Below are 57,671 nucleotides of genomic sequence, written 5' to 3'. Positions count from 1 at the left end.
CGGCCGCGCCCCCTGCGCCGCCAGCCAGCGCGAGCACTGGGCGGCCCCGGCGCCGATCTCCAGCACGTCGAGGCCGCGCAGCGCCTCGGCGGGGCCCAGCAGTCGCGCCTCGGCCTCGTCCAGCCCCTCCGGCCCCCAGACGAACCGGGCGTCGCCCAGGAAGTCGCCGTGGTCGCGCTGGTAGTCGTCGGCGTTGCGGTCCCACCAGCCCCGGCTGGCGCGGCTGCTCTCGTAGCCGCCCGCGGGGCGCCGCACCGCCTCGGCATCGTCCGCGCCGCCGGCCGTGCCGCCGGACACGCCGCCGTTCTCCGCGCCGCCGGCCCCCTCGCGTCCTCCGGCACCGTCGCCCGTGGACGGGGCCGGTACGGGCTCCGGCCCGGTGTACCTGTCACCGTCCGTCATGTGCTGCCCACTGAGGGGGTGGACGGTCCGGTCCACCTCGTGCTTTTGTTCCATCGCACCTGTAGCCGTACTCTTCGTGCTGGCTCACGGGGGAGCTTCGCGGGGCCTCTCGGGTCGCCGCGGGAGCCGGTCGCGCGGGGTTTTCCGCCCCTGCTGCGAGGCGAGTTCTGCCGGGTATGGAGTCTTCCGCCCCAGGTGTGCTCTTTCGCGCATTGACCATGCCCAGCGGCCCCCGTATGCTACAAGTTGCGCTGCGGGCCTGCGTGCCTCGGACGGAGCAGGCCGCGCTCGCATCTGTTGTATGTCCCCTCGGGTTTCCGGCTTTCAAGCTGTCCGGCTGACTTGCATGCGGTGCGATCAAAGGGCCCTCGGCGTAGCAGTACCTACGACTTCATGTCCGTACCGGAGACCCTTTCCCACATGACGAGCAGCACCGAGACCTCCGCCACCAGCCCGCAGGTTGCGGTCAACGACATCGGTTCCGAGGAAGCCTTCCTCGCCGCGATCGACGAGACGATCAAGTACTTCAACGACGGCGACATCGTCGACGGCGTCATCGTGAAGGTCGACCGGGACGAGGTCCTGCTCGACATCGGTTACAAGACCGAAGGTGTCATCCCTTCCCGAGAGCTGTCGATCAAGCACGACGTCGACCCGAACGAGGTCGTCGCCGTCGGTGACGAGATCGAGGCCCTTGTCCTCCAGAAGGAGGACAAGGAAGGCCGCCTGATCCTCTCGAAGAAGCGCGCCCAGTACGAGCGTGCCTGGGGCACCATCGAGAAGATCAAGGAAGAGGACGGCATCGTCACCGGTACCGTCATCGAGGTCGTCAAGGGCGGCCTCATCCTCGACATCGGTCTGCGTGGCTTCCTCCCGGCCTCCCTGGTCGAGATGCGCCGCGTCCGCGACCTCCAGCCGTACGTCGGCAAGGAGCTCGAGGCCAAGATCATCGAGCTGGACAAGAACCGCAACAACGTGGTCCTCTCCCGCCGCGCCTGGCTGGAGCAGACCCAGAGCGAGGTCCGCCAGACCTTCCTCACCACCCTCCAGAAGGGCCAGGTGCGCTCCGGCGTCGTCTCCTCCATCGTCAACTTCGGCGCCTTCGTCGACCTGGGCGGCGTGGACGGTCTGGTCCACGTCTCCGAGCTGTCCTGGAAGCACATCGACCACCCCTCCGAGGTCGTCGAGGTCGGCCAGGAGGTCACGGTCGAGGTCCTGGACGTCGACATGGACCGCGAGCGCGTGTCCCTGTCGCTCAAGGCGACCCAGGAAGACCCGTGGCAGCAGTTCGCCCGCACCCACCAGATCGGCCAGGTCGTGCCCGGCAAGGTCACGAAGCTGGTGCCGTTCGGTGCGTTCGTCCGCGTGGACGAGGGCATCGAGGGCCTGGTCCACATCTCCGAGCTGGCCGAGCGCCACGTGGAGATCCCGGAGCAGGTCGTCCAGGTCAACGACGAGATCTTCGTCAAGGTCATCGACATCGACCTGGAGCGCCGCCGCATCAGCCTCTCGCTGAAGCAGGCCAACGAGGCGTTCGGCGCCGACCCGACCCAGGTCGAGTTCGACCCGACCCTCTACGGCATGGCCGCGTCCTACGACGACCAGGGCAACTACATCTACCCCGAGGGCTTCGACCCGGAGGCCAACGACTGGCTGCCGGGCTACGAGAAGCAGCGGGAGGAGTGGGAGCGCCAGTACGCCGAGGCGCAGGCGCGCTTCGAGGCGCACCAGGCCCAGGTCATCAAGTCCCGCGAGGCCGACGAGCAGGCCGCGGCCGAGGGCGCCACGGGTGGCACCGGCGGTGGCCAGGGCGGCGGCCAGGGCGGCGGCTCCTACTCGTCCGAGGGCTCGGACGAGGACTCCGGTGCGCTGGCCTCCGACGAGGCCCTCGCCGCGCTCCGCGAGAAGCTGGCCGGCGGCCAGAGCTGACCGCTCACCACCGAGCCTGAGCCGAACGGCGAGGCCCGCACCCTCCGGGGTGCGGGCCTCGCCGCGTTCCGCGGGCCCTCGCATCACCCGTCCGGGGCGCGGGACGGGGAATGCGCATGCCGCGCACCAGTGTTGTCAGGGGTATGCGACTGGAGCGGGAATCGTTGTACTCGTGGGATCAGGCCGGGCTGGACGCGGTGGACGCCGTGATCGGCGAGCCGGACAGCGCGGGCCTGGTGATGCTGTACCACTTCGAGGGCTTCATGGACGCCGGGGACACCGGCGAGCAGATCGTCGAACGGCTGATGGCCTCGCAGCCGTACGTCACCGTCGCCCGGTTCGACGTGGACCGCCTCATCGACTACCGGGCACGCCGCCCGATGATGACCTTCCGGCGCGACCGGTGGGTGTCGTACGAGACGCCGCGGCTGGAGCTGCGGCTGATGCGGGACGCGACGGACGCGCCGTTCCTGCTGCTGTCCGGCCCGGAGCCGGACAACGAGTGGGAGCGCTTCACCGAGGCGGTCCGCGAGATCGCCGAGCGGGTCCGGGCACGGCTGGCCGTCACCTTCCACGGCATCCCGATGGGTGTGCCGCACACCCGCCCGGTCGGGCTCACCCCGCACGGCAACCGGGCCGAACTGGTGCCGGCGCAGCGGTCGGTCTTCGAAGAGGCACAGGTCCCCGGCAGCGCGGCGGCCCTGACCGAGCTGCGGCTGGAGGAGAGCGGCCACGACGTGCTCGGCGTGGTGGCGCACGTGCCGCACTACGTCGCCCGCTCCCGGTACCCGGACGCCGCCCTGGTCGTCGTGGAGGCGATCACCTCGGCGACGGGACTGGTGCTGCCGGAGGTCGCCCACGCGCTGCGCAGCGACGCGCTGCGCACCCAGGACGAGATCGAGCGGCAGCTCGCGGAGGGCGACGACGAACTGGTGTCCGTCGTCAAGGGCCTTGAGCAGCAGTACGACGCCGTGGCCGGTGCCGAGACCCGGGGCAATCTGGTGGCGGAGCCGGTGGAGCTGCCGTCGGCGGACGAGCTGGGCGCGGTCTTCGAACGGTTCCTGGCCGAGCGGGAGGCCGAGCAGGGCCCCGAGGACTGACGGGGGCGGTGTTGCGGTGTTGCGGCGCCGGTGGCCGGGGCGCCGTCCGGGCAACAGCCGGGCCGGTGCCCGCGGCCGGGGCGCTGTGCGGGAGCGGCTGGGGCGGTGTGGGTGACCTGGGGCACCGTATAGCGTGGGCCGCATGGTGAAGGTGGGGCTGACGGGCGGGATCGGCGCGGGCAAGAGCGAGGTGTCGCGACTGCTCGCCGAGCACGGCGCGGTGATCGTGGACGCCGACCGCATCGCACGGGAAGTGGTCGAGCCGGGTACGCCGGGCCTGGCGGCGGTGGTCGCCGAGTTCGGCGAGGAGGTACTGGCGCCCGACGGCAGCCTGGACCGGCCGCGGCTGGGCTCCCTCGTCTTCGCCGACCCCGACCGGCTCGCCGCGCTCAACGCGATCGTGCACCCGCTGGTGGGGGAGCGCTCCGCCGAACTGGAGCGGGAAGCGGCGGCGGCCGACGAGAACGCGGTGATCGTGCACGACGTGCCCCTGCTGACCGAGAACGGACTGGCACCGCTGTACGACACGGTCGTCGTCGTGGACGCCTCCGACGAGACCCGTCTCGACCGTCTGGTGCGGCTGCGCGGCATGGCCGAGCAGGAGGCCCGCGCCCGGATGGCGGCGCAGGCCACCCGCGAGGAGCGGCTCGCGGTCGCGGACATCGTGATCGACAACGACGGCCCGATCGAGGCACTGCCGCCACGGGTCCGCACAGTGTGGGAACAGCTCTCCGGGCAGCGCCCGCCGGCCGGCTGACCACCGCCGCCCGGGAATGACCGGGGGCCGCGCGCTGTTGTGCGGGGCGGAACCGAAGGAGAGGGCACTGCTGTGACCAGCCCGGAGACGAGCCTCATCCAGTTCCGCGCCGCCGAGCGGCTGCTGGAAGCACGCGACCCGCGCGGCGCGGTCCACCTTCTCGACAGTGTGATCGAAGAGCACCCCGACCACCGGGGCGCGCGGCTGCTGCGAGCCCGCGCGTACTTCCTGGTGGCACGCCTCCAGTCGGCGGAACAGGAGTTCCAGTGGGTGCTGGAGCGGGAGCCGGACAACGCGTTCGCGCACTTCGCGCTGGCCCGCACCCTTCAGCGGGCGTCGCGCGACGACGAGGCACGGGCCCACTTCAAGCTGGCCGCCGCGCTGAACCCGCGCCCCGACTTCGTCGAGGCGGCGGGCTTCGACGACTTCGCGCCGCCCGCGCCCGGCACACCGGACGAAGACCTGGGCAACTGAGGCGGCAGCAAGCAGCTGCCGGACGAGCGAGTAAGGCGGCAGGGGCTGCTGTGACCGCGCACCGGTGCGGTCACAGCAGCCCTTCGCGTTCGGCGGCAGCCGCGACGGCAAGCAGCCGGTCCTCGCGGCCGTGCGGCGCCACCAGTTGCAGACCGACCGGTTCACCGGCGGCCGTCCGCCCCGCCGGGAGGCTGGCCGCAGGATGCCCGGTGATGTTGAACGCCCACGTCAGGGCGACACTCATGCTCTCGCCCGGCCCGTCGTGACCGTGCGGCGGCCCCGGTGTGGTCGGGGTGGCGAGCAGATCGACCTCGGTGAAGAGGCGGTCGAGGGCGGCGTTGAGCGCGGCGGCGGTGCCGGCAGCCGGGCCCGTCGGGCCCGGCTGCCCATTGGGGCGGCCGGTTCCTGCTTCCGGGGGTGTTGTCCTTTTCGGGCTGGGCTCTGGCTCTGGGGCTGTCGCGCTTTCCGGGCTGAGCTCTGCCTTTGGGGCCGTTGCCCTTTCCGGGCTGGGCTTTCCCTTTGGGGCCGTTGCCTTTTCCGGGGCCGTTGTTGTCTCTGGGGCTGTCGCTCTTTTCGGGCCGGGCTCTGCCTCTGGGGCTGTTGCTCTTTCCGGGCGGGTTGCTGCCTCCGGGGCCTTCGCCCCTTCCGGACTGTCGCCTGCTGCTGGGCCCGTCGTTTCCTTCCGGCTCTCCCGCAGGTGCTGCCAGCATGCGGCCGGGTCAGGGAGCCGGACGGTGGCAGCCGGATGCGGGGCTGTGATGCCCGCCTCCGTCAGGGCCTCCAGCAATGTGTGGGCCGTCGCGGCGATGTCCTGCCGGGTGGCGGCGTACCCGAGCGTCGCGGACCAGGCGACCCGCATCCGGCGAGGCTCGGCGCCCGGTGACGAGCAGGAGCCCGCTCGCCCAAGTGCCGCCAGACAGGCCGCCGCGTCCGCCGCCGTACGGGCCAGGGGACCGTGGGCGCTGCGGACCGTACGGCCCCGTACGGGGGCGAGCCCGCCGGTCGTCTTCACCCCCAGGACACCGCACCACGCGGCCGGTATCCGCACGGAGCCCGCGCCGTCACTGCCGGTGGCGAGCGGCACCATGCGGGCCGCCATGGCCGCCGCCGACCCCGCGGACGAGCCGCCCGGGCTCCACCGGGGGCCCAGCGGGTTGAGCGTGGGGCCGCGGTCGGTCGTCCCCCACGTCTGCCACGGGGTGCCCGGTCCCGGGACGGCGGTGGCCCCGACCGGTACGCATCCGGCCGCCAGCGGCCGCGCCACCAGTGGCGAGGCGATCCGCTGTGTGGCCTTGATCCCCAGCGGCACCCCCGCGAGCGGCAGCGGCGTACCTTCGCGCACGGCCCGGTCCACGGCGGCGGCGTACGCCAGTGCCCGCTCCGGCCACGTCTCGGTGAACGCCCGTACCGCGCCGTCCCGCCCGGCGATCCGCGCCAGCGCCGCCTCGGCGACCTCCCGCGCGCTCACCCGGCCCCCGGTCACGGCCCCGGCGATCTCGCACGCCGTCAACCGGCCGTACTCGTCCCCCTCCATTCCGGAAACGGTACAAGCGGCGACGATCTGGCGGGCCGCCCGTGGACCGGCCTACCGTGTGCGCCATGGACGTCGATGCCGCGCTCACCCTCGCCACGACCGCCGCCTCAGCCGCCGCGGGCGGTGCCGCCACCGCGGCCGGTCAGTCCGCCTGGGAATCCCTGCTCGCGCTGGCCCGCCGGGCGGGGATCGGCCGCCGGGACGGCACACCCGACGACGGTGCGCCGGCCGCCGTCGACCCCGCCGACGACGAACAGGTCCGCGTCCTGACCGGGCGGCTCGCCGAACGCGCCGGTGCCGACGCGGAGTTCGCCGCCCTGCTGTGCGGCTGGGCCGAACGCCACGCACCCACGCTGCGGGCCGAGCGCTCCGAGGTCCACAACACCGTCTCCGAGGGCGCCCACATCACGGGCCCGGTCGTCCAGGCCCGCGACATCCACGGAGACCTCAACTTCGGTTGAGGACTTCAACTTCGGTTGAGACGCGGCTCTCCCGCCAGTCGCTTGAGGAGGGACGCCGGCTCCTCGACGTTCGGAGCCGGTCTCCCCGTCTCCATCCCGGCCCACGTGACAGCGCTGCCCTTCAGCCGTACCGGCACGACGCCGCGTGACGGTCCCGTCACCGTGTGGACACGGGAGCCCTCGATGACCGGAACGGTATGGCCGGGTCTGTGAGCTGGGGTTTCTCGGGTGTCGGGGGCGGTGTCAGTGGTCGCTCCTAGACTCGGCCGGGAGTGGAGACCGGGTGTGTGGTGAGTGTGGAAGCGGTGGCGCGTATGGGGTCGGGGGCCGAGCGGCAGCTCCTGCGGTGCGCTGCGGTGTTCCTGCCCGGGGAGGTGCCCCGGCAGGGGCAGGTGGTGTTCTGGCAGGACAGTGTCGGCGGGCTGCCCGAGGTGGGGGAGCCCGGCGAGCTGACCGTCGTCCGGCCGAACGGGGCCGGGCTGCGGCACGAGGTGGTGGCGGCGCGCCTGCTGCCGGTGCGGGAGGCGCTGCCCGTACTGATGAGGGCGCGCACCGACCGGACAGCGCACCCGGCCGCCGCCTGCTGGGGCGCGGCAGCGCTGCACGGGCTGCGGCTGGTCGCCCGGGGGCGGCTGGTGCCGGGGCTGGCCGACGGCGACGTCGACGTGTGGCGCGCGGGCCCTCTGAACGAGGAGGACGTGGCACACCTGCGGGCCGTCGCCGCCGCGATGCCGCCGGAGGCCCACGCGGTGCCTGTCGCGTCCGTCGCGGGGGACGGTGTCGCAGCAGACGGTGCGGTGCTGGACGGAGGCGGGCGCCTCGGGGCGGGCGGGCCGGTCCGCGTACCGGAGCCGGAGGGTCTCGTCCGGGCCTTCCTGGACGCGGTTGCCGACGTCCTGCCCCGCACGCCCGCCGGTCCCGCCGCCGTGGGCCCGGCGTTCGCGGCGCCGGAGCCCAACCGCCTGGCCGGGCGGTACCCGCGGCTGCGGGAGTGGAGCGCCGAGGTCGCGGCCGACACCTCGGCGGGCATCCGGATCTCGCTGCGGCTCGACCTGTCCGCCGACCGGATCTTCGACTCGCAGGAACCACCGCCGGAGGCGGCGCCGGCCCCGGCCGGGGAACCGCAGCCCTCGCCGGAAGCGGGTCCGCCCGTGCCCGGTGCCGCGGCCCCTGCGGACGACGCGGACGGTTCCGCCTCCCCGGACCCGTATGTCGCCGCAGCCGTCGTGCAGGCGACGAGCATCGCCGATCCGATGATGGTGGCCGACGTGGCACAGCTGTGGGACGGCGAGGCTCCCCACCTGGGGGAGCGGGCCCGTGCGGACACCGTGCTGGCCATCCGCCGTGCCGCGCGCGTCTGGCCGCCGCTCGGCCGGCTGCTGGAGCGCTCCACGCCCGATGTGCTGCCGCTCACCGAGCAGGAGCTCAACGATCTGCTGGGCCGCACCGCCCGCGAGCTGGCGGCGGCGGATGTGGCCGTGCACTGGCCGCGGGCCCTCGCGCGTGACCTGCTGTCCGCCGCGGCGGTCGTCCGCACCGGCACGCAGGCGCCCGGCTCGGCGGTCGACGGCACAGGCTTCTTCAAAGAGGGGAAGCTGCTGGAATTCCGCTGGCAGCTCGCCCTCGACGGGGACCCGCTCACCGACGACGAGATGGACGAGCTGGCCGACGCGCACCGGCCGCTGGTGCGGTTGCGCGACCAGTGGGTGCTGGTCGACCCCGCACTCGTCCGCAAGGCGCGCAAACGCCATCTGGGGCTGCTCTCGCCGGGTGACGCCCTGGCCGCAGCCCTCACCGGTGAGGCCGAGGTGGAGGGCGAACAGGTGCCGGCGGTCCCGGTGGGGGCGCTGGCCGCACTCCGCGACAGACTCGCCCGGGCCGCGCGCGGCGAGACGGAGGAAGCGCCGCCGCCCGCGGCGCTCGCCGCACAGCTGAGGTCCTACCAGCGGCAAGGGCTCGCCTGGCTCGACCTGATGACCTCCCTCGGGCTCGGCGGCTGCCTGGCCGACGACATGGGCCTGGGCAAGACGGTCACCCTCATCGCGCTGCACCTGCGCCGCGTCGAACGCGGTGAGACGGCGCCGACACTGGTCGTCTGCCCCGCCTCCCTGCTGGGCAACTGGCAGCGCGAGCTGGCCCGTTTCGCGCCCGGCACGCCGGTGCGGCGCTACCACGGCCCGGGCCGCACCCTGGACGGGCTGCCAGCACACGAGTTCGCGGTCGGGGACGGGGAGGCGGAGCACGAGGACGCGGAGCATGACGGGCCGGGCGCCCGGCAGGGCAGCGAGGGCACCGGGCGTGCCGTCGGCGGGGGCGGCAGCGATGCCGGGTTCGTCCTGACGACGTACGGCACCCTGCGCGGCAGCGCGGACCGCCTCGCCGGGGTGGACTGGGGCCTGGTCGTCGCCGACGAGGCCCAGCACGTCAAGAACCCCCACTCCACCACCGCGCGGGCCCTGCGCACCCTCCCCGCCGCCGCGCGGATCGCCCTCACCGGCACCCCCGTCGAGAACAACCTCTCCGAACTGTGGGCCATCCTCGACTGGACGACACCCGGACTGCTCGGCCCTCTCAAGTCCTTCCGCGCCCGGCACGCCCGCGCCGTGGAAAGCGGCGAGGACCCCGAGGCCACCCGGCGGCTGGCACGGCTCGTGGGCCCCTTCCTGCTCCGCCGCAAGAAGTCGGACCCGGGCATCGTCCCCGAACTGCCGCCCAAGACGGAGACCGACCACACCGTCGAACTCACCCGGGAGCAGGCCGCGTTGTACGAGGCGGTCGTCCGGGAGACGCTGGCCCGCATCCAGGCGGCCGAAGGCATCGAACGGCGCGGCCTGGTGATGAAACTGCTGACCGCGCTCAAACAGATCTGCAACCACCCGGCGCAGTACTTGCGGGAGGGCACCGGCCGGCTGCCGGGACGCAGCGGAAAACTGCGGCTCCTGGAGGAACTCCTCGCCACCATCCTTTCCGAGGGCGGCTCCGCGCTGGTCTTCACCCAGTACGTGGAGATGGCGCGGCTGCTGGAGGCCCAGCTGACCGCACGCGGTATCGGGCACCAACTGCTGCACGGCGGCACCCCGGTCGCCCAGCGGGAAGCCATGGTGGACGCCTTCCAGTCCGGGCAGGTCCCCGTCTTCCTGCTCTCCCTCAAAGCCGCCGGCACAGGGCTGAACCTGACCCGGGCGGGGCACGTCATCCACTACGACCGCTGGTGGAACCCGGCCGTCGAGGAACAGGCCACCGACCGTGCCTACCGCATCGGCCAGACACAGCCGGTCCAGGTCCACCGTCTGCTGACCGCGGGCACGGTGGAGGACCGCATCGCCCAACTGGTCGACGGCAAACGGCAACTCGCCGAGGCAGTGCTGAGCGGCGGCGAAGCCGCCCTCACCGAACTGACCGACGCCCAGATCGCCGATCTGGTGTCCCTGCGGAGGCAACCGTGAAAGCGCCACCGGGCGGCAGCGTGAGCGCCGACGCGTGGGTGCAGGCCTTCGAGGCCGCCGCCGGCGACGGCCGGGCCGCCGCCGACCGGCTGGAACGGGGCCGGGCCTACGCCCACGACGGGGGAGTGTTCACGGTGCGGGCCGGGCCCGGCCGCATCACGGCGTACGTACGGGGCAGCCGCCCGCGTCCCTACCGTGCCCACTGGCGGTTGCCCGTGCTGTCCGACGACGCCTGGGCCGTCCTCGTGCGGACCCTCGCCGCCCGCCCCGCGTACGAAGCCGCCCTCGCGGAGGGGGACATACCGGCGCAGGCACTGGCCGAGGCGGAGGGAGCCGGGGCGCGTCTCCTGCCCGCCCCCGGCGACCTCGCGCCCGCCTGCACCTGCCCCGACCAGGCCGCCTGCTGCAAGCACGCTGCCGCGCTCGGCTACGAGACCGCCGCACGGCTGGCCGGTGACCCCGGTCTGCTCGTGCTGCTGCGCGGCCTCGCCCCCGAAGCGCTGCGCGCCGCCGTGCGCCGCCACGGTCCAGCTGCCGGGCCGCCGCGCGGTGCCTCGGCGCTCCCTTCGGCGGGCGGGGGAGGATCGGCCTCTGCCGCCGGGCCGCCGCTGGGCGGTGCGGTGCCTCCCCTGGACGGTGTGGCGCCGCTGGGCGGTGCGGTGCCTCCCCCGGACGGAACCGCCGGGGATGCCGGGAGCGCTGATGACGGTGCTGGTCCGCCGGCCGACGGGGCGCTGGTGCGGCCTGTACGGGCGGAGGCGGATGCGGCTGCTGCGGGGCCCACCTCCACCGGTGGGGTGGTGCCGGGTGAGGGAGGCGCTGGACCGGTGGGGGAGGCGGCGCCGGGTGCGTCCGGACACCTGGCTCCGGATGCTGCCGCCTCGGGCCCGGCCCACGTCGGGGAGGACACCCGTCCGGCTGCGGCCGTGGCGGCCACGGGGGCGCCGTCCCGTCCTGCGCGGTCCGGCTCGCCCGCCGTTGACCCGGTTCACCCGGCAGCGTCCCCGGCTCCGGCCTCGGTCGCCGGTCACGCTGACGGGCGAGTGGCCGAGGGCGGCGCTGTGCGTGGCTCCGGGAGCCGTACGTGGCCTGGGCGTGCGGGGGCGGCGGGCGATGACGCCGACGCGGAAGCTAGTGCCGACGTCAAGACCCGTGCGGATGTGGCAGCGCGTGCCGATATCGAGTCTCGTGCGGGTACTGAGGCTCGTGTTGCTACCGACGCTCCTGCTGGTGTCGAGGTGCATGCCGGCGCGGAGGCTCGCGCCGACGCGGAGGCACACATCGGAGCCGGGACACTCGCCGGAGCGGACGCCAGTGCGGACGCCCCCGTCTGGGCGAGCGGTGACGTGCCGGGGAGGGGCGGTGGCGTGGCCGGGCAGCGGCGCGGTCCGCTGGTGGGCGGCATGGCCGCCGACGCGGTGTTCGGCTCCGTCGTGCGGCCTCCGCTGCCCGCGCCGCTTCCGCTGCCGGACGCGCCGGGGGAGGCCGCCGCGTATCCCGAACTGCCGGGCGCGCCCAGCGCCGACGCGCTCGCCTTCCTGGCGACGGACGCCGCCCACCGCGCCTGGCACGCGCTGGCGGCGGTCAGTGCGGTCGGTGCAGCCGGTGCGGAAGGGCCGGACGGTCCGGGCGCGGACACAGATCCGCTGCCGGACCTGTCGCTGTGGCACGACACGATCCGGCTCGCCGCCACCCATCCGCGGCTGACGGGACGGAGAACCCTTTCGCCGCTGTTCGCCAGCCTGGCGCGGACGGCGGGCGGGGACGCGCTGGAGCTGGCGCGCGCGGCGGCGGCCTGGCGGCAGGGCGGACCCTCGGGGCTGACCGTGCTGGAAACCGTCTGGGACCCGCCGGCCGGCGACTTCGACCGGGGCCGCAGCGCCCTCGCGACCCTGGGCATCACGATGACGATTCATCACAACCGTCTCACCCACCCGACGCGCCCCGTCCAGTTGCGTTACGGCAAGGACGGGCGCTGGTATCCGTACCGGGGCGAACCCGTCGCCCCCGCAGCCACCGCGGCCACTGCCGGCCCGGCCCAGCCCGGGAGCCGGGCCGGGAGCGGGGGCCGGGGTGACGGCGTCGACCGGGACGGCGACGGGGCCGGGCCCGGAGTCGAGTGGTGGCCCGAGGGCCCTGCCGCCGCCGATCCGATCCGCGCGCTCGCCGGCTTGCGCGACCACAGCTGACCCGCGGCACGCCGGCCCTCGGAGCGCGGTATGCCCGGGGGCACGGCTGCCCCGCGAGCACGCCTGGGCCGGAACCATGGCCGCTCGGGACCACGGCTGCCCCGCGAACACGCTGACCCCCGGAACAAGTTCGGCGGGGGTCCGGCCTGCTCGGGGCCATGACCGCCCCGAGCACGCACGGCCGGGCCCGTGGTTGCCCCGCGAACACACCGGCCCCGAAACATGCTCGGCTCGGAAGCCCAGCTGACCCGCGACCCCAGCTGACCCGTGACCAGAGCTGACCCGCGAGCACGCTCGCCCCGGGAACCACAGCCGGCCCCCGGATCACGCTCGGCCCGGGAACCACAGCTGACCCGGAACTGGAGCTGCCCCCGAGCGTGGGCGGGGTCAGCCCTCCCGCCTCCTTGCGCGCAGTACGGCGTCGCACAGCTCCGCCCCACTTCCGTCCGGGCCGGTGACGGTGCGGGTACGGGTTTCCGCGACGAGTACGTCCCACGTGCCGGGGTCGAGGACGGCGGCGATGTCCTCGGCCGTGACGTACGCGTCCGCCCCCGGGCCCTGTGCGGCCGTGTGCCGGTCCGCCGGGTCGTGCCCGACGATCAGCAGCGTGCCGCCCGGTGCGACCGCTGCCGCCAGCCGGCGGAAGAACGTCTCGCGGGGTCCGGGCAGATGCACGTACTGGCTGGTGACGAGGTCGAAGCGGTGTTCGGGTGTCCAGTGGAGGAGGTCGGCCTGCTGCCAGTCGATCCGCTCGGCCGCGGCGGGGCCGCCCGACGCCAGGGCGTGCTGCTGCGCCCGGTGCAGCGCTGTGGCCGCGACGTCCACCGCCGTGACCCGCCAGCCGAGGGCGGCGAGCCAGCGGGCGTCGGCGCCCTCACCGCAGCCCGCGTCCAGTGCGGTGCCCGGCTCCAGCGCGGCGACTTCCGCGACCAGTTGCGGGCTGGGTGCGTGGGGGCGGGACGTGCCGTGGTGGTGGCGGTAGCGCTGCTCCCAGTACCCCGCGCCGAACTCCTCGGGCGCGGGTTCCGCCGCCGTCATGCGGCCCGCTCTTCCGTACCGGCGGCTGCCTGCCCGTCCGCTCCGGCCGCCACCTGGCCGTCCGCCACGGCTGCCGTCTGCCCGTCCGTGCCGTCTGCCGTCTGCCCGTCCGAGACCCCGTCCGCGTCGGCCGGCGCGGGGCCGTCGCGGTGGCTGGCGGGGTGACCGCCGCGTCGGCTTTCGCGGTGGGCGGCGACGGCCCGGTCGGTGTCCTCGGCCGCCAGATCGGCGTTGATCTGGGCGCCGGCGGTGGTGCCCGCCGCGCCGGCGGCGCCGACCTGGGCCATCGGGTCGGTGACGTTCCCGGCGACCCAGACGCCGGGGACGTCGGTGCGGCCCGTCGTATCGGCGGGGACGTACGTGCCCATCGGGTGCTCGGCGGTGTGCAGGCCGAGCGAGTCCAGGAAGGCGGCCCGCGCCTCCAGCCGGGTGGCGACGGCCAGGGCCTGGCGGGGCACGACCGTGCCGTCGTCGAGGCGGATCCCCGAGAGCCGGTCGTCGGTGGTCTCGACGCCGGTCACGGTGCCGGGCACCACACGGACACCGCGTGCGGCCAGCCGTTCCGCGTCCGTCTCGTCGAGCGGCGGCTGGGTGTGGGTGAAGAGCGTCACATCGTCGGTGAGCTGGCGGAACAGAAGCACCTGGTGCATGGCCGTCGGCCCGGTCGCCAGCACCCCGATGGCCTGGCCGCGGACCTCGTAGCCGTGGCAGTAGGGGCAGTGGAGTACGTCGCGGCCCCACCGTTCGCGCAGCCCGGGGATGTCGGGCAGCCGGTCCACCAGCCCGGTGGTCACCAGCAGGCGGCGGGCGTGGGCGGAGCGGCCGTCGGTGAGGGTCACCTCGAATCCGTCCCCGGCGCGGACCGCCGTGGCGACCTCGCCGGGCACGACGTGGCCGCCGTACCTGCGCACCTCGGCCCGGCCCCGGCCGAGCAGTTCGTCGGGGCGCATCCCGTCCCGGGCCAGCAGGCCGTGCACGCCTTCGGCGGGGGCGTTGCGCGGGGCACCCGCGTCGATCACCGCCACCGAGCGCAGCGACCTGGCCAGGGTCAGGGCCCCGCTCAGCCCGGCAGCGCCGCCGCCGATCACCAGCACCTCGTAGTTGTCGTCCAGTTGTCCGGTCACCTCGACCACCTCCTTGGCCGTCAGAGTGGGGCATCACTCGCGGAGGTGGCAAATAAAGTTGCTGATATGGCAAGCTGGGGGCCATGGACAGTGAAGACGAGCTCGGTCAGGCTCTCGACGCGGTGGGGCCCCGGCTGCGCGCCCTGCGCAAGCAGCGCGAGACCACACTCGCGGAACTGTCCGGTGCCACCGGCATCTCCGTGAGCACCCTCTCGCGTCTGGAGTCCGGCGCCCGCCGCCCGACCCTGGAACTGCTGCTCCCCCTCGCCCGCGCCCACGGCGTGACCCTCGACGAACTCGTCGGCGCCCCGCCCACCGGCGACCCGCGCATCCATCTGCGTCCGGTCACCTTCAACGGCATGACGATGCTGCCGCTCACCCGGCGGGCCGGCGGTATCCAGGCGTACAAAATGATCCTGCCCGGGGTCAGCACCCCGAACGAGCCCGACCCGCAGGTCCACGAGGGCTACGAATGGATCTACATCCTCAACGGGCGGCTGCGGCTCGTCCTGGGCGAGCACGATCTGGAACTCGCGCCCGGCGAGGCGGCGGAGTTCGACACCCGGGTGCCGCACTGGTTCGACGCGGCCGGGCCCGAGACGGTGGAGTTCCTGAGCCTCTTCGGCAGGCAGGGTCAGCGCGCCCATCTGCGGGCCCGCTCCACGGGGTCGGACCGGCGGGAGGAGCCGGGGGACTGACCCGGCGGGCGGCCGGCCCGGTCGGCCGACGGAGGTGTGGGCGGCGCCTCAGTCGGCGGGTACATGGGCGGCGCTCAGCAGCCGTCCGGTCATCCCGAGCCGCCGGTAGGTCCGCAGGGCCGGCTCGTTGTCGGCGTCCACCATCAGTCCCGCCCGGCCGTACCGTTCGACCAGGGAGTTCACGACGAAGCCGCAGACCGCCGCGGCCAGTCCCCGCCCTCGTGCGGCCGGGGCGGTGAGCACCCCGGCCAGCAGTCCGCAGCCCGTCGCCGGCCATGCTTCGGCGGCCACCGCGAGCGGCGTGGCACCGGCCCCGTCGTCCGCCTCCTCGTCCGTCTCCTTCCCGTCGAGCACGCCCGCCCAGCGGCGGACGCCCGAGCGTCCCGGCTGGGCGTGTGAACGGGGGAAGTGGGCGTCGAAGAGCGCCGCCGACCGTTGGGCGGCCGAGGCGTCCAGCCATGTCACCGCGGGACGTTCGCCGTCCTCGTCCGCCGGCGGCGGTGCGGGGGAGTCGGTTTCCATCCACTGGAAGACGTGCAGCCCCACCATGCCCGGTACGCGCTGGGTCACGGCCCGAACGAGCCGGTCCTCACCGAACAGCCGGTAGGAGGTGCCCACTTCGGCCAGTGCGCGCCGGACCGCGTACGCCGCGTCGTCGATGTGGCCGCCCTCGCGCAGCTTGACGGCCATCCTGTCGCGGCCCGAGAGGCCGGGTGCGGCCACGACCACCGCCGACCCGTACCGCCACGCGCGCACCCCCGGGCCGAGCAGACCGTCCCCCTGTCCCTGTGCCGCCCATATGAGTTGCGTGTCACCGTCCGAGACGCGTTCGACCTCGCCTGCCTTGACCAATTCCTTCACTCTTCGTGCATATCAGGCGGTGGGTGATCACCACTGTGACCACCGTCACCGGTGCCGGGCGGCGGCCGGCCGGCTGCCCGGTCACCTGCCGGGCCGGTCGTGGGGGCGCGTGCCGTGGTGGTTCGCCGCTCTTCGCCTCAACAGCCCCACCGGGTAAGGGAGATGACGGCGGCCACGCGGAACGGCGGTGCCGTCGCGGGTGCGGGCTGTTCCGTGCCCGCGCCGTCCCCGCCCGCTCCGGAACGTTCCGCTCCCGGTCCGCGGGGCGCCCCTCCCGCCCCCGGAACGTTCCCTTCCGGCTCCCCGGGACGGGCCGTTGTCGGATACGGCGAGTACTCTGCGCCGAACGTAAGGACACGCCGTCCACCCACGGCGCACGGATCGAGGAGCGGTCGATGGCCCTTCGCAAGTCGACGATGAAGAAACAGGTGGCCGAGGCCATAGCCCAACAGGCGCCCGGCGACCGGCCGTTGGTGTCGGTCGGTGCGGTCGCCGGCCCGACGCCGTGGCTGAGTGTCGGCTTCCTCGGCCTGATCGGGCAGTTCCTGATCAAGTACTACTTCATCACGGTCACCGAGCAGGCTCTGCTGCTGCACCGGATGTCCCGTTTCTCGCAGCGCCCCAAGGAGATCGTCCACGCGATCCCCCGCGACCAGGCCCGCACCGTCTTCGGCGAGATCCAGCTCAACCCGCTGTGGAGCTTCTACCACATGGCCCTTCCGGGTGAGGCCAAGCCGGTGCGGATCAACGTGCACCGCATGTGGCGCAACGAACTGGAGGAGCTGCTGGCCGTCGTCAACAACGGCCCGGCGCCCCAGGGGCAGGCCCCCGGCGGTCTCCCCCCGCAGGGCTACCCCTCCCAGCCCGCGCCGGGGCAGCCGCAGCCGCAGCAGCCCGGCCCGCAGCACCAGCCGTACGCCCAGCCCCAGCAGGGCCAGCCGTACCCGCAGCCCCAGCAGCAGGGCCAGCCGTACGCCCAGCCGCAACAAGGCCAGCCCCAGCAGGGCCAGCCCTACGCTCAGCCACAGGCTCCGCAGCCGCACCAGCCGTACGCTCAGCCCCAGGCACCCCAGGCACCCCAGGCACCCAACCCCTACCAGCAGCCCCAGGCGCCCCAGGCGCCCCAGGGGCCCCCGCAGCCCAACCCCTACCAGCAGCAGCCGCAGGCACCCCAGCAGCCCGGCCCCTACGGTGGCCAGGGCGGGCAGCAGGGCGGCGCACCGGTCGACCCGCGCACCAACCCGTACGGCTGACGGCCGTCCCTCTCCGGCACCTCCGTCACCGCCCCGGGGCGCACCGCCCCCCGGGGCCTTCGTACTCGGCCGTCGGACGGACCCGGCCCCGACGATGGACCCACATGCCCCGTCAGGGGGAACAGGGGTACACGACGGGCGCGTTGCTGCCCATGACCGGCGCCACGGGCGCGCGCGAAGGAGAGGAAGCAACCGATGACGGCCACTGCACAGACCGCGGACGAAGGCGGCACGGCTCCCCGGCTCGCCCCGATGCCCCAGGAGTGGACCCGGGCCCTGGCGGTCGTCGCCCACCCGGACGACCTGGAGTACGGTGCCTCGTCCGCCGTCGCCGAGTGGACGGCGGACGGCAAGGAGGTCGTCTACGTCCTGGCCACCCGGGGCGAGGCGGGCATCGACACCATGGAGCCGGGCGAAGCGGCCCGCGTGCGCGAGGCCGAGCAGCGGGCGAGCGCCGCCGCCGTCGGCGTCTCCGAGGTGGAGTTCCTGGGCCACCGCGACGGCGTGCTGGAAGAGGGCCCGGCCCTGCGCCGCGACATCGCGGCGGCCATCCGCCGGCACCGCCCGGAGCTGGTCGTCACCATCAACCACCGGGAGACCTGGGGCGATGCGCCGGGCAGCCCCTGGAACACCCCCGACCACCGCGTACTGGGCCGCTCCGTCCTCGACGCGGTCGGCGACGCGGGCAACCGGTGGATCTTCACCGACCAGCTCGAACAGGACGGTGTCCTGCCCTGGGACGGGGCCCGCTGGGTGGCTGTCGCCGCCTCCCCGGCCGTCACCCACGCCGTCGAGGTGGGGGAGGAGGCCGTCCGCAAGGGTCTCGCCTCGCTGCTGGAGCACCGCGCCTACATCGAGGCCCTCACGGACGAGGACCCCGAGACGTACGCCCGCGGGATCGTCCTGGGCGGGCTGGACCGGTACGCGCGGCTGAACGGCGGGCGGCGGTCCGTGGCCTTCGAACTGTTCCCCTGCTGACCGCCCGTTCCCCCGCGGTGTTCAGGTCCGTCGCCGGGTGACGACCGGCAGCGCCAGCGCGGCGGGGGGGACGAGCAGTGCCGCGGCGAGCAGATTGAGCCAGCCGTACCCGGCCTGGGCCACGACCAGGCCGGAGAGCGCACCGCCCACGCCCGCGGCAGCGTTCATGTCGGAGAGGCCCTGGACGGCGGCGCGGGACTGCTGCGGAACGGCGTCGGTCAGCAGCGCGGAGCCGGCCACCAGCCCCGCCGACCAGCCCAGGCCGAGAACGAACAGACCGGCGGCGGACTGCGCGTGGTGACCGTTCGCCGTTCCGGCCAGTGCCGTGGCGCACGCCAGCAGGGCGACCCCGACCAGGATGACGCTGACCCGGCCGATCCGGTCCGCCAGCCACCCCATCACCGGGGAAAACGCGTACATGCCGGTGATGTGACCGCTGATCACCAGCCCGATCAGTTCCACCCCCGCCCCGTGACTGCCCAGGTCGACCGGGGTCATCACCATCACCGAGACCATGACGGTGTGGGAGCCGGCGACGGCCGCGAGTGCGGCCCGCGCCCGGGGCGAGGCGGCCACGGCGGACAGCCCGGCCCGCAGCGACCGCTCGTCGGCCCCGTCGGCCCTGTCCACGTCGGCCCCGCCCCCGCCGGTCCCGGCCCGCTCGGCGCGGGACAGCGCGCGGGCCGTCAGCAGCGGGTCCGGCCGCAGCAGCAGCTGCAGCAGCAGCCCGGCCACCACGAAGACGGCCGTGCCCCACAAGAAGGGCCCCGCCGTCCGGGGGACGCCGAGCGGGGCGACGCTGCTCCCGGCCGGCGCGGCGATGTTCGGGCCCAGTACGGCGCCGATCGTCGTCGCCCACACCACGACCGAGATCGCCCGGGCCCGCTTCAGCGGCTCGGCCAGATCGGCCGCCGCGAACCGCGCCTGGAGACCGGCCACGTTCCCGGCGCCGAAGGCGGCCATGCCCACCAGCAGCAGCGGGAAGTTCCGTACGGTCGCGGCCACCACCACGACGAGCCCGCCCACGGCGGCCACCGCGTACGCCGAGGTCAGCCCGACCCGCCGGCCGCGCCTGGCCATCAGCGCGGCGAACGGCAGCGACAGAAGCGCCGTCCCGATCACCGAGGACGTGGAGGCCAGGCCCGCCACGGCCTCCGAGCCCCCGATGTCCTGCGCCAGCACGGCGGCCAGCGCCACGGCCGTGGAGACCCCCAGCCCGCCGAGGATCTGGCTGACGACCAGAGCCCACTGCACCCGCCGCCGGACGGCCGGCAACGAGGCCCCGCCGAGCACGTCCGTCCCCGGCGCGGGGACCGCCGCTATGTCACCCGCCGTGTCATCACCGTTCGCCGTGTCACGAATGTCAGTCACGCCGCGCAGTCTGACAGCACCATGACACCCCTCACCATGGAGTTACCGGCCCGTTCCGCCCGCCGGCCGGTGCGGCGCTCAGAACAGCGGCTGGGGGAGTACGCCCTCCATGGCGAGCAGGGCGCGTTTGGTCTCCAGGCCGCCGCTGAAGCCGCCGATCGCCCCGGAGCTCTCCAGCACCCGGTGGCAGGGCACCACGACGGGGAGCGGGTTGGCCCCCATGGCGGCCCCGACCGCGCGGGCGGCGCCCGGATCGCCGGCCCGGACGGCCAGGTCCTGGTAGCCGACGGTCGTTCCGTACGGCACGTGGCGGGCCAGCTCGCGCAGGACCCGTTCGGCGAAGCCGCCGGTCAGCGACCAGTCCAGCGCGACGGTGAAGGGCGAGCGGACCCCCGCGAAGTAGCGGTCCAGCTCGTCGGCGGCCCGGGCGAGGTGGCCGTCGGCCGCGGCTGCCCGTCCGTCCGGGGCCGGCCCGCCGCCGAGCCGTTCCGCGACCCGGGCCAGCGCGCGGTCCGCCGTGCGGCCCCGGGCGTGGAAGGCGACGGTGACCAGCCCGGCGTCGGTGGCCGCCAGCAGCAGCGGCCCCACGGGCGTGTCCCGTACGGTCCACTTCCAGGTGCGGGGTGCGGCGGCGGCCCGCGCTCCGGGCTCCCCCTGTGTGTCGGTCATGGCGGCACTCTAAGGTCCGGCACCGACATCGCGAGGTCCCGCACCGGAGGCCCGGTACGACGGGGCCCGGCACGACGGAGGCCCGGGCCGGGGCCCGGGCCGGTGAGAGAGACCCCGGGGCCCGAGGCGGGCCCGGGGGCGGGGACGCGGACCCGGCCCCACGTGGGGCCGGCAGGCCGGTACGTCCTGCGCCGGTACGCCGCTGCTCCGCAACCGGTATGCGGCGCGGCCGACGACGGGTACGCGGCACTGCCGGCACCGTGGGGCCGGCCCGGCTCAGTTGGTGGTGGGCGAGGACTTGCTGACGGCGTCGCTGACGATGTCGGGCTTGTTGGAGATGATGCCGTCCACCCCGGCGTCGGCGACCTTACGGGCGTTCGCCGCGTCGTTCACGGTCCAGGTGAAGACCTCCAGACGCTTGTGGTGGGGGCCCTTGAGGGCGTGGACGGCGTCCACGTACTCCTTGGTGGCGTCGGTGTGGGTGGGGTTGATCTGGTCGGTGAAGCGGGCGTACTCCTGCAGGTCGCCGATCTTGGGCGTGCCCAGGAAGCCGGTCTTGACGCCGGGCTTGCGCCGGTGCACCTCGGCGACCGCGTTCTTGTTGAAGCTCTGGATGATCAGCCTGCTCTTCAGGTGGCGGCGGTCCAGCCACCCCTTGTGCCGCAGTTCGCCGAGGGTCTCGCCCTCGATGCCCGGGTAGAGCTCGGGGGACTTGAGCTCCAGCAGCAGGTCCTGGCCGTTGCGCGTGATGCGGTCCAGGTACTCGCCCAGGGTCGGAATCCGCTCATCCGCGAACTCCTTGCCGAACCAGCTTCCGGCGTCGAGTGACTTGATCTCGTCCAGAGTGAAGTCGGAGACCTTCCAGGGACTGCGGTCGGGGAAGCGTTCCTCCACGTCCGTCGTGCGGGAGAGCGTCGTGTCGTGGATGACGATCAGCTCCCCGTCCTTCGTGCGCTGCACGTCGTTCTCGACCCAGTCGATGCCGAGCTCGTGCGCCTTGTCGACGGCGGCGAGAGTGTTCTCCGGCGCGTAACCGGACGCACCCCTGTGCGCCACCGTCAGCGGCGGACGGTGGGGTTTTCTGGCCTGCGACTGCGACGAGGGAGCGGCGGAGTCTACGACAGGCTCCGGCGTCTGTCTCGCCGGCCGCTCCGTGGCCGTCGCGGGCGGAGCGGCGGTGAGGAAGAGCGCGCTCATACCCAGCAGCGCGCCTGCGGTGGCAGCGGTCAGCGGGCGTATAGACATGCGGGACTCCTCGCTTGTGCCTGCACGGACTGCGAAGACAGTTCCCGATGCGCAATACAAACAAGCGGGGACAAAGTGGCGGAGAGCTGAACGGGCGGTATCCAAGCCTGTGACCTGCGACGGAACAAATTGGCAGCTATCTGCCAGTGGGGGGTAGTTTGCGCGCCCGGTCCGGTTGTCAGTGCCGAGTCGTACGGTTGTGAGCATGCGGCCCAACACCCAGATCGAACGCAAGGTGGCGCCCTTCGAGGTCGTCAGTCCCTATCAGCCCAGCGGCGACCAGCCGACCGCCATCGCGGAGCTCGCACAGCGGGTGACCGCGGGTGAGAAGGACGTCGTGCTGCTGGGTGCGACGGGTACCGGCAAGTCGGCCACCACCGCGTGGATGATCGAGAAGCTCCAGCGGCCGACGCTGGTGATGGCGCCGAACAAGACGCTGGCCGCACAGCTCGCCAACGAGTTCCGCGAGCTGCTGCCGAACAACGCGGTCGAGTACTTCGTCTCGTACTACGACTACTACCAGCCGGAGGCGTACGTCCCGCAGACGGACACCTACATCGAGAAGGACTCCTCGATCAACGAGGAGGTCGAACGGCTCCGGCACAGCGCGACGAACTCACTGCTCACCCGCCGTGACGTGGTCGTCGTCGCCTCCGTCTCCTGCATCTACGGTCTGGGCACCCCGCAGGAGTACGTGGACCGCATGGTGCCGCTCAAGGTCGGCGAGGAGATCGACCGGGACGAGCTGCTGCGCCGCTTCGTGGACGTGCAGTACACGCGCAACGACATGGCGTTCACCCGGGGCACCTTCCGGGTGCGCGGCGACACCATCGAGATCTTCCCGGTCTACGAGGAGCTGGCCGTCCGCATCGAGATGTTCGGTGACGAGATCGAGGCCCTCTCCACGCTCCACCCGATCACCGGCGAGGTGATCTCGGACGACCAGGAGCTGTACGTCTTCCCGGCCTCGCACTACGTGGCCGGTCCCGAGCGCATGGAGCGCGCCATCTCGGCCATCGAGGCGGAGCTGGCCGAGACGCTGGAGTCGCTGGAGAAGCAGGGCAAGCTGCTGGAGGCCCAGCGGCTGCGGATGCGCACCACGTACGACATCGAGATGATGCGCCAGATCGGCACCTGCTCCGGCATCGAGAACTACTCGCGGCACATCGACGGCCGTGACCCCGGCACGGCGCCGCACACCCTGCTGGACTACTTCCCCGACGACTTCCTGCTGGTCATCGATGAGTCGCACCAGACGGTCCCGCAGATCGGCGCCATGTACGAGGGCGACGCCGCCCGTAAGCGCACGCTGATCGACCACGGCTTCCGGCTGCCCTCCGCGCTGGACAACCGCCCGCTCAAGTGGGAGGAGTTCCTGGAGCGCATCGGCCAGACGGTGTATCTGTCCGCCACCCCGGGTCCCTACGAGCTGGCCCGTGCCGACGGCTACGTCGAGCAGGTCATCCGCCCCACCGGCCTGGTGGACCCGCAGGTCATCGTCAAGCCGACCGAGGGCCAGATCGACGACCTCGTGCACGAGATCCGGCTGCGCGAGGAGCGGGACGAGCGGGTGCTCGTCACCACGCTCACCAAGAAGATGGCCGAGGACCTGACGGACTACTTCGTGGAGCTGGGCATCCAGGTCCGCTATCTGCACAGCGACGTGGACACCCTGCGCCGCATCGAACTGCTGCGCGAGTTGCGGTCCGGTGAGTTCGACGTCCTGGTCGGCATCAACCTGCTGCGTGAGGGGCTCGACCTCCCCGAGGTCTCCCTGGTGGCCATCCTCGACGCCGACAAGGAGGGCTTCCTGCGCTCCGGCACCTCGCTCATCCAGACGATCGGCCGCGCCGCCCGCAACGTCTCGGGCGAGGTGCACATGTACGCCGACAAGATCACCCCGGGCATGCAGCGGGCCATCGACGAGACCAACCGGCGCCGCGAGAAGCAGATCGCCTACAACGAGGAGCACGGCATCGACCCCGAGCCGCTCCGCAAGAAGATCGGCGACATCGTCGCGGACATCGCCCGCGAGGAGATCGACACCGAGGCCCTGCTGGAGACCGGCTACCGCAAGCGGGACGAGACGGGCAAGGGCGGCAAGGCCGCCAAGGGCAAGGCGCCCAAGCCGGCCAAGAGCAAGCGCGCCAAGGAGGCCGAGCTGACCGACCGTCCGGCCGCGGAGCTCGCCGAGACCATCGAGGAGCTGACCGAACGGATGCGGGCCGCCGCGGCCGAGCTCCAGTTCGAGGTGGCCGCGCGGCTGCGGGACGAGGTGAGCGAGCTCAAGAAGGAGCTGCGCCAGATGAAGGAAGTGGGGCTCAAGTAACCCCTGGGCCGGCCCCGCGCGGGCCGGCCCCGCCGGAGTGTTGCAAGAACGCCACAAGTCACGGGCGGCCTCTCCGCCTGTCAGTGACCTTGCGTAGGGTTCTGTGCCGGGTGGCCGCCGCCGGTTCGGGCGGGCGGCCCCTGATCACAGTAGGGCAGAGAGGGGACGCACGTGTCGGTCAACTTGTCCAAGGGACAGGCCATCAGCCTGGAGAAGAGCGACGGGGGCACGCTCACGGCCGTGCGCATGGGGCTGGGCTGGAAGGCCGCGCAGCGCCGTGGTTTCTTCGGCAAGCGCACCAAGGAGATCGACCTGGACGCCTCCGCGGTCCTCTTCGCCGACAAGCAGCCCGTCGACGTGGTCTTCTTCCGGCATCTGGTCAGTGACGACGGCTCCGTCAAGCACACCGGCGACAACCTGGTGGGCGGTGCCGGGCAGGGCGGCGACGACGAGGCCATCATGGTGGACCTCCAGCGCGTGCCCGTCCACATCGACCAGATCGTCTTCACCGTCAACTCGTTCACCGGCCAGACCTTCGCCGAGGTGGAGAACGCCTTCTGCCGGATCGTCGACGAGAGCACCGGCGAGGAGATGGCCCGCTACACCCTCACCGGCGGCGGCCAGTACACCGCGCAGATCATGGCCAAGGTGCACCGCCACGGCAGCGGCTGGCAGATGACCGCCATCGGCGAACCGACCAACGGCCGCACCTTCCAGGACCTGATGCCGGCGATCCTGCCGAAGCTGTGACCAGAGGCCGGCCCGTCCGCTCGGACGACGGGCCGGCCGGACGACGGGCCCACGGGGGAGAGGCACGTGATGACGGCCGAGCTGGTGCGGGGACAGAACCATCCGCTGCCCGGCACACGAGTGGAGATACGCGTCTCGGCGGGCAGCCCCGTCATCGCCGGAGTGACCCTGGGTGATGCGCGGGGACGGCTGCGGGACGCCGGACGGGTCGCCCACCCGGCCGCACCCCGCCTCCCGGGAGTCGAGGTGTCCCGCCAGGCTGCCGCCGTGCACCGCCTGGCGGTCGATCCGGCGGCACTGCCACCGGATGTGCACCGGGTCAACGTCCTGCTCGCCCTCCCCGCCGGTGCGGACGGCCCGGTGAGCTTCGCGGGGCTGCCCGCCCCGTTCGTCGCCGTCACCGGACCGGACGGCGACACCCTCGCCGACTACACGGTGACCGGACTGGACGCGGAGTCCGCCGTGGTCGCCCTGGAGCTGTATCTGCGCCAGGGGGTCTGGAAGGTGCGGGCGGTCGGCCAGGGCTACGCCCAGGGGCTCGCCGCCCTGTTCGCCGACCAGGGTCTGACCGAGGCCGCCGCCCTGGCCGCCACCGTCGAGGAAGCCGTCGCCGCCGGCCGGGCCCGCGCGGTGTCGCCCCCACCGCACGCGCCCACCCGCTGCCCCGCCACCATCGCGCCCCCGGCGGACACCGGGGCCGCACCTGCCGCCACCACCACGGGCAGCGCCACGACAGCGGGCGCGGGCACCACACCGTCCGGCACCGGCGGAGCCCAGACCTCCGCGCGGGGGGACACCTCCGTACCGGGGGACACCTCCGTACCGGGAGAGAGCCCCGCACCAGGAGACACCTCCGTACCGGGGGAGAGCCCCGCACCACGAGACACCTCCGTGCCGGGAGGCGCACCCGTACCAGGAGGCGCACCCGTACCGGGGGACGGTGACGGCGCGGCGGCTGCCACCGGGGATGCGCGTACCACCGGCACGGGTCAGGGCCACGGCGGACCGGGTGCCGCTGGAGCCGCCGTCGGCGCGGCATCGGACGGCGCGCGCCCCGCCACGCCGTCGTCGCCCCGGGCGGCGGGCCCCGGCACCGGCGGTGGCCGGATCGACTACCGCCACCCCCGGCGGCGCCCGGCCACCCCGCCCCGCACTGCCCCGGACCAGGCGTCCGCCCCGGATCGGGAGTCCGCCCCGGACCAGGCGTCGGCCGCCCCTGCACCCGCGCATGGGCCGTCCACCCCGGCGTCCGCCCCCGGCCCGTCCCGGGGCGGCGGCGCCCCGCAGGACGTGCCCGGCCGCGCCCCGCAGCCGGTGGCGGGGGACGCCCCTGGGTGGTCCATGGAGGAGCGGCTCCACAACCAGGTGTGGGGCATGTTCGAGGATCTGGCCCGCACCGTGGCGGCGTACCGGTCGGCGGTGGACTTCGCCGACGCGCGGCAGGAGCGCGAACTGGACGGGGTGCTCGCCGACCCGCGTACCCGCATCGGGCCGGCCGCCGACGCGGCGCGTGCCGCGGCGCGGGCCAAGCATGACGCGCTGGTAGGTCAGGCCGAGGCGGCGCTGGAGCGGGACCTGGCCCAGCTGGAGGCGGAGGCGGCGGTGGTCGAGCCGGCGCTGCCGCCCGCGCTGGCCGGCTGGGACAGCCCCGTCTGGCGTACGTACGAGCCGCCCGCCGAGCGCCCGATGTCGCTGCGCGTGGGGGAGTTGAGCCTGCCCGAACGGGTGGGGCTGCGCATCCCGATGCTGGTGCGGCTGCCGCTGGAGCGGGGGCTGTGGATCGACAGCGGACACCTGACCGGCAGTGTGTCGCCGCCGGCGGACGCGGACGAGATGCGGCGGCTGGCCGCGCTGACCGCCACGGACCTGGCGGCCCGTCTCCTCGCCGTTCATCCCGCCGGAGAGCTGACGGTGCACGTCATCGACCCGGCGGGCGAGGCGGCCACCGCGCTGCTGCCGTTGGTCGAAGCGGGCGTGCTGGGCGGCCCGCCCGCCGCGGGCGCCTCCGGGGTGGCGCGCACCCTGGAGCGGCTGACGCGCCGGGTGGACCTCGTCCAGATGGCCGTCCGCAGCGGGGCCGCCGACGCGCTGCCGCCGGATCTCGACCTGGCGGACCAGCTGCTGGTCGTCCACGACTTCCCGCACGGCTTCGACGACCGTGCCGTCAACCAGTTGCGCTACCTCGCCGACGAGGGGCCCTCGGTGGGCGTCGGTCTGATGATGGTCGCCGACCGGGAGCAGGCGCGCGGCTACGGCCCGGTGCTCGATCCGCTGTGGCGGGCGCTGCTGCGGCTGAGCCCCGTCCCCGACGATCACCTCGCCGACCCGTGGGTCGGTCACGCCTGGACGTTCACCCCGTCTCGGGCGCCCGCGGGCAGCGGGACCGTGGCGCGGGTGCTGCGCGAGGTGGCCGCGGCCCGCCGGGCGGCGGGCGGCTGACCGGCGAATGACCGTTTCTTTGCCCAGTCCTTTACCTTTTCATGGGATTGCTTTACTCTCATTGCCACGGAGGGGAGTATTCCCAGCCACGCGGTGACCCCGTCAGTACGGACCGGCCGAGGACGGTCCCGGGGCACCGGCCCGGTGCGCTGTGGGCGGCGCGACGGGTGGAAGAGACCTCCGGCCCATGCTCGAATGCAAGCCGGAGGATCTTTCATGGACGTATCCATGGGCGTCTGGGTGCTGACCATCGTCGGTCTGTGCGCTCTGATCGCCGTCGACTTCTTCATCGGCGGACGCAAGCCGCATGACGTCTCGCTCAAGGAAGCCGGTATCTGGACCACGGTCTGGATCGTGCTCGCCGCACTGTTCGGTCTCGGCATCTTCCTGTTCGGGGGCGGCCAGGCGTCGGGCGAGTTCTTCGCGGGCTTCATCACGGAGAAGTCGCTCAGCGTCGACAACCTCTTCGTCTTCGTCCTGATCATGGCGAAGTTCGCGGTGCCGTCCATCTACCAGCAGCGCGTGCTGATGGTCGGTGTCCTGATCGCGCTGGTGCTGCGCGGTGCCTTCATCGCCGCCGGCGCGGCGATCATCTCGACCTTCTCGTGGGTGTTCTTCATCTTCGGCGCCTTCCTCGTCTGGACGGCCTGGAAGCTCATCCAGGAGGCGCGCTCCGGCGAGGAGGACGAGGAGTTCGAGGAGAACCGGCTGCTGAAGTCCATCGAGCGCCGTTTCCCCTCCACCGACACCTACCACGGCACCAAGCTGACGATCGTCGAGAACGGCAAGCGGCTGATGACGCCGATGCTGATCGTGATGCTGGCGATCGGCACCACCGACGTCCTCTTCGCCCTGGACTCCATCCCCGCGATCTTCGGCCTGACCCAGGACCCGTACATCGTCTTCACCGCCAACGCCTTCGCCCTGATGGGGCTGCGGCAGCTGTACTTCCTGATCGGCGGGCTGCTCAAGAAGCTGGTGCACCTGTCCTACGGGCTCTCGGTGATCCTCGGCTTCATCGGGGTGAAGCTGGTGCTGCACGCCCTGCACGAGACGGGGGTGCACGTGCCGGAGATCAGCATCCCGGTGTCGCTGGGCGTCATCTGCGCCGTGCTGATCGTCACGACGATCACCTCCCTGATGGCGTCCAGGAAGCAGGCCAGGGCCGAGGCCGAGAGCGCCGAGCGCGCCGAGGAGAGCGACGACGCCGGGCGCAAGGCCGGGATCGACTCCTGACACCGACCTCCCGGCCCCGCCCACCTCACTCCTTCCGGTAGGGGCGGGGCCGGGAGTCCGCAGTATCCCGGCCCCGCCCGCGCGGTTCCGCCCCGCGGGCGGGGCGTCAGCGGGCGACCGTCACCTTCTGCTCGGCACGCGTCCCGTTGACGAGCACCGCAAGAGTGACGGTGCCCGGTCTCCGGGCCGTCAGGGTGCCGTGCGCCGGGTCGAAGCTCACCACGCACCGGCCCCGTGGCACCCCGCCCTTGACGCAGACACCCGGTGTGCTCGGCCAGTCGGCGCTCACCGGCCAGCCGACCGGCACCCGCCGCGCGGTGGTGCCGCTGCCCTGCTCGGCGGTGGCCGACACCCGGGCCGTACCGCCCACGGCCAGCCGTTCCGGCGCGTCCAGCGTCAACGCGTCCACATGCGCCCGGGTCTGCACCGAGACCCAGTCGCCGCCGTGCGCCGCCGGCCGGCCCCGGTCCACGCCCAGCAGCGACCAGCCGGTGAAACCGCCCTCGGCCGGGGGAGCGGCGGGTGCCTTGCCCGCGTTGCCGTTGACCAGGTACGGCACGCCGTCCACCCGCGAGGCGTCGAACGCCCCGACGTGTCCGGCCACCAGCACGGCGCCCTTTCCGGAGCGGGCACGGAAGGCGGCCAGCCAGTCCTCCAGCAGATCGGCCTCCATCCTGTCGGTGAGCCGGCTGGCCCGCTGCGGTGTCGGATCGCGCGGCGGCACGTGCTGGACGACGGCGACGGAGGTGATCCGAGGGTCCCGGGCCGCGTCGTCCAACTGCCGCCGCAGCTCCTGGAACTGGGCGTAACCGCCGCCGCGCACCGTGAGGGAGGAGGTGTCCAGGGTGATGAAGCGGGTCCCCTTGTGGTCGAAGGTGCGCTGTGCGGGGCCGAACTCCTTGACGAAGTTGGCGATCGAGCCGCCCATCACCTCATGGTTGCCGGGCACGTAGTACCAGTCGACGGCGTCGCCCAGCTCCTCGTGCAGCACCTTGCGGGCGAAGGCGAGATCCTCGGGCGCCCCCTCGTCCACCAGGTCGCCGTTGACGAGGACGAAGTCCGGCCGGGCCGCGCGGATCTCCCGCAGGGTGCGGCGTGCCTGCCGTACCGCTTCGCTGTCGGGGGCGCGGGCCACGAACTGGGCGTCGGACATCACCGCGAACCGCCAGTCGCGGCCCGCCACCTCGGCGGCCGTGGAGATCAGCGGATCGTGCGGGCGGCCGGCCGGTGGCAGGTCCACATCGGGCGGGGTGCGGGCCACCAGCTCGTCCAGCACCACCTGGCCCTTGTACTGGGCTGCCGGACGGGTCTCGGCCAGGTAGAAGCGGTGCAGCCGCAGCGGGTACGCCACTCCTTCGGGTACCTCGAAGGTGATCCGGCGCCAGTCACGCCAGTCCACCAGCGGGCCGCGCAGCACCTGGTCGGTTCCCGTGGCGTCCTTGAGGTGCAGCGAGGGCCAGGCGCCCGAACCGTCGCCCTTGAGCCACAGGGTGAAGCTGCGCGGCTGTCCGGGCACCGCACGGCCGGCGGGCGGATTGGCGTAGGCGGCGCGGGTGGCGGTCGACTGGGTGAAGTCGTAGCTCAGCCGGAGCCCGCCGCCCTCCTTGCCCGCGGGCTCCGGGGCCACGGAGCCGGTGGCGCGTGCCGCGCTGAACGTCCACGCCGAGGCGTCGTCGAAGTCGGCGACCTTCTGCTCGCGCAGTCCGACGGTGACGGCCAGCCGCGTCGTGTGCCCCCGCACGGTGGCGGTCACCGTCCCGGACGCCGACTGATGACCGGGCCGGGCCCTGACCGTGAACGCACCGGTCGCGGAGTCCTCGTCCGGGGTGACGGAGAAGAGCGAACGGTCGAACGAGAGCCGTACGTCGGACGGTTCGACGGGGGCGCTGTTGCCGTCCGCGTCGTGGCCGACCAGCCCGAACGTGCCCGTGGCGGCGCCGTCCGCCAGTCCCACACGGTCGGTGGTGGGCCGGATCCGTTCCAGGGGGCCCAGCACGCGCAGCGTCGTGGACCCCTTCGCCGTGCCGCTGCGCGCGGTCACCCGGGTGGTGCCGCCCCGGCGGGCGTGGAAGACGCCCCGCGCATCGACGCGGCCCACCTGGGGGCGCGCCGTGTGCCAGGCCGCCGGACGGGGCGAGCCGGTCGCGGGCCCGTACGTCTCGTCGTACCCGGCGGCGGTCAGCTTGCGGGTCAGCCCGGGGAAGACACGGTCCGGGTGGCTGCCGGGCACGGTGTCGGTCCCGGGGGCCTGCTGCGGATCGGTGGCCGTCTTCACCCAGAAGCCCCGCAGCGTGCCCGAGCCCTCCGGTGCGGTGAGCGCCAGCCCGTTGGGCACTTCGCGTTCCTCGCCGTCGGAGGGCGCGTTCTCCAGCCGCAGGGCGGTGGACCCTGGTTCGCGGGCCACCAGGGTGGAGGAGCCGCCGCCGTCCAGGTTGAGGGCGTTGTAGGCGCCGAGCTGCTTCATCATCACCGCGAGTTCGGTGAGGGTCGCACCGCCGGACGCGGCCTGGCGGCCGTCCACCGTCAGCACGTGCATGGTGCCGCCGTCCTTGGAGAAGCCGACCGCTGTGCGCGGCGCCGCCGTGTTGTTGGGGCGGCCCTCCCAGTCCTGCGGCTTGCCGTCCTCGACCAGTACGCCCCGTCCGCCGACCGCCGTGCGGGGCAGCGGTGAGCCGTCGTCCGTGCGCATCCGGTAGGAGACACCGACCGGGTCGCCGGGGTGCAGCTCGGACAGCTTCTCCGCGCCGTCGTCCCGGCCGAGGAGAACGGTCACCCCGTCGGGGATCTCCTCCTTGCCCGGCTTGTCCGTGACGGAGATGACCTTGCCGTCCTCGACGGTCACCTCGGTGGCCCCGGGTGACTGATCGACCGTCAGGGCCCGGTCGGCCCCGCCCCACTGGGAGTCGTAGACGCCGATCCCGTCCTCGGGCACGTTCGCGGCGTTGCGGCCGGCGAGCGGGGTGGTCCCGTCCGGCAGGGTCAGGGTGCCCTCGAAATAGAGGTCGAGGATGCGGCCGGCCGCCTGCGGGCCGATGCCGACGGCCTCTCCGGCGCCGGGGGCGGGGGAGTGGGTGGGGGCGCCGTCGCGCAGACCGGGGCCGAGCGGGGCCCCCGTCTCGTTGATGTCGAAGAAGTCCGCGTTGATCGCGGCGACGGTGCGGCGCCCCTTGCCCGGGTCGTGGGCCGCGGCCAGCTCGCTGACGGTGCGGCGCTGCGAGACCTTCCCGGTGGACAGGTAGTCGGCGCTGGTGCCGTTCTTCGCGCCGCCGAGCCGCACCGAGAGGGCGTCGGCCCGCAGCCACTTGGCAGGCTCCAGCCGGGAGAACGAGGTGAGCCGGGTGCCGGGCGCCAGCGGGCGGCTGGTGCGGGACAGTTCCATCCCCTCCCCGGTGCCGGGGGCGGGGGAGCGCGGGGCGGCGGACAGGGCGGGCGCGTGGGGCGGAGGTGCCGGTGCGGTGGCCAGCGCGGCGCCGGCCGGCAGCAGACCGGCGGTCAGCGCGGCCACCACCGCTGCGGGCAGCAGCGGGCTGCGGGCGTGCCCTCGTCGGCTCCCCCGGGGTTCGGTCCGGCTCGTTCCGCGGGCCCGGGACCGGCTCGCGCGTGCGTGGAGCTGTCTCACAACGTCCCCCACAAAGACCAGTTTTCTCGGCACTTTCTGAGCACAGTGCCCGCAGCGTCCCAATGTGGACCGGCCCGCACCAGAGGGCGGGAGCGAAGTCGGGGGAAACATCAGCCGCGCGGCGGTGCATGCGGCGTAACGGCCGGGGAACACCGGCCGGCGCCGGGAAGAGCACCGGGGACGGTGCGGAGAAGCGCTGTGGAGCGTCGGGAAGGGCACCGTGCGCCGTACGGAAAGGCACGGTGGCCGCGCGGGAAGAGCACCCGGGTTCCGCGCTCTTCTCCAGCCGGTCGACGGGCGAGCGCCCGACCGGTCGAAGGTGAGCGCCCGTCCGGTCGGAAGGGCGGAGCCCCGGGCGAAGGGGCGCAGCCCCGGTCGAAAGGGTGAGCGTCGCTCAGGGATTCGCCGCCCGTCCGGCGGGGGTTGTTGACAACTGCGCGAAACCGGCGGGAATCTTGCAGAAGCGCGCAAGCGACGTCGGCCGGACGGCGTACCCAGCACCCGTCGAAGGACCGCACCATGGCACCACCGACACGACCGAGCACCGCCCCGACCCCGCCCGCCCCCAGCCTCCGCACCGGCCGCATGATCGCTCTCACCGGCGCGGTCGTGGGTGTGGTCTACGGCTACGACACCGGTTCCATCTCCGGCGCCCTGGTCTTCCTCAGCGAGGACTTCGGCCTGAGCGCCGGCCAGGCCGGATTCGTCAACAGCATCCTGGTCCTCGGCAACATCCTGGGCGCCCTGATCGCCGGACGGCTCACCGACGCACTCGGCCGCAAACCCACCATGGTGCTCGTCGCCGCCGCCTACGCCGTCTTCTCGGCCCTCTCCGCGCTCTCGCCCACCGTCCTCGTCCTCGACGTGGTGCGCTTCCTGCTCGGCGTCACCATCGGCATCTCGATCGTGGCCGCGCCCCTGTTCATCGCCGAATCCACCCCCGCCCGGCTGCGGGGAGCCGCGGTCGCCGGCTATCAGGTCGCCTGCGTCGCCGGCATCACCCTGACCTACTTCGTCAACTGGGGCCTCTCCGGCGGCGGCCACTGGCGGATCATGCTCGGCCTGGCCGCGATCCCCTCCGCCCTCGTCGTCGTGCCCCTGCTGCGGCTGCCCGACAGCCCCCGGTGGTACCTGCTCAAGGGACGGACGGAGGACGCCCGCCGGGTGATGGCATCGACCGACCCCGATGTGGACCCGGACGCCGAGAGCGCCGCCATCCAGCGGGAACTGCGCGCCGAACGCACCGGCCGCGGCGGCTCGCTCGGCCAGATGGTCCGCCGCCCCTTCCTGCGGGCGACCGTCTTCGTGCTCGGCATGGGCTTCTTCTGCCAGATCACCGGCATCAACGCCGTCACCTACTACAGCCCGCAGATCTTCGAGACCCTCGGCTTCCACGGCAACGGCCAGAACTTCCTGCTGCCCGCCGTCGTCGAGCTCATCTCGCTGCTGGCCACCGTCGCCGCGCTCTTCGTCGTGGACCGGCTCGGCCGCCGCGTCGTCCTGCTCAGCGGCATCGGCACCATGCTGGTGATGCTCGTCGTACTGACCGTGCTCTTCGGCACCCGCACGCTCAGCGGAGCCGGGATCTGGGCGGGCTTCGCCGCCATCGCCCTGTTCACCGCGGCGTTCAACTTCGGCTTCGGATCACTCATCTGGGTGTACGCCTCCGAAGCGTTCCCCGCGCGGCTGCGCTCGCTCGGCGCCTCCGTGATGCTCACGGCCAACCTCGTGGCGAACTTCATGGTCGCCCAGTTCTTCCCCTCCGTCCTGGAGGGGCTCGGCGCCACCTGGGCCTTCGGCGGGTTCGCGGCGCTGGTGCTGGTCGCGCTCGTCTTCATGGTCCGGATGGCGCCCGAGACCAGGGGCAGGCAACTGGAGGAGATCCGCGCCTACTGGATGAACGGCGGACGCTGGCCCGACACCCTGCCGGACGGCACCACGGAGGGCGGCCTGGCCCCCGGCACGGGCACCGCACTGGGGCCAGGCGTCGCCACTTCGCGAGGGCACCCGCCCACCTGACGACTCCGGGGCCGGGCCCTCGACGGTGCCTCGCACCCCGGCGCCCGCACATGGCCCGCCGTTTTCTTCTGGTGCGGGGTTCGTACGCGGCCCGCCGTTCCCGTCCGGCGGCGCGGGGCTCGCACATGGCCCGCCGTTTTCTTCTGGCGCGGGGCTCGCACGCGGCCCGCCCTTCCCGTCCAGCGGCGCGGGGCCCGCGCACGGCCCGCCGTTTCCTCCCGGCGCGGCGCCCGCACATGGCCCGCCGTTCCCGCCCGGCCCGGCGCCCGCACGCGGTCCACCGTTCCCGCCCGGCGGCGCGGGGCCCGCGACAGGAGCCCGGCGTTACTTGTCGGGGCCCGCGATCAGTTTGCCGCCGCGGACCTTCACCGGCACGGACGGCAGCGGCTTGGTGGCGGGCCCTTGGGCGACCTTGCCGGAGTCCACCTGGAAGCGGCTGCCGTGCAGGGGGCAGACCGCCACGTCCCCGTCCACCTTGCCCAGCACACTGCCCTGGTGGGTGCAGATCGCGCTGAACGCCTTGAACTCGCCCTCGGCCGGCTGCGACACCAGTACCTTCTGCTCCGCGTACAGCTTGGCGCCGCCCACCGGGACGGCCGCCGCCTCGCCGAGCTCCACCGGCTTGTCCGGTCCCGAGGAGTCCCCGGAGCCCTCTTTGCCGCACGCCGCCGCCGTCAGTCCCAGTGCCGCCAGCGCGGCACCGCACAGCACGGTGCGGCGCGTCGCTGGCGTCTCCTTGCTCGTCGTCACGCGCCGCACTCTACGTCCTGCTCTGTCCCTTCCGCCCACCTGGCCCCCGCCCGTGGGGCACCCGCCCGCGCGGGGGTGGCCCGTACCCGCGGCCCGGAACGCCGAGGGGCCGGGACCACGTGGTCCCGGCCCCTCATGGCCGTCGGCCGGGCCGCGCGGATCGGACCGCAGCCGTGGCTGCCGTCCCGCCACCGGCCCCTTCGCGGGCTCAGCGCTTGCGGGCGGACGCCGTCTTCTTGGCGGGCGCCTTCGCCGTCTTCTTGGCCGCGGACTTCTTGGCGGAGGCCCGCTTCCGCGCGGCCGGCCGCGTCGTGGCCGCGTCGCTGACGCGGTCCCCCAGCATCTCGCGGAGGAACTTGCCGGTGTGGCTGGCGGGCTCGGCGGCGACCTGCTCGGGAGTGCCCTCGGCGACCACCATACCGCCGCCGTTGCCGCCCTCCGGGCCGAGGTCCACGACCCAGTCGGCCGTCTTGATCACGTCGAGGTTGTGCTCGATGACCATGACCGAGTTGCCCTTGTCGACCAGGCCCTCCAGCACGCTGATCAGCTTCCGGATGTCCTCGAAGTGCAGACCCGTGGTCGGCTCGTCCAGCACGTAGACGGTCCGGCCGGTCGAGCGCCGCTGGAGCTCGCTCGCCAGCTTCACCCGCTGCGCCTCACCACCCGAAAGAGTGGGTGCGGACTGGCCGAGCCGCACATAGCCCAGCCCGACGTCGTTGAGCGTCTTGAGGTGGCGGGCGATGGCCGGCACCGCCTCGAAGAAGTCCAGGGCCTGCTCGATCGGCATGTCCAGGACTTCGGCGATGTTCTTGCCCTTGTAGTGGACCTCCAGGGTCTCCCGGTTGTAGCGCGCCCCGTGGCAGACCTCGCAGGGCACGTACACGTCGGGCAGGAAGTTCATCTCGATCTTGATGGTGCCGTCGCCGGCGCAGTTCTCGCAGCGCCCGCCCTTGACGTTGAAGGAGAAGCGGCCCTGCTGGTAGCCGCGGACCTTCGCCTCCGTCGTCTCGGCGAACAGCTTGCGGATGTGGTCGAACACCCCGGTGTAGGTGGCCGGGTTGGAGCGCGGGGTGCGGCCGATGGGCGACTGGTCGACATGCACGACCTTGTCGACCAGATCGTCGCCCTCGACCCGCGTGTGCCGTCCCGGCACCGTCCGGGCGCCGTGCAGCTCGCGCGCCAGGTGCGTGTAGAGGATGTCGTTGACCAGCGTCGACTTGCCGGACCCGGACACGCCGGTGACCGCGGTGAAGACGCCCAGCGGGAAGGAGACGTCGATGTCGCGCAGATTGTTCTCGCGCGCGCCCCGCACCGTCAGCTGCCGCGCCGGATCGATGGGCCGGCGTACCTCGGGCACCGGGATCTGCCGCTTGCCGGACAGGTAGTCGCCCGTGACCGACTCGCTGTTGGCCAGCAGCTCCTTCAACGGGCCGCTGTGCACGACCTTGCCGCCGTGTTCGCCGGCGCCCGGGCCGATGTCGACGACCCAGTCGGACGCCTTGATGGTGTCCTCGTCGTGCTCCACGACGATCAGCGTGTTGCCCAGGTCCCGCAGCCGTACCAGGGTCTCGATCAGCCGGTGGTTGTCGCGCTGGTGCAGGCCGATGGACGGTTCGTCCAGCACGTACAGCACACCGACCAGGCCGGAACCGATCTGGGTGGCCAGCCGGATGCGCTGCGCCTCGCCGCCGGAGAGGGTGCCCGCCGCGCGGTTGAGCGTCAGATAGTCCAGGCCGACGTCGACCAGGAAGCGCAGCCGCTCGTTGACCTCCTTGAGGACCCGTTCGGCGATCTGCTTGTCCCGCCCGGTCAGCTCCAGGTCGCGCAGGAAGTCCGCGCATTCGGTGATGGACATCGCGGAGACCTCCGCGATGGACTTGCCCTGCACGGTGACGGCCAGCACCAGCGGCTTGAGGCGGGTGCCCTCGCAGGCCGGGCAGTTCACCTCGCGCATGTAGCCCTCGAAGCGTTCCCGGCTGCTGTCGGTCTCGGCCTCCGAGTGCCGCCGCTTGACGAACGGGACGACGCCCTCGAACGCGGTGGTGTACGCGCGCTCCCGCCCGTACCGGTTGCGGTAGCGGACCTCGACCTGTGTCTTGTGGCCGTACAGCAGTGCCTTCTTGGCGCGGGCGGGCAGGCCCGCCCAGGGGATGTCGGTGCGGAAGCCGAGCGCGTCGGCCAGCGCGCCGATCAGCCGCCCGAAGTACTCCCTGGTGTGCCCGTGCGACCAGGGGTGCAGGGCGCCCTCGTCGAGGGACTTCTCCTCGTCGGGGACGATCAGCTCCGGGTCGACCTCCATCTGGGTGCCGATGCCGGTGCACACCTGGCAGGCGCCGAAGGGCGAGTTGAAGGAGAAGGAGCGCGGCTCCAGCTCCTCGAAGGAGAGGTCGTCGTAGGGGCAGTACAGGTGCTCGGAGTACATCCGCTCGCGCTGCGGGTCGTCCGGCTCCAGGTCGACGAAGTCGAGGACGACCATGCCGCCCGACAGCCCGAGGGCCGTCTCCACCGAGTCCGTCAGCCGCCGCTTGGCGCTGCTCTTGACCGTGAGGCGGTCCACGACCACCTCGATGGTGTGCTTCTCCTGCTTCTTGAGCTTCGGCGGCTCGGAGAGCTGGACGGTCTGCCCGTCCACGCGGGCGCGGCTGTAGCCCTTGGTCTGGAGTTCGTTGAAGAGGTCCACGAACTCGCCCTTGCGCTGGCGCACCAGCGGAGAGAGCACCTGGAAGCGGCTGCCCTCCTCCAGGCCGAGCACCTTGTCCACGATCGCCTGCGGCGACTGGCGGGCGATGGGCCGGCCGCAGACGGGGCAGTGGGGCTTGCCGATCCGGGCGTAGAGCAGCCGGAGGTAGTCGTAGACCTCGGTGATCGTGCCGACCGTCGAGCGCGGGTTGCGCGAGGTGGACTTCTGGTCGATGGAGACTGCCGGGGACAGTCCCTCGATGAAGTCGACGTCGGGCTTGTCCATCTGCCCGAGGAACTGCCGCGCGTAGGCGGACAGCGACTCGACGTAGCGCCGCTGGCCCTCGGCGAAGATCGTGTCGAAGGCCAGCGAGGACTTGCCTGATCCCGACAGCCCCGTGAAGACGATGAGCGAGTCACGGGGGAGGTCTATCGAGACGTTCTTGAGGTTGTGCTCGCGAGCGCCACGGACGAGAAGACGGTCGGCCACGCCTGTCGGCACCTTTCGTGTGGGATGCGGGAGCCCGCGTCCAGCGGTAGCCCCCGACCAAGAGTAGGACGGCGCCGCCCGGAGTGTCGTTCGCTTCGGGTTCCGGAGCCTCACGGTCGAGCCTATAGCACGTGCTTTCGAATTACGGTCGGCCTCGCCGTCTTCCACACGAACGAGTGGCCCCGTAGCTTTGGATCATGACCACGCCTGCGCACGACGCCGAACTCGTACGGACCGCGACCGGTCGCCTGCTCAGCGCCACCGTCAAACTGGAGAGCGCCGAGGTGGCCGAGCCCTCCCAGCTCCCCGGCTGGAGCCGGGCGCATGTGCTCACCCACCTCGCCCGCAACGCCGACGCCCTCGTCAACGTGCTCGCGGGCAAACCCATGTACGCCAGTGCCGAGGCGCGCGAGGCGGACATCGAGGAGGGCGCCCGCCGCTCCCTCGACGAACTGGTCGACGACGTGCGTGTCAGCTCCTCCCGGCTGGAGAGCGCCTTCGCCTCGCTCGGCGACGAGGACTGGAACCGTACCGTCACCTTGCGCAACGGTGTGACGGATCTCGCCTCCGCGCTCCCCTTCCGCCGCTGGATCGAGATCGAGCTGCACCACGTCGATCTCGGTATCGGCTACACGCTCGAAGACCTGCCCGGCACCTTCGTGGACCGGGAGCTGACGAACATGGCCCGGCGCTTTTCCGGCCACCCGGACATCCCCGTGGCCCTGGAGCTGCGCGCCGAGGACGGCCGCACCTGGCGCACCGGCGCCGAGCAGGCCGGTCCGGAGGGCCCGCTGGTGGTGGCCGGCAGTTCCGTCGCCCTGGTCGGCTGGCTGACCGGCCGCACAGGCGGCAGCGGACTGTCGGCGAGGGGATCCCTGCCCGCGTTGCCCGCACTCTAGGGTGAGCCCATGCCATACAGCGGAAACGTGACGGTCGGCGGCCCCGCGGACGTGCACGAACTGCGCGACCTGATGATCTCCAAGGTCGCCGTCGGCCCCATGGACAACAACGCGTACCTGCTGCGCTGCCGGGCCACCGGCGAGCAGCTGCTGATCGACGCGGCGAACGACGCCGGGACCCTGCTGGAGCTCATCGGTGACGACGGCATCGCCTCCGTCGTCACCACCCACCGGCACGGCGACCACTGGCAGGCGCTCGCGGAGGTGGTGGAGGCCACCGGAGCCCGCACCCACGCCGGACGGTACGACGCCGAGGGCATCCCGGTGCCCACCGACGTGCTGGTCGAGGACGGCGACACCCTGCGCGTCGGCGAGGTCGAGCTGACCGCCCGGCACCTGACCGGGCACACCCCGGGCTCCATCGCGCTGGTCTACGACGACCCGCACGGCCACCCGCACCTGTTCACCGGGGACTGCCTCTTCCCCGGCGGCGTGGGCAACACCTTCGGCAGTGCGGAGAACTTCGTGACTCTCATCGACGACGTCGAGACGAAGCTGTTCGGACAACTCCCCGACGAGACCTGGGTGTACCCCGGCCACGGCGCCGACACCACGCTCGGGGCGGAGCGCCCGCATCTGTCGGAGTGGCGCGAGCGCGGCTGGTAGCCGACCGCGCACGCGCCCCCGGGCGCGCGGCCCCGGGCCGCGCGCCCGATGATCGCTGTCACCCCTCCCCAGTAGGGTGTGACGTATGGCAGACCCCTCCACCTACCGTCCGAAACCGGGAGAGATCCCCGACTCGCCCGGGGTCTACCGCTTCCGCGACGAACACCGCAGGGTGATCTACGTCGGCAAGGCCAAGAGCCTCCGCCAGCGGCTCAACAACTACTTCCAGGACTTGGCCGGCCTGCACCCGCGCACCCGCACGATGGTGACCACCGCCGCCTCCGTCGAGTGGACCGTCGTGGGCACCGAGGTGGAGGCGCTCCAGCTCGAATACACCTGGATCCAGGAGTACGCGCCCCGCTTCAACGTCAAGTACCGCGACGACAAGAGCTATCCGTCCCTCGCGGTGACAATGAACGAGGAGTTCCCCCGCGTCCAGGTGATGCGCGGCCCCAAGAAGAAGGGCGTGCGCTACTTCGGCCCGTACGGACAGGCCTGGGCCATCCGCGAGACGGTGGACCTGATGCTGCGGGTCTTCCCCGTGCGCACCTGCTCCGCGGGCGTCTTCAAGCGCTCCGCGCAGATCGGCCGCCCCTGTCTGCTCGGCTACATCGGCAAGTGCTCGGCCCCCTGCGTGGGCCGGATCTCCCCCGAGGACCACCGCCGACTGGCCGAGGAGTTCTGCGACTTCATGGCCGGGCACACCGGCTCGCACCTGCGCCGCCTGGAGCGCGAGATGCAGCAGGCCGCCGAGGAGCTGGAGTACGAGCGGGCCGCCCGGCTGCGGGACGACATCGACGCGCTCAAGCGCGCCATGGAGAAGAACGCGGTGGTGCTCGCCGACGCCACCGACGCCGACCTGATCGCGGTGGCCGAGGACGAGCTGGAGGCGGCCGTCCAGATCTTCCACGTCCGCGGCGGCCGGGTGCGCGGACAGCGCGGCTGGGTCACCGACAAGGTGGAGGCCGTCGGCACACCGGAGCTGGTCGAGCACGCGCTGCAACAGCTCTACGGCGCCGAGGAGGGCGACGCGGCCACCGGCGGCGGCAGCGGCGGGGTGCCCAAGGAAGTGCTCGTCCCGGCCCTGCCCGAGCCGTCCGAGCCGATAGCCCAGTGGCTGTCCGAGCGCCGCGGCGCCCAGGTGAGCCTGCGCATCCCGCAGCGCGGCGACAAGCGCGCCCTGATGGAGACGGTCAGGCGGAACGCCGAGCACGCCCTGGTGCTGCACAAGACCAAGCGCGCCTCCGACCTGACGACCCGCTCCCGCGCCCTGGAGGAGATCGCCGAGGCCCTGGACCTGGACTCCGCGCCGCTGCGCATCGAGTGCTTCGACATCTCCCACCTCCAGGGCGACGACGTGGTGGCCTCCATGGTCGTCTTCGAGGACGGGCTGGCCCGCAAGAGCGAGTACCGCCGCTTCCAGATCAAGTCCTTCGCAGGCCAGGACGACGTCCGTGCCATGCACGAGGTCATCAGCCGCCGCTTCCGCCGCTACCTGGTGGACAAGCAGCGCACCGGCGAGTGGCCGGAGGAGGAGCTGGGCGGCGAGCTGGAGGCGGGACCGGCGGGCCCGAGCCCGGCCCCGCGCCCGGCCGGGGACGGGGGGAGCGCGGCCGACGGGGCCGGCGCGCAGCCCGCACAGGGCGCCGTCCGGGACGAGGAGGGGCGCCCCAAGAAGTTCGCCTACCCGCCGCAGCTGGTGGTCGTGGACGGCGGTCAGCCGCAGGTGGCGGCGGCGCAGGCCGCACTGGAGGAGCTGGGCATCGACGACGTGGCGGTGTGCGGGCTGGCCAAACGCCTGGAAGAGGTGTGGCTGCCCGGCGAGAGCGACCCGGTGGTGCTGCCCCGCTCCAGCGAGGGCCTCTACATGCTCCAGCGCGTCCGTGACGAGGCCCACCGCTTCGCCATCCGCTACCAGCGCGGCAAGCGCGGCAAACGGCTGCGCAGCAGCCCCCTGGACGACGTACAGGGCCTGGGGGAGACCCGCAAGAAGGCGCTGCTCAAGCACTTCGGGTCCATGAAGAAGCTGCGGGCCGCCTCGATCGAGGAGGTCTCCCAGGTGCCGGGCATCGGCCGCAAGACCGCCGAGACGGTCGTCGCCGCCCTGGCCGGGGCCACGCCCTCCGGCCCGGCGGTGAATACGGCGACGGGTGAGATCGTTGAAGAAGAGTGACCGAACGGCACGAAGACCGACATACGTGTGCAGGGCCTCGGCCCGCGCACGAGCGCAGGGCGAAGACCGGAACACCGGGGGATGACAGGATGAGCGCGGAACGCGAGCAGCAGCGCGGAGACGGAGCAGTGGTGAGTACGCTCAAGCCGGCCCAGCCGGAGGAGGCGGCGAACACGACGATTCCGGAGCTGGTGATCATCTCCGGGATGTCGGGCGCGGGACGCAGCACCGCGGCGAAGTGCCTGGAGGACCTGGGCTGGTTCGTCGTGGACAACCTGCCGCCCGAGCTGATCCCCACCATGGTCGAGCTCGGCGCCCGCTCGCAGGGGAACGTCGCCCGGATCGCGGTCGTCGTGGACGTACGCGGCCGTAACTTCTTCGACAACCTCAAGGGCGCCCTCGCCGACCTCGCGGCCTACAACGTCGCCCGCCGCATCGTGTTCCTGGAGGCGTCCGACGAGGCGCTGGTGCGCCGTTTCGAATCCGTGCGCCGCCCGCACCCCCTCCAGGGCGACGGCCGCATCGTGGACGGCATCGCCGCCGAACGCGATCTGCTGCGCGAGCTGCGCGGCGACGCCGACCTGGTCATCGACACCTCCAGCCTCAACGTGCACGAGCTGCGGGCCAAGCTCGACGCCCAGTTCGCCGGTGACGAGGAGCCCGAACTGCGGGCCACCGTCATGTCGTTCGGCTACAAGTACGGCCTGCCCGTGGACGCCGACCTGGTGGTCGACTGCCGCTTCCTGCCCAACCCGCACTGGGTGCCCGAGCTGCGCCCCTACACCGGGACCAGCGAGGAGGTCTCCAACTACGTCTTCAACCAGCCCGGTGCCAAGGAGTTCCTGGACCGCTACACGGAGTTGCTGCAGCTGATCGCCGCCGGCTACCGCCGGGAGGGCAAGCGCTATGTGACCGTCGCCGTCGGCTGCACCGGCGGCAAGCACCGCAGCGTCGCCATGTCGGAGAAGCTGGCCCGCCGGCTGTCCGACGGCGGGGTGGAGACGGTGATCGTCCACCGTGACATGGGACGTGAGTGACGCCCATGGCCCGTAGGAGCCTGCGGCATCTGGCCGGACCGCGCGGCGCACTGCGCGGTCTCACCTCCAAGCAGCCCAAGGTGGTGGCGCTCGGCGGTGGCATGGGGCTGTCGGCCTCGCTGACGGCGCTGCGCCGCATCACCGGGGACCTCACCGCCGTGGTGACCGTCGCCGACGACGGCGGCTCCAGCGGGCGGCTCCGCGACGAGCTGGGGGTGCTGCCCCCGGGCGACCTGCGCAAGGCGCTGGCCGCGCTGTGCGGGGACGACGAGTGGGGCCGCACCTGGGCCGAGGTCATCCAGCACCGGTTCGAGAGCCAGGGCGATCTGCACGAACACGCGGTCGGCAATCTGCTGATCGTCGCCCTGTGGGAACAGCTCGGCGATCATGTGCAGGCGCTCGATCTGGTCGGCAAGCTGCTGGGCGCGCACGGCCGGGTGCTGCCGATGTCGGCCGTGCCGCTGGAACTGCGGGCCCGGGTGCGCGGCCACGACCCGGCGCGCCCGGACGAGATCTCCACGGTCCGTGGTCAGGCGACGGTCGCACTCACCCCCGGTGAGGTGCAGGAGGTCCATCTGGTCCCCACCGACCCGCCCGCCGTCCCGGAGGCGGTGCGCGCGGTGCTGGACGCCGACTGGGTGGTGCTGGGGCCGGGCTCCTGGTTCTCCTCCGTCATCCCGCATCTGCTGGTCCCCGAGCTGCTCCAGGCCCTCACCGAGACCAAGGCCCGCAAGGTGCTCTCCCTCAATCTGGCTCCGCAGCCGGGTGAGACGGACGGTTTTTCCCCGCAGCGTCATTTGGAGGTTTTGGCCCGACACGCCCCTAAACTCACCTTCGACGTGGTGCTGGCCGACCAGGATGCCGTGCCCGACCAGGACTCCCTGAGCGAGGCCGCCGAGCAGCTCGGCGGGAAGGTCGAGCTGGCGCCCGTGGCGGCATCCGGGGGCGCCGGCGGGACGGAGTCCCGGGGCGCCGCCCCGCGGCACGACCGGCACGATCCGGAACTGCTGGCCGCCGCGTACGACCGTATTTTTCGGATGCATGGAAGGATCGGCCCATGGCGATGACGCCTGCGGTGAAGGACGAGATCTCCCGGCTTCCCGTCACCCGCACCTGCTGCCGGAAGTCAGAGGTCTCGTCGATCCTGCGCTTCGCGGGTGGGCTGCACCTGGTGAGCGGGCGGATCGTGATCGAGGCGGAGCTGGACACGGGCATCGCCGCCCGGCGGCTGCGCAAGGACATCCTGGAGATCTTCGGCCACTCCTCCGATCTGGTGGTGATGGCGCCCAGCGGACTGCGGCGCAACAGCCGGTACGTCGTCCGGGTGGTCGCCGGCGGTGACCAGCTCGCCCGGCAGACGGGCCTGGTCGACGGCCGTGGCCGTCCCATCCGGGGGCTGCCCCCGCAGGTGGTCTCGGGGGCCACCTGCGACGCCGAGGCCGCGTGGCGGGGTGCCTTCCTCGCCCACGGCTCGCTCACCGAGCCCGGCCGCAGCTCCTCGCTGGAGGTCACCTGCCCCGGACCGGAGGCCGCGCTCGCCCTCGTGGGGGCGGCGCGCCGGCTCCAGATCGCCGCCAAGGCGCGTGAGGTGCGGGGCGTGGACCGCGTCGTCGTCCGGGACGGGGATGCCATCGGCGCCCTGCTGACCCGGCTGGGGGCGCACGAGTCGGTGCTGGCCTGGGAGGAGCGGCGGATGCGCCGCGAGGTGCGGGCCACCGCCAACCGGCTCGCCAACTTCGACGACGCGAACCTGCGCCGCTCGGCGCGGGCCGCCGTCGCGGCCGGGGCCCGGGTGCAGCGCGCCCTGGAGATCCTCGGGGACGAGGTGCCCGAGCACCTGGCCGCCGCCGGGCGGCTGCGGATGGAGCACAAGCAGGCGTCGCTGGAGGAGCTGGGGGCACTCGCCGATCCGCCGCTCACCAAGGACGCGGTGGCGGGCCGGATCCGGCGGCTGCTGGCAATGGCGGACAAGCGTGCGCAGGATCTCGGAATTCCGGGTACCGAGTCCAATCTGACCGAGGAAATGGTCGGCTGATGAGCGGCGGGAATGCTCGTCCGACGAGCAGGGGAACGCTCATTTGATGAGCGGGGAAATGCTCGGTCGGCGAGTGCGGAATTACTCGTCCGACGAGCAGTAAAACGCTCGCCTGAGCGGTGAGTTCGGGCGGCTGCCACGCCCGCCCGGCCGATGTGGGCCCCACCTCGATGGAGAGGTAGGGTCGGACTCGGTCGGGGACATCCCAAACAGCACTCGCCGGTGTCCTTACCGGCGTACCTAGCGAGGAGATCGGTTCGTGACGATCCGCGTAGGCATCAACGGCTTTGGCCGTATCGGTCGTAACTACTTCCGCGCGCTGCTGAACCAGGGTGCGGACATCGAGATCGTCGGTGTCAACGACCTGACCGACAACGCCACCCTTGTGCACCTGCTGAAATACGACAGCGTCCTGGGGCGCCTCCCGTACGAGGTGAGCCACACCGAGGACACCATCACCGTCGGCAAGCAGACCTTCAAGACGATGGCGGAGAAGGACCCGGCCAAGCTCCCGTGGGGTGACCTGGGCGCCGACATCGTCGTCGAGTCCACCGGCATCTTCACCAAGCGCCAGGACGCGGCCAAGCACCTGGAGGCCGGCGCGAAGAAGGTCCTCATCTCGGCTCCGGCCAAGGAGGAGGACATCACGGTGGTGATGGGCGTCAACCAGGACAAGTACGACGCCGCCAACCACAACGTGATCTCCAACGCCTCCTGCACCACCAACTGTGTGGCGCCGATGGCGAAGATCATGGACGAGACCTTCGGCATCGAGCGCGGTCTGATGACCACCGTGCACGCCTACACCAACGACCAGCGCATCCTGGACTTCCCGCACAAGGACCTGCGCCGCGCCCGGGCCGCCGCCGAGAACATCATCCCGACCACCACCGGTGCCGCCAAGGCCACCGCGCTGGTCCTCCCGCAGCTCAAGGGCCGGCTGGACGGCATCGCCATGCGCGTCCCGGTCCCCACCGGCTCGGTCACCGACCTGGTGCTGGAGCTCAAGCGCGAGACCACCAAGGACGAGGTCAACGCCGCCTTCAAGAAGGCCGCCGAGGGCCAGCTGAAGGGCATCGTCGAGTACACCGAGGACGCGATCGTCTCCTCGGACATCGTCAACCAGCCCCCGTCCTGCACCTTCGACGCCTCCCTCACGATGGTCGACGGCAACCAGGCCAAGATCATCGGCTGGTACGACAACGAGTGGGGCTACTCGAACCGTCTCGTGGACCTGACCAGCTACGTCGGCTCCCAGCTCTGAGACCGGGCGGCCCGCAGATGTGACGACAGGGCCCGTGCACCCCGCACGGGCCCTGTCCCGTGCACTGTCCATCCGGGTGTCCGGGCGGGACACGCCCCCGGACCCCTTCACAGGAGCCATCCATGAAGACGATCGACGAACTCGTCACCGAGGGCGTCTTTGGCAAGCGGGTCTTCGTCCGCGCGGACCTCAACGTCCCGCTCGACGGCGACACCATCACCGACGACGGCCGCATCCGCGCCGCCGTCCCCACGATCGAGAAGCTCGCCGGCGCCGGCGCGCGCGTGGTCGTGGCCTCCCACCTGGGCCGCCCCAAGGGTGCCCCGGACCCGCAGTTCTCGCTCGCACCGGTCGCCAGGCGGCTCGGTGAACTCCTCGGCACCCAGGTCGCGTTCGCGGCCGACACGGTGGGGGACAGCGCGAAGGCCACCGTCGGCGGGCTCGCCGACGGCGAGGTCACGCTGCTGGAGAACCTCCGCTTCAACGCCGGTGAGACCAGCAAGGACGACGGCGAGCGCGGCGCCTTCGCCGACCAGCTCGCCGCCCTCGCCGACGCCTACGTGGGCGACGGCTTCGGCGCGGTGCACCGCAAGCACGCCTCGGTCTACGACCTGCCGGCCCGGCTGCCGCACGCCGCCGGCTATCTGATCGCCACCGAGGTCGGCGTCCTCAAGAAGCTCACCGAGGACGTCAAGCGGCCCTACGCCGTCGTGCTCGGCGGCGCCAAGGTGTCGGACAAGCTGGGTGTCATCGACCATCTGCTGGGCAAGGCCGACCGGCTGCTGATCGGCGGCGGCATGGCCTACACCTTCCTCGCGGCCCAGGGCCACGAGGTGGGCAAGTCGCTCCTCCAGGAGGACCAGATCCCGGCCGTCAAGGGCTACATGGAGCGCGCCGAGCAGCTCGGTGTCGAGTTCGTGCTGCCGATCGACGTGGTCGCCGCGGCGGACTTCCCCGACCTGAAGACCAAGGCGCCGGCGAACCCGACGGTGGTGGCCGCGGACGCGATCCCGGCCGATCTGGAGGGCCTGGACATCGGGCCCGAGAGCCGTAAGCTCTACGCCGCGAAGCTCGCCGACGCCGCCACGGTCTTCTGGAACGGTCCGATGGGTGTCTTCGAGCACCCGGACTTCGCCGAGGGGACCAAGGCCGTCGCCCAGGGCCTGCTCGACAGCCCGGCCTTCACCGTCGTCGGCGGCGGTGACAGCGCGGCGGCGGTCCGGCAGCTCGGCTTCGACGAGAACGCGTTCGGACACATCTCGACCGGCGGCGGCGCCAGCCTCGAATACCTCGAGGGCAAGACGCTGCCTGGCCTGGCCGCACTGGAGGACTGAGCCCCACATGGCTACCCGTACCCCGCTGATGGCGGGCAACTGGAAGATGAACCTCAACCATCTCGAGGCCATCGCACACGTCCAGAAGCTCGCCTTCGCGCTCACGGACAAGGACTACGAGGCCGTGGAGGTCGCGGTCCTGCCGCCGTTCACCGATCTGCGTTCCGTGCAGACGCTGATCGACGGCGACAAGCTGCGGATCAAGTACGGCGCCCAGGACGTGTCCGCGCACGACTCCGGCGCCTACACCGGGGAGATCTCCGGTGCGATGCTGGCGAAGCTCAGCTGCACCTACGTCACCATCGGTCACTCCGAGCGCCGCCAGTACCACGGCGAGGACGAGGCCGTCGTCAACGCCAAGGTGAAGGCGGCCCTCAAGCACGGGCTGACCCCGATCGTGTGCGTCGGCGAGGAGCTGTCCGTCCGCGAGGCCGGCAACCACGTGAGCCACACCCTCGCCCAGGTGGACGGCGGTCTGGCGGACGTGCCGGCCGAGTCCGTCGCCGGGCTGGTCATCGCCTACGAGCCGGTCTGGGCCATCGGCACCGGCAAGGTCTGCGGCGAGGAGGACGCGCAGGAGGTCTGCGGCGCGATCCGGCAGCGGATCGGCGAGCTGTACGACGAGGAGACGGCCCAGTCCGTCCGCATCCAGTACGGCGGCTCCGTCAAGGCCGGCAACGTCGCCAAGATCATGGCGCAGCCGGACATCGACGGCGCCCTGGTCGGCGGGGCCTCGCTCGACGCGGAGGAGTTCGTCAAGATCGTCCGCTTCCGCGACCAGTGAGCCGACGACGTGTGACGAGGGCCTGTCCCGCGTCGTAGGCTTACGGGGCCGGGGCGCGCCCCCGGCCCCGTAAACATTCGGTGACCGTGCGTGTCACTGGCAAACCGTAAGTGTCCAGCCACGATCCGAGAGAGTTGGTCCAGCCGTGGTCATGGGGTTCTCTATCGCCCTCATCGTCTTCAGCGCACTGCTGATGCTGCTGGTGCTGATGCACAAGGGCAAGGGTGGCGGCCTCTCCGACATGTTCGGCGGCGGCATGCAGTCCTCCGTCGGCGGCTCCTCGGTCGCCGAGCGCAACCTCGACCGGATCACGGTCGTCGTGGGCATCGTGTGGTTCGCCTGCATCGTCGTGCTCGGTCTGCTGATGAAGTTCGGCGACTGAGCGCCGCCCCCTTCCGTCAACTGACGGACCACAGCCGCACATTCGTCCGCCCGACGCCTGCACGAGAGCTGACAGGGCGTCGTGTCGCCTGCCTATCATGAGGGCTCGCGTCCGGTACCGACGCAGTAACTCCGGTCACCGGGCGCGCGTTGGGCCCTACGTACACTAGGGCGCCCGCAGCGGAGCGCGCATGTGCCGATGCTCCGTAGCACCGTGAGGCAGGGAGTTACGACCGTGGCAAGTGGCAACGCGATCCGGGGCAGCCGGGTCGGAGCGGGGCCGATGGGCGAGGCCGAGCGAGGCGAGTCCGCGCCCCGCCTCCGCATCTCCTTCTGGTGCTCCAACGGGCACGAGACCCAGCCGAGCTTCGCCAGCGACGCGCAGATCCCCGACACCTGGGACTGTCCGCGCTGCGGCTTCCCGGCGGGCAAGGACCGGGACAACCCGCCGGACCCGCCGCGGATGGAACCGTACAAGACGCATCTGGCCTACGTACGCGAGAGGCGTAGCGACGCCGACGGCGAGGCCATCCTCGCCGAGGCGCTCGCCAAACTGCGCGGCGAGATCTGATCCCCCTCTCGTACCACCGCCGCCCCGGGGCACCGAACGACGGACGGCTCGGCCGGGTGGCGCCCCTGCGCTGCGCGGCCGGGGTGTCCATCGTCTAGGTTGGAGACGGCGGGGATCAATACGAGAGGAATGGGCTGATTTCGCTGATGAACGCTGAAGGCCGCACCCGGCTCGACCAGATGCCCGAATGGCAGGCGCTCGCCGAGCACCGCGAGGAATTCGGCCGGACCCATCTGCGGCGGCTGTTCGCCGACGACCCCGAGCGTGCCGAGCGCTACACCCTGCAGGTCGGTGACCTGAGCATCGACTACTCCAAGAACCTCGTCACCGACGAGACGCTGCGTCTGCTGCGGCAGCTCGCGGAGGCGGCCGGGGTGGCCCGGCTGCGGGACGCGATGTTCGACGGCGAGAAGATCAACGTCACCGAGGACCGGGCCGTCCTCCACACGGCGCTGCGCACCCCCGAGTCGGCCACCGTGCGGGTGGACGGCGAGAACGTGATGCCCAAGGTGCACCAAGTCCTCATCCGCATGGGTACGTTCGCCACCAAGGTGCGCGAGGGGCACTGGGTCGGTCACACCGGCAAGCGCATCAAGAACGTCGTCAACATCGGGATCGGCGGCTCGGACCTGGGCCCCAAGATGGCCTACGAGGCGCTGCGCACCTACGCCCGCCGCGACATGGTCTTCCGCTTCGTCTCCAACGTGGACGGCTCCGATCTGCACGAGTCGGTGCGCGACCTCGACCCGGCCGAGACCCTGTTCATCGTCGCCTCCAAGACCTTCACCACGATCGAGACGATCACCAACGCCAAGGCCGCCCGCGCCTGGCTGCTGGGCGCCTTCGACGGGGACACCTCCGCGGTGGCCAAGCACTTCGTCGCCGTCTCCACCAACGCGGAGAAGGTCGCCGAGTTCGGCATCAACACCGACAACATGTTCGAGTTCTGGGACTGGGTCGGCGGGCGCTACTCGTACGACTCGGCCATCGGACTGTCCCTCATGGTGGCCATCGGCCCCGAGTGCTTCGGCGACATGCTCGCGGGCTTCCACCTCATGGACGAGCACTTCCGCACCGCGCCGTTCGAGTCGAACGCGCCGCTGCTGCTGGGGATGCTGGGCATCTGGTACGGCAACTTCCACGACGCGCAGTCGCACGCCGTGCTGCCCTACAGCCACTACCTGTCCCAGTTCACCGCCTACCTCCAGCAGCTCGACATGGAGTCCAACGGCAAGTCCACCACCCGCGGTGGCCAGGCCGTCGGCTGGCAGACGGGACCGGTGGTCTGGGGCACTCCCGGCACCAACGGGCAGCACGCCTACTACCAGCTGCTGCACCAGGGCACCAAGATGATCCCCGCCGATCTGATCGGCTTCGCCGAGCCCCTCGCGGAACTCGGCGAACTGCGCGACCAGCACGACCTGCTGATGGCCAATCTGTTCGCCCAGGGGCAGGCCCTCGCCTTCGGGAAGACCGCCGAGGAGGTCCGCGCCGAGGGTGTGCCCGAGGCCCAGGTGCCGCACCGCACCTTCCCCGGCAACCGCCCCACCACCACCATCCTGGCCTCTTCCCTCACCCCGTCGGTCCTCGGCCAGCTCGTCGCCCTCTACGAGCACAAGGTGTTCGTCCAGGGCGCCGTCTGGGACATCGACTCCTTCGACCAGTGGGGTGTAGAGCTGGGCAAGATCCTGGCCAAGCGGCTGGAGCCGGCGCTCACGGAGGGTGCCGAGGTGGCGGGTCTCGACGCCTCGACGGCTGCGCTGGTCGGGCGCTACCGCTCGCTGCGGGGCCGTACGGCGTGACGGCGCCGGGCGCGTCCGCGTGACCGTGGGGCGGGCTGCCACCCCACGCCATGAGGAAGGGGCAGGGTCCGCGGACCCTGCCCCTTCCTCATGCCCTTTTGGGCCCGTCACGCCCTCACGGGCGGTCGGCCGGCGGGCTACTCCTGCTCCGGCAGCCGGGAGGCCGCCGCCGCGTCGAGGAGCCACAGTGTGCGGGAGCGCCCGTACACGGCGGCGGCCGGTGCCTGGAGCTCGCCCGGCCCCGAGAGGGCCATGGCGACGGCCTCGGCCTTGTCGTCACCGGCGGCCAGCAGCCACACCTCCTGCGCCGCCCGGATGGCGGGCAGCGTCAGCGACAGCCGGGTCGGCGGCGGCTTGGGGGCGCCGTGCACCCCCACCACCGTCCGCTCCGTCTCCCGCAGCGCCGGGTGCTCGGGGAAGAGCGAGGCCACATGGGTGTCGGGCCCCACGCCGAGCAGCAGCACGTCGAAGGCCGGCACCTTCGCGGGGGCGCCGGGCCCGGCCGCGGCGGCCAGTTCCGTGGCGTACGCCTCCGCCGCGGCTTCCGCGTCACCGGCGTACCGGCCGTCGGAGGGCGGCATCACATGGATGTGCGCGGGCTCCAGCGGAACGGCGTCCAGCAGGGCCTCGCGGGCCTGGGTGTGGTTGCGCTCCGGGTCCCCGTCGGGGAGGAACCGCTCGTCGCCCCACCACAGCTCCAGCCGCGACCAGTCGATCCGGTCCCGCTCGGCGGAGGAGGCCAGCGCGGCCAGCAGCGCGTTGCCGTTGCGGCCACCGGTCAGTACGACCGAGGCGGTGCCGCGTGCGGCCTGCGCCTCGGTGATCCGGGAGACGAGCCTGGCCGCCGTCTGCCGGGCGAGCGCGTCCTTGTCCGGGTGGACCAGCACCTCGCGGGCCGCCGTGCTCACTTGGCCGCCTTCTTCGACGAGCGGGCCTTGGCGGTCTTCTTGGCCGCTCCCGGCTTCGCGCCGGCGTCCTTGCCGCCGTCCGCCCCGGTGTCCTCGCCGGCCGCTGGTCCGGCGTCCGTGCCGGTCTGCCCGCCGGCCTCCTGCCCGCCGTCCGGGATGCCCGACGCCTCTGCGGGAGCCGGAGCCGGGGCCGCCGGTGTCGGGTGTGCCGGGTCCGGGCCGGAGATCTTGTTGACGCCGAACCGCACCGCCTCGGCGTACGCCTCGTCCGGGTCCAGCCGGCGCAGCTCCTCCGCCAGCAGTTCGGCGGTGGTACGCCGCTGGAGGGCGACGTGGCGGTCGGGCTGGCCCGGGACGGCCAGCTCGGCGAGGGCGCCGTCCGCGCGGTCCAGGCAGATCTGGCCGTCGGCGGTCTCCAGCCGGACGGCGGTGATGCCCGGACCGTCGGAGATCCGGCGCTCCACCGGGACCCGCAGCCGTTCGGCGAGCCAGAGGGAGAGCAGTTCGCTGGAGGGGTTGTACTCCTCGCCCTCGACCACCGCGGAGGTGATCGCCGTCTGCTTCTGGTCCAGCGAGGCGGCCAGCATGCTGCGCCAGGGGGTGATCCGGGTCCAGGACAGGTCGGTGTCGCCGGGCGCGTAGGTGGAGGCCCGCAGGCTCAGCGCACCGACCGGGTCCTCGGTGGCCGCCGCGTCGGTGATGCGCCGCTGCGCCAGCTTGCCCAGGGCGTCCTCGGCCGGGTTCTCCGGCGCGTCCTCGGGCCACCACACCACCACGGGGGCGTCCGGCAGCAGCAGCGGCAGGACGACGCTGTGGGAGTGCAGGGCGAGTTCGCCGTGCAGCCGCAGGATGACCGTCTCGCCGGAGCCGGCCTCGCCCACGCCGGAGCCGACGCGGACCTCCGCGTCGAGCCGGTGCTGTGCCCGGTCGCGGGGGGAGCGGCCGGGGCGCCGGACGACGACGAGGATCCTGGAGGGGTGTTCCTTGGAGGCTCCGCTGGCGGCCTTGAGGGCGTCGTAGTGATTGCCTTCGTCGGTGACGATGACCAGCGTCAGCACCATGCCCATGGCAGGCGAGCCGAGTGACCGGCGGGCCTTGACCAGTTCGGCGTTGATGCGGCTGGACGTGGTGTCCGTCAGGTCGATGTTCATGGCCGCCGCCAAATCCGTCCGTCGCGTGCGAGCATCTCGTCGGCCGCCTGGGGTCCCCAGGTGCCGGCGGGATACTGCTCGGGCTTGCCGTGGTTCTCCCAGTACTCCTCGACCGGGTCGAGGATCTCCCAGGAGCGTTCGACCTCCTGGTGGCGGGGGAAGAGGTTCGCGTCACCCAGCAGGACGTCGAGGATGAGGCGCTCGTACGCCTCCGGGCTGGACTCGGTGAAGGACTCGCCGTAGGCGAAGTCCATCGTCACGTCCCGGATCTCCATCTGGGTGCCGGGGACCTTCGAGCCGAACCTGATGGTGACGCCCTCGTCCGGCTGGACGCGGATGACCAGCGCGTTCTGCCCCAGCTCCTGGGTGTCGGTGGCGTCGAAGGGGGAGTGGGGAGCGCGCTGGAAGACGACCGCGATCTCGGTGACGCGGCGGCCCAGGCGCTTGCCGGTGCGCAGATAGAAGGGGACACCGGCCCAGCGCCGGTTGTCGATCTCCAGCTTGATCGCCGCGTAGGTGTCGGTCTTCGAGTTGGGGTCGATGCCCTCCTCGTCGAGGTAGCCGGGCACCTTCTCGCCGCCCTGCCAGCCGGCCGCGTACTGGCCGCGCACCGTGTACTTGCCCAGGTCCTTCGGCAGCCGTACGGCGTTGAGGACCTTGAGCTTCTCGGTCACCAGGGCCTTGGCGTCGAAGGAGGTGGGTTCCTCCATCGCGGTGAGGGCCAGGAGCTGGAGGAGGTGGTTCTGGATGACGTCACGGGCGGAGCCGATGCCGTCGTAGTAGCCGGCCCGTCCGCCGATGCCGATGTCCTCGGCCATGGTGATCTGCACGTGGTCGACGTAGCTGCGGTTCCACAGCGGTTCGAACATCGTGTTGGCGAACCGGATGGCCAGGATGTTCTGGACCGTCTCCTTGCCCAGGTAGTGGTCGATCCGGAAGACCTCGCTGGCCCGGAAGACCTCGTGGATGACGGCGTTCAGCTCCTGTGCCGACTTCAGGTCGTGCCCGAAGGGCTTCTCGATGACGGCGCGGCGCCACGAGCCGGGGGCCGCGTCCGACAGACCGTGCTTCTTGAGCTGGGAGACGACGGTGGGGAAGAACTTGGGCGGTACGGAGAGGTAGAAGGCGAAGTTGCCGCCCGTGCCGCGGGACTTGTCCAGCTCCTCGATGGTGCTCCGCAGCGTCTCGAACGCCTCGTCGTCGTGGAACTCGCCGGGGACGAAGCGCATGCCCTGGGCGAGCTGCTGCCAGACCTCCTCGCGGAACGGGGTCCGCGCGTGCTCCTTGACCGCGTCGTGCACGACCTGGGCGAAGTCCTCGTTCTCCCAGGCCCGGCGGGCGAAGCCGACCAGGGAGAAGCCCGGGGGGAGAAGACCGCGGTTGGCGAGGTCGTACACCGCGGGCATCAGCTTTTTCCGTGACAAATCGCCCGTGACGCCGAAGATGACCAGGCCCGACGGCCCCGCGATACGCGGGAGCCGCCGGTCCTGAGCGTCACGGAGCGGGTTGGCTGTGCCGCTCACGCTGCTCAATCGGGTCACGCCTCCTTCGGGGCGAGGCGCTCGAGCTCGGCCTTGGTGGACTCCAGCAGGGCGTTCCAGGAGTCCTCGAACTTCTGTACGCCTTCGTCCTCCAGCACCTTGACGACGTCGTCGTAGGAGATGCCCAGCTTGGCGATGGCGTCCAGGACGCCCTGGGCCTCCTCGTAGGTGCCGCGCACCGCGTCGCCCTTGATCTCGCCGTGGTCGCCCACGGCCTGGAGGGTGGCCTCCGGCATGGTGTTGACCGTGTTGGGGGCCACCAGCTCCGACACGTACAGCGTGTCGGGCAGCTCCGGGTCCTTCACACCGGTCGACGCCCACAGCGGGCGCTGCTGGTTGGCGCCGGCCTTCTCCAGGGCCTGCCAGCGGTCGGAGGCGATGACCTGCTCGTACTCGCGGTAGGCGAGCCGGGCGTTGGCCAGCGCGGCCTTGCTCTTGAGGGCCTTGGCCTCGTCGGTGCCCACCGCGGCGAGCCGCTTGTCGATCTCGGTGTCCACGCGGGAGACGAAGAACGAGGCGACCGAGTGGATCTGGGACAGGTCGATGCCCAGGCCCTTGGCCTTCTCCAGACCGGCCATGTACGCGTCCATGACCGCCCGGTAACGCTCCAGCGAGAAGATCAGCGTCACGTTGACGCTGATGCCCTTGCCGATCGTCTCGGTGATCGCCGGAAGGCCGGCCTCGGTGGCCGGGATCTTGATGAAGGTGTTGGGGCGGTCCACCAGCCAGGCGAGCTGGCGGGCCTCGGCGACCGTCGCCTTGGTGTTGTGCGCCAGGCGCGGGTCCACCTCGATGGAGACCCGGCCGTCCTTGCCGTCGGTGGCGTCGTAGACCGGGCGCAGCACATCGGCGGCGTCCCGGACGTCCGCCGTGGTGATCATCCGGAGGGCCTCCTCCACGGAGACCCGGCGGGCGGCCAGGTCGGAGACCTGCTGCTCGTAGCCGTCGCCCGCCGAGATCGCCTTCTGGAAGATCGTCGGGTTGGTCGTCACACCGACGACGTGGTGCTCGTCCCTCAGCTCGCCGAGGTTGCCCGACGTGATGCGCTTGCGCGACAGGTCGTCCAGCCAGATCGCGACGCCTTCGTCGGAGAGGCGCTTGAGTGCGTCTGTCATGGGATTCGCATCTCCTGTGCTTGTTGGCTTCTTGTTGTGTCGGGGCACACCGGGCGGCCGGCTGCAGGGCCCGCCGCCCGGCGACCTCGGCCTGGTCAGCGGCCCGCCGCCTCCAGCGACTCCTTGGCCGCCAGCTGCACGGCCTCCGCGGTGAGACCGAACTCCTTGAAGAGGACCTTGCCGTCGGCCGAGGCACCGAAGTGCTCCAGCGACACGACGCGGCCTGCCTCGCCCACGTAGCGGTGCCACGTCAGGGCCACGCCCGCCTCCACGGCGACCCGGGCCTTGACGTCGGGCGGCAGCACGCTGTCGCGGTAGGACTGCTCCTGCTCCTCGAACCACTCCACACACGGCATCGAGACCACCCGGGTCGGGATGCCCTGCGCCTGGAGCCGCTCCCGCGCCTCCACGGCGAGCTGCACCTCGGAGCCGGTACCGATCAGCACCACCTGCGGGTGGCCGCCCTCCGCCTCGAACAGCACGTAACCGCCCTTGGCGGCGTCCTGGTTGGCCTCGTAGGTCGGCACACCCTGCCGGGTCAGCGCGAGACCGTGCGGCGCGGGCTTGCTGCTGTGCCGGCGCATGATCTCTGCCCACGCCTGCGCCGTCTCGTTGGCGTCCGCCGGACGGACGACGTTCAGACCGGGGATGGCGCGCAGTGCGGACAGGTGCTCGACCGGCTGGTGCGTCGGGCCGTCCTCGCCCAGACCGATGGAGTCGTGCGTCCACACGTAGGTGACCGGCGCCTTCATCAGCGCGGCGAGCCGGACGGCCGGCCGCATGTAGTCGGAGAAGACCAGGAAGGTACCGCCGTAGACCCGTGTGTTGCCGTGCAGCGCGATGCCGTTCATCGTCGAACCCATCGCGTGCTCGCGGATGCCCCAGTGCACCGTACGCCCGTACGGGTCGGCGCCCGCCAGCGGGTTGCCCTCGGGCAGGAACGAGGTCTTGGCGAACGTGGTGTTGTTCGAGCCGGCCAGGTCGGCGGAGCCGCCCCACAGCTCGGGGATGACCGGGCCCAGCGCCTTCAGGACGCTCCCGGACGCCTTGCGGGTCGCCACCGACTCGCCGGCCGGGAAGACGGGCAGCGCCTTCTCCCAGCCGTCGGGCAGCCGGCCCTCACGGATGCGGTCGAACTCGGCGGCGCGCTCCGGGTTGGCCTCGCGCCACTGGGCCAGCCGCTTGTTCCACTCGGCCTGCATCGCCCGGCCGCGGTCGCTGGCCTTGCGGACGTGGGTGAAGACCTCGTCCGAGATGTGGAAGTGCTTGTCCGGGTCGAAGCCCAGCACCCGCTTGGTGGCGGCCACCTCTTCCTCGCCCAGGGCCGAGCCGTGCGCGGCCTCGGTGTTCTGGGCGTTGGGGGCGGGCCAGGCGATGATCGAGCGCATCGCGATGAAGGAGGGCCGCTCGGTCTCGGCCTGCGCGGCCTTGAGCGCCTTGTACAGCGCCTTCGGGTCGAGGTCGCCGTCCTCCTGCTGGTCCACGCGCTGCACGTGCCAGCCGTACGCCTCGTACCGCTTGAGGGTGTCCTCGGAGAAGGCGGTCGCGGTGTCACCCTCGATGGAGATGTGGTTGTCGTCCCACAGGACGATCAGGTTGCCCAGCTTCTGGTGGCCGGCCAGCGAGGAGGCCTCGGCCGAGACACCCTCCTCCAGGTCGCCGTCGCTGGCGATCACCCAGATGGTGTGGTCGAACGGGGACTCGCCCGCGGGGGCGTCCGGGTCGAAGAGGCCGCGCTCGTAGCGGGCGGCCATGGCCATGCCGACGGCGTTGGAGATGCCCTGGCCCAGCGGGCCGGTCGTGGTCTCCACACCCGCGGTGTGGCCGTGCTCCGGGTGGCCGGGAGTGCGGCTGCCCCAGGTGCGGAACGCCTTGAGGTCGTCCATCTCCAGGCCGTAGCCGGCCAGGTAGAGCTGGATGTACTGCGTCAGGCTGGAGTGACCCGCGGAGAGGACGAAGCGGTCGCGACCCGTCCAGTCCGGATCGGTCGGGTCGTGGCGCATCAGCTTCTGGTAGAGCAGGTACGCGACGGGGGCCAGGCTCATGGCCGTACCGGGATGGCCGTTACCGACCTTCTGCACGGCATCCATCGCCAGGACGCGGACCGTGTCCACGGCCTGCTGGTCCAGGTCGGTCCACTCAAGATCTGTGGTGGTCGGCTTGGTGCTCA

43 protein-coding genes (2 of these 43 running past the window's edge) are annotated in these 57,671 nt (G+C 72.3%); 27 read left to right on the top strand and 16 right to left on the bottom strand.

The window, feature by feature from the left end:
* Positions 1 to 456, bottom strand: partial view of a class I SAM-dependent methyltransferase gene (locus IO40_RS0115420; RefSeq protein WP_415852442.1) — the 5' end (the start) only. The gene continues 540 nt to the left of window position 1, outside the view; 456 of the gene's 996 nt are visible here — the first part of the coding sequence; it begins with the start codon at positions 454 to 456; the stop codon falls past the left edge of the window.
* Between the two features lie 366 nt (positions 457 to 822).
* Between IO40_RS0115420 and rpsA the strand changes: the two genes are divergently transcribed.
* The 4 genes from rpsA (at position 823) to IO40_RS0115400 (ending at position 4,662) form a co-directional block, all read left to right on the top strand.
* A complete protein-coding gene (gene rpsA / locus IO40_RS0115415; RefSeq protein ID WP_030408616.1) occupies positions 823 to 2,331 on the top strand; it encodes a 30S ribosomal protein S1 in 1,509 nt (502 codons plus the stop codon).
* 110 nt (positions 2,332 to 2,441) lie between these two features.
* Entirely contained in the window at positions 2,442 to 3,431 is a 990-nt protein-coding gene (locus IO40_RS0115410) for a proteasome assembly chaperone family protein (protein ID WP_016468237.1), read from the top strand.
* Positions 3,432 to 3,573: 142 nt separating this feature from the next.
* Entirely contained in the window at positions 3,574 to 4,188 is a 615-nt protein-coding gene (gene coaE, locus IO40_RS0115405) for a dephospho-CoA kinase (RefSeq protein ID WP_016468236.1), read from the top strand.
* A gap of 72 nt (positions 4,189 to 4,260) precedes the next feature.
* The gene (locus IO40_RS0115400; RefSeq protein WP_031175566.1) at positions 4,261 to 4,662 is read left to right on the top strand and encodes a tetratricopeptide repeat protein; all 402 of its coding nucleotides are present in this window, start codon (positions 4,261 to 4,263) and stop codon (positions 4,660 to 4,662) included.
* 70 nt (positions 4,663 to 4,732) lie between these two features.
* Here the strand turns inward: IO40_RS0115400 and IO40_RS38785 are convergent, their stop codons facing one another.
* Positions 4,733 to 6,196, bottom strand: coding sequence for an amidase family protein (locus IO40_RS38785; protein WP_041968857.1), 1,464 nt, complete (start codon positions 6,194 to 6,196; stop codon positions 4,733 to 4,735).
* A 65-nt stretch (positions 6,197 to 6,261) separates the two neighbouring features.
* On the opposite strand from IO40_RS38785, the gene IO40_RS0115390 reads away from it, so the two are divergent.
* The 3 genes from IO40_RS0115390 to IO40_RS34850 all read left to right on the top strand — a co-directional run bounded on the left by IO40_RS0115390 (position 6,262) and on the right by IO40_RS34850 (position 12,292).
* Positions 6,262 to 6,657 carry a hypothetical protein gene (locus tag IO40_RS0115390; protein ID WP_016468233.1) on the top strand — a complete coding sequence of 132 codons (396 nt, stop codon included), beginning with the start codon at positions 6,262 to 6,264 and terminating at the stop codon, positions 6,655 to 6,657.
* 314 nt (positions 6,658 to 6,971) lie between these two features.
* On the top strand, positions 6,972 to 10,103 hold the full coding sequence (locus IO40_RS0115385; RefSeq protein WP_031175564.1) for a DEAD/DEAH box helicase: 3,132 nt from the start codon (positions 6,972 to 6,974) through the stop codon (positions 10,101 to 10,103).
* Positions 10,100 to 12,292, top strand: a complete 2,193-nt coding sequence (locus IO40_RS34850; RefSeq protein ID WP_052439601.1) for a hypothetical protein — start codon at positions 10,100 to 10,102, stop codon at positions 12,290 to 12,292. Before IO40_RS0115385 ends, IO40_RS34850 begins: the two co-directional genes overlap by 4 nt.
* 387 nt (positions 12,293 to 12,679) lie before the next feature.
* Here IO40_RS34850 and IO40_RS0115370 read toward each other — a convergent pair whose 3' ends face one another.
* Together IO40_RS0115370 and IO40_RS0115365 are read right to left on the bottom strand one after the other, a co-directional pair.
* A complete protein-coding gene (locus IO40_RS0115370; protein ID WP_031175563.1) occupies positions 12,680 to 13,330 on the bottom strand; it encodes a class I SAM-dependent methyltransferase in 651 nt (216 codons plus the stop codon).
* Positions 13,327 to 14,463: an NAD(P)/FAD-dependent oxidoreductase gene (locus IO40_RS0115365; RefSeq protein ID WP_415852440.1), complete on the bottom strand. Its 1,137-nt coding sequence runs from the start codon at positions 14,461 to 14,463 to the stop codon at positions 13,327 to 13,329. The genes IO40_RS0115370 and IO40_RS0115365 overlap by 4 nt, the downstream gene beginning before the upstream one ends.
* Before the next feature lie 74 nt (positions 14,464 to 14,537).
* Here IO40_RS0115365 and IO40_RS0115360 point away from each other — a divergent pair, with 74 nt between their 5' ends.
* On the top strand, positions 14,538 to 15,152 hold the full coding sequence (locus IO40_RS0115360) for a helix-turn-helix domain-containing protein (RefSeq protein WP_016468228.1): 615 nt from the start codon (positions 14,538 to 14,540) through the stop codon (positions 15,150 to 15,152).
* A 48-nt stretch (positions 15,153 to 15,200) separates the two neighbouring features.
* Here the strand turns inward: IO40_RS0115360 and IO40_RS0115355 are convergent, their stop codons facing one another.
* On the bottom strand, positions 15,201 to 16,013 hold the full coding sequence (locus IO40_RS0115355; RefSeq protein WP_031175561.1) for a GNAT family N-acetyltransferase: 813 nt from the start codon (positions 16,011 to 16,013) through the stop codon (positions 15,201 to 15,203).
* Positions 16,014 to 16,408: 395 nt separating this feature from the next.
* Between IO40_RS0115355 and IO40_RS0115350 the strand changes: the two genes are divergently transcribed.
* Positions 16,409 to 17,266, top strand: a complete 858-nt coding sequence (locus IO40_RS0115350) for a hypothetical protein (RefSeq protein WP_016468226.1) — start codon at positions 16,409 to 16,411, stop codon at positions 17,264 to 17,266.
* Between the two features lie 195 nt (positions 17,267 to 17,461).
* A complete protein-coding gene (locus tag IO40_RS0115345) occupies positions 17,462 to 18,244 on the top strand; it encodes a PIG-L deacetylase family protein (protein ID WP_033228495.1) in 783 nt (260 codons plus the stop codon).
* Positions 18,245 to 18,265: 21 nt separating this feature from the next.
* Here IO40_RS0115345 and IO40_RS0115340 read toward each other — a convergent pair whose 3' ends face one another.
* The 3 genes from IO40_RS0115340 to IO40_RS0115330 all read right to left on the bottom strand — a co-directional run bounded on the left by IO40_RS0115340 (position 18,266) and on the right by IO40_RS0115330 (position 21,529).
* Positions 18,266 to 19,606, bottom strand: coding sequence for an MFS transporter (locus tag IO40_RS0115340; protein ID WP_418952568.1), 1,341 nt, complete (start codon positions 19,604 to 19,606; stop codon positions 18,266 to 18,268).
* Between the two features lie 87 nt (positions 19,607 to 19,693).
* Complete coding sequence (locus IO40_RS0115335) at positions 19,694 to 20,284, bottom strand: methylated-DNA--[protein]-cysteine S-methyltransferase (RefSeq protein ID WP_031175558.1); 591 nt, start codon at positions 20,282 to 20,284, stop codon at positions 19,694 to 19,696.
* Positions 20,285 to 20,560: 276 nt separating this feature from the next.
* Positions 20,561 to 21,529: a glycerophosphodiester phosphodiesterase gene (locus IO40_RS0115330; RefSeq protein ID WP_030408629.1), complete on the bottom strand. Its 969-nt coding sequence runs from the start codon at positions 21,527 to 21,529 to the stop codon at positions 20,561 to 20,563.
* Positions 21,530 to 21,734: 205 nt separating this feature from the next.
* Between IO40_RS0115330 and uvrB the strand changes: the two genes are divergently transcribed.
* The 4 genes from uvrB to IO40_RS0115310 all read left to right on the top strand — a co-directional run bounded on the left by uvrB (position 21,735) and on the right by IO40_RS0115310 (position 28,283).
* A complete protein-coding gene (gene uvrB / locus IO40_RS0115325) occupies positions 21,735 to 23,858 on the top strand; it encodes an excinuclease ABC subunit UvrB (RefSeq protein WP_016468221.1) in 2,124 nt (707 codons plus the stop codon).
* A 171-nt stretch (positions 23,859 to 24,029) separates the two neighbouring features.
* Complete coding sequence (locus IO40_RS0115320; protein ID WP_016468220.1) at positions 24,030 to 24,608, top strand: TerD family protein; 579 nt, start codon at positions 24,030 to 24,032, stop codon at positions 24,606 to 24,608.
* Positions 24,609 to 24,677: 69 nt separating this feature from the next.
* Complete coding sequence (locus IO40_RS0115315) at positions 24,678 to 27,047, top strand: TerD family protein (RefSeq protein ID WP_033228494.1); 2,370 nt, start codon at positions 24,678 to 24,680, stop codon at positions 27,045 to 27,047.
* 216 nt (positions 27,048 to 27,263) lie between these two features.
* A complete protein-coding gene (locus IO40_RS0115310) occupies positions 27,264 to 28,283 on the top strand; it encodes a TerC family protein (RefSeq protein WP_016468218.1) in 1,020 nt (339 codons plus the stop codon).
* A gap of 106 nt (positions 28,284 to 28,389) precedes the next feature.
* On the opposite strand, the gene IO40_RS0115305 is transcribed toward IO40_RS0115310, so the two are convergent.
* A complete protein-coding gene (locus IO40_RS0115305; protein ID WP_244190320.1) occupies positions 28,390 to 31,662 on the bottom strand; it encodes a phosphodiester glycosidase family protein in 3,273 nt (1,090 codons plus the stop codon).
* A gap of 759 nt (positions 31,663 to 32,421) precedes the next feature.
* Here IO40_RS0115305 and IO40_RS0115300 point away from each other — a divergent pair.
* Positions 32,422 to 33,921, top strand: coding sequence for a sugar porter family MFS transporter (locus tag IO40_RS0115300; RefSeq protein ID WP_031175555.1), 1,500 nt, complete (start codon positions 32,422 to 32,424; stop codon positions 33,919 to 33,921).
* Positions 33,922 to 34,245: 324 nt separating this feature from the next.
* Here IO40_RS0115300 and IO40_RS0115295 read toward each other — a convergent pair whose 3' ends face one another.
* Positions 34,246 to 34,680: a Rieske (2Fe-2S) protein gene (locus IO40_RS0115295; RefSeq protein WP_016468215.1), complete on the bottom strand. Its 435-nt coding sequence runs from the start codon at positions 34,678 to 34,680 to the stop codon at positions 34,246 to 34,248.
* A gap of 199 nt (positions 34,681 to 34,879) precedes the next feature.
* Positions 34,880 to 37,840, bottom strand: coding sequence for an excinuclease ABC subunit UvrA (gene uvrA, locus IO40_RS0115290; RefSeq protein ID WP_016468214.1), 2,961 nt, complete (start codon positions 37,838 to 37,840; stop codon positions 34,880 to 34,882).
* A gap of 197 nt (positions 37,841 to 38,037) precedes the next feature.
* Between uvrA and IO40_RS0115285 the strand changes: the two genes are divergently transcribed.
* The 12 genes from IO40_RS0115285 (at position 38,038) to pgi (ending at position 50,786) form a co-directional block, all read left to right on the top strand.
* On the top strand, positions 38,038 to 38,739 hold the full coding sequence (locus tag IO40_RS0115285) for a maleylpyruvate isomerase family mycothiol-dependent enzyme (RefSeq protein WP_016468213.1): 702 nt from the start codon (positions 38,038 to 38,040) through the stop codon (positions 38,737 to 38,739).
* Between the two features lie 9 nt (positions 38,740 to 38,748).
* Positions 38,749 to 39,405, top strand: a complete 657-nt coding sequence (locus IO40_RS0115280) for an MBL fold metallo-hydrolase (protein ID WP_016468212.1) — start codon at positions 38,749 to 38,751, stop codon at positions 39,403 to 39,405.
* An 85-nt stretch (positions 39,406 to 39,490) separates the two neighbouring features.
* Positions 39,491 to 41,578 carry an excinuclease ABC subunit UvrC gene (uvrC, locus tag IO40_RS0115275; protein WP_016468211.1) on the top strand — a complete coding sequence of 696 codons (2,088 nt, stop codon included), beginning with the start codon at positions 39,491 to 39,493 and terminating at the stop codon, positions 41,576 to 41,578.
* Positions 41,579 to 41,667: 89 nt separating this feature from the next.
* On the top strand, positions 41,668 to 42,615 hold the full coding sequence (rapZ, locus tag IO40_RS0115270; RefSeq protein ID WP_030408637.1) for an RNase adapter RapZ: 948 nt from the start codon (positions 41,668 to 41,670) through the stop codon (positions 42,613 to 42,615).
* A gap of 5 nt (positions 42,616 to 42,620) precedes the next feature.
* Complete coding sequence (locus IO40_RS0115265) at positions 42,621 to 43,682, top strand: gluconeogenesis factor YvcK family protein (protein ID WP_016468209.1); 1,062 nt, start codon at positions 42,621 to 42,623, stop codon at positions 43,680 to 43,682.
* Complete coding sequence (gene whiA / locus IO40_RS0115260; protein WP_016468208.1) at positions 43,673 to 44,650, top strand: DNA-binding protein WhiA; 978 nt, start codon at positions 43,673 to 43,675, stop codon at positions 44,648 to 44,650. Before IO40_RS0115265 ends, whiA begins: the two co-directional genes overlap by 10 nt.
* A gap of 259 nt (positions 44,651 to 44,909) precedes the next feature.
* A complete protein-coding gene (gene gap, locus IO40_RS0115255; RefSeq protein ID WP_016468207.1) occupies positions 44,910 to 45,914 on the top strand; it encodes a type I glyceraldehyde-3-phosphate dehydrogenase in 1,005 nt (334 codons plus the stop codon).
* A 122-nt stretch (positions 45,915 to 46,036) separates the two neighbouring features.
* Positions 46,037 to 47,248 (top strand): phosphoglycerate kinase, encoded by a 1,212-nt coding sequence (locus IO40_RS0115250; protein ID WP_031175553.1) that lies wholly within the window; start codon positions 46,037 to 46,039, stop codon positions 47,246 to 47,248.
* Positions 47,249 to 47,255: 7 nt separating this feature from the next.
* On the top strand, positions 47,256 to 48,032 hold the full coding sequence (gene tpiA / locus IO40_RS0115245; protein WP_016468205.1) for a triose-phosphate isomerase: 777 nt from the start codon (positions 47,256 to 47,258) through the stop codon (positions 48,030 to 48,032).
* 145 nt (positions 48,033 to 48,177) lie between these two features.
* On the top strand, positions 48,178 to 48,414 hold the full coding sequence (gene secG, locus IO40_RS0115240) for a preprotein translocase subunit SecG (protein WP_030408639.1): 237 nt from the start codon (positions 48,178 to 48,180) through the stop codon (positions 48,412 to 48,414).
* A gap of 234 nt (positions 48,415 to 48,648) precedes the next feature.
* Complete coding sequence (locus IO40_RS0115235) at positions 48,649 to 48,984, top strand: RNA polymerase-binding protein RbpA (RefSeq protein WP_078565647.1); 336 nt, start codon at positions 48,649 to 48,651, stop codon at positions 48,982 to 48,984.
* A gap of 146 nt (positions 48,985 to 49,130) precedes the next feature.
* Positions 49,131 to 50,786 carry a glucose-6-phosphate isomerase gene (pgi, locus tag IO40_RS0115230; protein WP_031175552.1) on the top strand — a complete coding sequence of 552 codons (1,656 nt, stop codon included), beginning with the start codon at positions 49,131 to 49,133 and terminating at the stop codon, positions 50,784 to 50,786.
* A gap of 137 nt (positions 50,787 to 50,923) precedes the next feature.
* Here pgi and pgl read toward each other — a convergent pair whose 3' ends face one another.
* From pgl to tkt, 5 genes are all read right to left on the bottom strand, one after another.
* A complete protein-coding gene (gene pgl / locus IO40_RS0115225; protein WP_030408641.1) occupies positions 50,924 to 51,694 on the bottom strand; it encodes a 6-phosphogluconolactonase in 771 nt (256 codons plus the stop codon).
* Positions 51,691 to 52,845: a glucose-6-phosphate dehydrogenase assembly protein OpcA gene (gene opcA, locus IO40_RS0115220; RefSeq protein WP_031175551.1), complete on the bottom strand. Its 1,155-nt coding sequence runs from the start codon at positions 52,843 to 52,845 to the stop codon at positions 51,691 to 51,693. The genes pgl and opcA overlap by 4 nt, the downstream gene beginning before the upstream one ends.
* Positions 52,842 to 54,377: a glucose-6-phosphate dehydrogenase gene (zwf, locus tag IO40_RS0115215; protein WP_016468199.1), complete on the bottom strand. Its 1,536-nt coding sequence runs from the start codon at positions 54,375 to 54,377 to the stop codon at positions 52,842 to 52,844. The genes opcA and zwf overlap by 4 nt, the downstream gene beginning before the upstream one ends.
* A 5-nt stretch (positions 54,378 to 54,382) precedes the next feature.
* Positions 54,383 to 55,501, bottom strand: a complete 1,119-nt coding sequence (tal, locus tag IO40_RS0115210) for a transaldolase (protein ID WP_016468198.1) — start codon at positions 55,499 to 55,501, stop codon at positions 54,383 to 54,385.
* Between the two features lie 95 nt (positions 55,502 to 55,596).
* Positions 55,597 to 57,671, bottom strand: the 3' portion of a protein-coding gene (gene tkt, locus IO40_RS0115205; protein ID WP_016468197.1) for a transketolase. It continues 1 nt past the right edge of the window; the window shows 2,075 of its 2,076 coding nt (coding positions 2–2,076); only part of the start codon is in view: it crosses the right edge, with 2 bases visible at positions 57,670 to 57,671; the stop codon is at positions 55,597 to 55,599.

Source organism: Streptomyces albus subsp. albus, assembly GCF_000725885.1.
Classification (GTDB): Bacteria; Actinomycetota; Actinomycetes; order Streptomycetales; family Streptomycetaceae; genus Streptomyces; species Streptomyces albus.
This window is presented reverse-complemented; position numbering and strand designations above follow the sequence as displayed.

What these genes read in the sequence shown, in the direction of transcription:
- rpsA (WP_030408616.1), top strand. Translation starts at nt 823, where the DNA reads ATGACGAGCAGCACCGAGACCTCCGCCACCAGCCCGCAGGTTGCGGTC.
- IO40_RS0115410 (WP_016468237.1), top strand. Translation starts at nt 2,442, where the DNA reads ATGCGCATGCCGCGCACCAGTGTTGTCAGGGGTATGCGACTGGAGCGG.
- coaE (WP_016468236.1), top strand. Translation starts at nt 3,574, where the DNA reads ATGGTGAAGGTGGGGCTGACGGGCGGGATCGGCGCGGGCAAGAGCGAG.
- IO40_RS38785 (WP_041968857.1), bottom strand. Translation starts at nt 6,196, where the DNA reads ATGGAGGGGGACGAGTACGGCCGGTTGACGGCGTGCGAGATCGCCGGG.
- IO40_RS0115390 (WP_016468233.1), top strand. Translation starts at nt 6,262, where the DNA reads ATGGACGTCGATGCCGCGCTCACCCTCGCCACGACCGCCGCCTCAGCC.
- IO40_RS0115385 (WP_031175564.1), top strand. Translation starts at nt 6,972, where the DNA reads ATGGGGTCGGGGGCCGAGCGGCAGCTCCTGCGGTGCGCTGCGGTGTTC.
- IO40_RS0115370 (WP_031175563.1), bottom strand. Translation starts at nt 13,330, where the DNA reads ATGACGGCGGCGGAACCCGCGCCCGAGGAGTTCGGCGCGGGGTACTGG.
- IO40_RS0115360 (WP_016468228.1), top strand. Translation starts at nt 14,538, where the DNA reads ATGGACAGTGAAGACGAGCTCGGTCAGGCTCTCGACGCGGTGGGGCCC.
- IO40_RS0115350 (WP_016468226.1), top strand. Translation starts at nt 16,409, where the DNA reads ATGGCCCTTCGCAAGTCGACGATGAAGAAACAGGTGGCCGAGGCCATA.
- IO40_RS0115345 (WP_033228495.1), top strand. Translation starts at nt 17,462, where the DNA reads ATGACGGCCACTGCACAGACCGCGGACGAAGGCGGCACGGCTCCCCGG.
- IO40_RS0115335 (WP_031175558.1), bottom strand. Translation starts at nt 20,284, where the DNA reads ATGACCGACACACAGGGGGAGCCCGGAGCGCGGGCCGCCGCCGCACCC.
- IO40_RS0115330 (WP_030408629.1), bottom strand. Translation starts at nt 21,529, where the DNA reads ATGTCTATACGCCCGCTGACCGCTGCCACCGCAGGCGCGCTGCTGGGT.
- uvrB (WP_016468221.1), top strand. Translation starts at nt 21,735, where the DNA reads ATGCGGCCCAACACCCAGATCGAACGCAAGGTGGCGCCCTTCGAGGTC.
- IO40_RS0115315 (WP_033228494.1), top strand. Translation starts at nt 24,678, where the DNA reads ATGACGGCCGAGCTGGTGCGGGGACAGAACCATCCGCTGCCCGGCACA.
- IO40_RS0115310 (WP_016468218.1), top strand. Translation starts at nt 27,264, where the DNA reads ATGGACGTATCCATGGGCGTCTGGGTGCTGACCATCGTCGGTCTGTGC.
- IO40_RS0115305 (WP_244190320.1), bottom strand. Translation starts at nt 31,662, where the DNA reads ATGGAACTGTCCCGCACCAGCCGCCCGCTGGCGCCCGGCACCCGGCTC.
- IO40_RS0115300 (WP_031175555.1), top strand. Translation starts at nt 32,422, where the DNA reads ATGGCACCACCGACACGACCGAGCACCGCCCCGACCCCGCCCGCCCCC.
- IO40_RS0115285 (WP_016468213.1), top strand. Translation starts at nt 38,038, where the DNA reads ATGACCACGCCTGCGCACGACGCCGAACTCGTACGGACCGCGACCGGT.
- IO40_RS0115280 (WP_016468212.1), top strand. Translation starts at nt 38,749, where the DNA reads ATGCCATACAGCGGAAACGTGACGGTCGGCGGCCCCGCGGACGTGCAC.
- uvrC (WP_016468211.1), top strand. Translation starts at nt 39,491, where the DNA reads ATGGCAGACCCCTCCACCTACCGTCCGAAACCGGGAGAGATCCCCGAC.
- rapZ (WP_030408637.1), top strand. Translation starts at nt 41,668, where the DNA reads ATGAGCGCGGAACGCGAGCAGCAGCGCGGAGACGGAGCAGTGGTGAGT.
- IO40_RS0115265 (WP_016468209.1), top strand. Translation starts at nt 42,621, where the DNA reads ATGGCCCGTAGGAGCCTGCGGCATCTGGCCGGACCGCGCGGCGCACTG.
- whiA (WP_016468208.1), top strand. Translation starts at nt 43,673, where the DNA reads ATGGCGATGACGCCTGCGGTGAAGGACGAGATCTCCCGGCTTCCCGTC.
- IO40_RS0115250 (WP_031175553.1), top strand. Translation starts at nt 46,037, where the DNA reads ATGAAGACGATCGACGAACTCGTCACCGAGGGCGTCTTTGGCAAGCGG.
- tpiA (WP_016468205.1), top strand. Translation starts at nt 47,256, where the DNA reads ATGGCTACCCGTACCCCGCTGATGGCGGGCAACTGGAAGATGAACCTC.
- pgi (WP_031175552.1), top strand. Translation starts at nt 49,131, where the DNA reads ATGAACGCTGAAGGCCGCACCCGGCTCGACCAGATGCCCGAATGGCAG.
- opcA (WP_031175551.1), bottom strand. Translation starts at nt 52,845, where the DNA reads ATGAACATCGACCTGACGGACACCACGTCCAGCCGCATCAACGCCGAA.
- tal (WP_016468198.1), bottom strand. Translation starts at nt 55,501, where the DNA reads ATGACAGACGCACTCAAGCGCCTCTCCGACGAAGGCGTCGCGATCTGG.